The organism is Devosia ginsengisoli (assembly GCF_007859655.1).
GTDB classification, from domain to species: Bacteria; Pseudomonadota; Alphaproteobacteria; order Rhizobiales; family Devosiaceae; genus Devosia; species Devosia ginsengisoli.
Map to the genome: position 1 here is coordinate 57,672 of NZ_CP042304.1, position 56,234 is coordinate 113,905.

53 protein-coding genes, 1 tRNA gene, 5 pseudogenes and 1 riboswitch (2 of these 60 cut by a window edge) are annotated in these 56,234 nt (G+C 64.8%); of the genes and pseudogenes, 41 read left to right on the top strand and 18 right to left on the bottom strand.

All coding sequences use genetic code 11. The features are described 5' to 3' along the window. Positions 1-1,859, bottom strand: partial view of a histidine kinase dimerization/phospho-acceptor domain-containing protein gene (locus FPZ08_RS00315; protein ID WP_146288143.1) — the 5' portion only. The gene continues 667 nt to the left of window position 1, outside the view; the window shows 1,859 of its 2,526 coding nt (coding positions 1-1,859); its start codon is at positions 1,857-1,859; the stop codon falls past the left edge of the window. A 279-nt stretch (positions 1,860-2,138) separates the two neighbouring features. On the opposite strand from FPZ08_RS00315, the gene FPZ08_RS00320 reads away from it, so the two are divergent. From FPZ08_RS00320 to FPZ08_RS00335, 4 genes are all read left to right on the top strand, one after another. Beyond that, positions 2,139-2,215, top strand: a tRNA-His gene (locus tag FPZ08_RS00320). Between the two features lie 188 nt (positions 2,216-2,403). Next, complete coding sequence (locus FPZ08_RS00325) at positions 2,404-2,727, top strand: type II toxin-antitoxin system RelE/ParE family toxin (protein WP_146288144.1); 324 nt, start codon at positions 2,404-2,406, stop codon at positions 2,725-2,727. Beyond that, complete coding sequence (locus tag FPZ08_RS00330) at positions 2,724-3,002, top strand: helix-turn-helix domain-containing protein (RefSeq protein ID WP_146288145.1); 279 nt, start codon at positions 2,724-2,726, stop codon at positions 3,000-3,002. The genes FPZ08_RS00325 and FPZ08_RS00330 overlap by 4 nt, the downstream gene beginning before the upstream one ends. A gap of 32 nt (positions 3,003-3,034) precedes the next feature. Beyond that, positions 3,035-3,226 (top strand): hypothetical protein, encoded by a 192-nt coding sequence (locus FPZ08_RS00335; RefSeq protein WP_246132763.1) that lies wholly within the window; start codon positions 3,035-3,037, stop codon positions 3,224-3,226. 88 nt (positions 3,227-3,314) lie between these two features. Here the strand turns inward: FPZ08_RS00335 and FPZ08_RS00340 are convergent, their stop codons facing one another. The 3 genes from FPZ08_RS00340 to FPZ08_RS00350 all read right to left on the bottom strand — a co-directional run bounded on the left by FPZ08_RS00340 (position 3,315) and on the right by FPZ08_RS00350 (position 6,321). After that, positions 3,315-5,093 carry a TadE/TadG family type IV pilus assembly protein gene (locus tag FPZ08_RS00340; protein ID WP_146288147.1) on the bottom strand — a complete coding sequence of 593 codons (1,779 nt, stop codon included), beginning with the start codon at positions 5,091-5,093 and terminating at the stop codon, positions 3,315-3,317. A gap of 65 nt (positions 5,094-5,158) precedes the next feature. Beyond that, entirely contained in the window at positions 5,159-5,782 is a 624-nt protein-coding gene (locus tag FPZ08_RS00345) for a L,D-transpeptidase (protein ID WP_146288148.1), read from the bottom strand. Positions 5,783-5,925: 143 nt separating this feature from the next. After that, a complete protein-coding gene (locus tag FPZ08_RS00350) occupies positions 5,926-6,321 on the bottom strand; it encodes a response regulator (RefSeq protein ID WP_186767144.1) in 396 nt (131 codons plus the stop codon). 176 nt (positions 6,322-6,497) lie between these two features. On the opposite strand from FPZ08_RS00350, the gene FPZ08_RS00355 reads away from it, so the two are divergent. From FPZ08_RS00355 to FPZ08_RS00395, 9 genes are all read left to right on the top strand, one after another. Further along, positions 6,498-7,121 (top strand): DNA-3-methyladenine glycosylase I, encoded by a 624-nt coding sequence (locus FPZ08_RS00355; protein WP_146288150.1) that lies wholly within the window; start codon positions 6,498-6,500, stop codon positions 7,119-7,121. A gap of 337 nt (positions 7,122-7,458) precedes the next feature. After that, a complete protein-coding gene (locus tag FPZ08_RS00360; RefSeq protein WP_146288151.1) occupies positions 7,459-7,719 on the top strand; it encodes a hypothetical protein in 261 nt (86 codons plus the stop codon). Between the two features lie 103 nt (positions 7,720-7,822). After that, a complete protein-coding gene (locus FPZ08_RS00365) occupies positions 7,823-8,083 on the top strand; it encodes a hypothetical protein (RefSeq protein ID WP_146288152.1) in 261 nt (86 codons plus the stop codon). A gap of 157 nt (positions 8,084-8,240) precedes the next feature. After that, the gene (hisS, locus tag FPZ08_RS00370; protein ID WP_146288153.1) at positions 8,241-9,764 is read left to right on the top strand and encodes a histidine--tRNA ligase; all 1,524 of its coding nucleotides are present in this window, start codon (positions 8,241-8,243) and stop codon (positions 9,762-9,764) included. Between the two features lie 193 nt (positions 9,765-9,957). Then, complete coding sequence (locus tag FPZ08_RS00375) at positions 9,958-11,022, top strand: ATP phosphoribosyltransferase regulatory subunit (protein WP_146288154.1); 1,065 nt, start codon at positions 9,958-9,960, stop codon at positions 11,020-11,022. Beyond that, a complete protein-coding gene (gene hisG, locus FPZ08_RS00380) occupies positions 11,019-11,726 on the top strand; it encodes an ATP phosphoribosyltransferase (RefSeq protein WP_146288155.1) in 708 nt (235 codons plus the stop codon). Before FPZ08_RS00375 ends, hisG begins: the two co-directional genes overlap by 4 nt. Positions 11,727-11,741: 15 nt before the next feature. Then, positions 11,742-11,963, top strand: a complete 222-nt coding sequence (locus tag FPZ08_RS00385) for a hypothetical protein (RefSeq protein WP_146288156.1) — start codon at positions 11,742-11,744, stop codon at positions 11,961-11,963. A 66-nt stretch (positions 11,964-12,029) separates the two neighbouring features. Beyond that, on the top strand, positions 12,030-13,229 hold the full coding sequence (locus FPZ08_RS00390) for a glycosyltransferase family 2 protein (RefSeq protein WP_210246839.1): 1,200 nt from the start codon (positions 12,030-12,032) through the stop codon (positions 13,227-13,229). Between the two features lie 15 nt (positions 13,230-13,244). After that, the gene (locus FPZ08_RS00395; protein ID WP_146288157.1) at positions 13,245-13,994 is read left to right on the top strand and encodes a TSUP family transporter; all 750 of its coding nucleotides are present in this window, start codon (positions 13,245-13,247) and stop codon (positions 13,992-13,994) included. Between the two features lie 4 nt (positions 13,995-13,998). On the opposite strand, the gene FPZ08_RS00400 is transcribed toward FPZ08_RS00395, so the two are convergent. The 4 genes from FPZ08_RS00400 to FPZ08_RS00415 all read right to left on the bottom strand — a co-directional run bounded on the left by FPZ08_RS00400 (position 13,999) and on the right by FPZ08_RS00415 (position 17,307). Further along, positions 13,999-14,871 (bottom strand): SEL1-like repeat protein, encoded by an 873-nt coding sequence (locus FPZ08_RS00400; protein ID WP_146288158.1) that lies wholly within the window; start codon positions 14,869-14,871, stop codon positions 13,999-14,001. Positions 14,872-14,949: 78 nt separating this feature from the next. Beyond that, complete coding sequence (locus tag FPZ08_RS00405; protein WP_146288159.1) at positions 14,950-15,183, bottom strand: BrnA antitoxin family protein; 234 nt, start codon at positions 15,181-15,183, stop codon at positions 14,950-14,952. A 138-nt stretch (positions 15,184-15,321) separates the two neighbouring features. Further along, positions 15,322-16,962, bottom strand: coding sequence for a chaperonin GroEL (gene groL / locus FPZ08_RS00410; protein WP_146288160.1), 1,641 nt, complete (start codon positions 16,960-16,962; stop codon positions 15,322-15,324). Positions 16,963-17,016: 54 nt separating this feature from the next. After that, positions 17,017-17,307 (bottom strand): co-chaperone GroES, encoded by a 291-nt coding sequence (locus FPZ08_RS00415; RefSeq protein ID WP_146288161.1) that lies wholly within the window; start codon positions 17,305-17,307, stop codon positions 17,017-17,019. Between the two features lie 181 nt (positions 17,308-17,488). Between FPZ08_RS00415 and FPZ08_RS00420 the strand changes: the two genes are divergently transcribed. The 3 genes and pseudogenes from FPZ08_RS00420 (at position 17,489) to FPZ08_RS00430 (ending at position 19,249) form a co-directional block, all read left to right on the top strand. Further along, positions 17,489-17,851, top strand: coding sequence for a DUF427 domain-containing protein (locus FPZ08_RS00420; RefSeq protein WP_146288162.1), 363 nt, complete (start codon positions 17,489-17,491; stop codon positions 17,849-17,851). A gap of 212 nt (positions 17,852-18,063) precedes the next feature. Further along, entirely contained in the window at positions 18,064-18,258 is a 195-nt protein-coding gene (locus FPZ08_RS00425) for a hypothetical protein (protein WP_146288163.1), read from the top strand. Positions 18,259-18,282: 24 nt separating this feature from the next. Next, positions 18,283-19,249 (top strand): annotated as a pseudogene (locus FPZ08_RS00430) (DMT family transporter). Between the two features lie 162 nt (positions 19,250-19,411). Here the strand turns inward: FPZ08_RS00430 and FPZ08_RS00435 are convergent. Next, positions 19,412-20,839: a sigma-54-dependent transcriptional regulator gene (locus FPZ08_RS00435; RefSeq protein WP_246132765.1), complete on the bottom strand. Its 1,428-nt coding sequence runs from the start codon at positions 20,837-20,839 to the stop codon at positions 19,412-19,414. Between the two features lie 182 nt (positions 20,840-21,021). Here FPZ08_RS00435 and FPZ08_RS00440 point away from each other — a divergent pair, with 182 nt between their 5' ends. The 5 genes from FPZ08_RS00440 (at position 21,022) to FPZ08_RS00460 (ending at position 25,580) form a co-directional block, all read left to right on the top strand. After that, a complete protein-coding gene (locus FPZ08_RS00440) occupies positions 21,022-21,597 on the top strand; it encodes an ROK family transcriptional regulator (RefSeq protein WP_186767145.1) in 576 nt (191 codons plus the stop codon). Then, positions 21,558-22,229, top strand: a complete 672-nt coding sequence (locus FPZ08_RS00445; protein WP_186767146.1) for an ROK family protein — start codon at positions 21,558-21,560, stop codon at positions 22,227-22,229. Before FPZ08_RS00440 ends, FPZ08_RS00445 begins: the two co-directional genes overlap by 40 nt. Positions 22,230-22,330: 101 nt before the next feature. Then, on the top strand, positions 22,331-23,557 hold the full coding sequence (locus FPZ08_RS00450; protein ID WP_146288166.1) for an EAL domain-containing protein: 1,227 nt from the start codon (positions 22,331-22,333) through the stop codon (positions 23,555-23,557). A gap of 177 nt (positions 23,558-23,734) precedes the next feature. Further along, on the top strand, positions 23,735-24,601 hold the full coding sequence (locus FPZ08_RS00455) for a TIGR01459 family HAD-type hydrolase (RefSeq protein ID WP_146288167.1): 867 nt from the start codon (positions 23,735-23,737) through the stop codon (positions 24,599-24,601). 4 nt (positions 24,602-24,605) lie between these two features. Continuing rightward, positions 24,606-25,580 (top strand): bifunctional riboflavin kinase/FAD synthetase, encoded by a 975-nt coding sequence (locus FPZ08_RS00460; protein ID WP_146288168.1) that lies wholly within the window; start codon positions 24,606-24,608, stop codon positions 25,578-25,580. Between the two features lie 21 nt (positions 25,581-25,601). On the opposite strand, the gene FPZ08_RS00465 is transcribed toward FPZ08_RS00460, so the two are convergent. After that, on the bottom strand, positions 25,602-26,684 hold the full coding sequence (locus tag FPZ08_RS00465) for a helix-turn-helix transcriptional regulator (protein ID WP_146288169.1): 1,083 nt from the start codon (positions 26,682-26,684) through the stop codon (positions 25,602-25,604). A 153-nt stretch (positions 26,685-26,837) separates the two neighbouring features. On the opposite strand from FPZ08_RS00465, the gene FPZ08_RS21795 reads away from it, so the two are divergent. From FPZ08_RS21795 to rsmD, 6 genes and pseudogenes are all read left to right on the top strand, one after another. Next, entirely contained in the window at positions 26,838-27,233 is a 396-nt protein-coding gene (locus FPZ08_RS21795) for a hypothetical protein (protein ID WP_186767147.1), read from the top strand. Positions 27,234-27,448: 215 nt separating this feature from the next. Continuing rightward, positions 27,449-30,414: pseudogene (ileS, locus tag FPZ08_RS00475) on the top strand (isoleucine--tRNA ligase). A 154-nt stretch (positions 30,415-30,568) separates the two neighbouring features. After that, the gene (gene lspA, locus FPZ08_RS00480; RefSeq protein ID WP_146288170.1) at positions 30,569-31,126 is read left to right on the top strand and encodes a signal peptidase II; all 558 of its coding nucleotides are present in this window, start codon (positions 30,569-30,571) and stop codon (positions 31,124-31,126) included. Positions 31,127-31,192: 66 nt separating this feature from the next. Continuing rightward, a complete protein-coding gene (locus tag FPZ08_RS00485; protein ID WP_146288171.1) occupies positions 31,193-31,906 on the top strand; it encodes a hypothetical protein in 714 nt (237 codons plus the stop codon). Between the two features lie 158 nt (positions 31,907-32,064). Beyond that, positions 32,065-33,768 (top strand): pseudouridine synthase, encoded by a 1,704-nt coding sequence (locus FPZ08_RS00490; protein ID WP_146288172.1) that lies wholly within the window; start codon positions 32,065-32,067, stop codon positions 33,766-33,768. Between the two features lie 3 nt (positions 33,769-33,771). Continuing rightward, positions 33,772-34,335 (top strand): 16S rRNA (guanine(966)-N(2))-methyltransferase RsmD, encoded by a 564-nt coding sequence (gene rsmD, locus FPZ08_RS00495; protein WP_146288173.1) that lies wholly within the window; start codon positions 33,772-33,774, stop codon positions 34,333-34,335. A 163-nt stretch (positions 34,336-34,498) separates the two neighbouring features. On the opposite strand, the gene FPZ08_RS00500 is transcribed toward rsmD, so the two are convergent. The 3 genes from FPZ08_RS00500 to FPZ08_RS00510 all read right to left on the bottom strand — a co-directional run bounded on the left by FPZ08_RS00500 (position 34,499) and on the right by FPZ08_RS00510 (position 36,746). Then, complete coding sequence (locus FPZ08_RS00500) at positions 34,499-34,912, bottom strand: Fur family transcriptional regulator (protein ID WP_146288174.1); 414 nt, start codon at positions 34,910-34,912, stop codon at positions 34,499-34,501. Next, positions 34,902-35,720 (bottom strand): metal ABC transporter permease, encoded by an 819-nt coding sequence (locus FPZ08_RS00505; protein WP_146288175.1) that lies wholly within the window; start codon positions 35,718-35,720, stop codon positions 34,902-34,904. The genes FPZ08_RS00500 and FPZ08_RS00505 overlap by 11 nt, the downstream gene beginning before the upstream one ends. A 222-nt stretch (positions 35,721-35,942) precedes the next feature. Next, complete coding sequence (locus FPZ08_RS00510) at positions 35,943-36,746, bottom strand: ATP-binding cassette domain-containing protein (protein WP_146288176.1); 804 nt, start codon at positions 36,744-36,746, stop codon at positions 35,943-35,945. A gap of 161 nt (positions 36,747-36,907) precedes the next feature. Here FPZ08_RS00510 and FPZ08_RS00515 point away from each other — a divergent pair, with 161 nt between their 5' ends. Then, a complete protein-coding gene (locus FPZ08_RS00515; protein WP_146288177.1) occupies positions 36,908-37,870 on the top strand; it encodes a zinc ABC transporter substrate-binding protein in 963 nt (320 codons plus the stop codon). A gap of 236 nt (positions 37,871-38,106) precedes the next feature. Continuing rightward, entirely contained in the window at positions 38,107-39,294 is a 1,188-nt protein-coding gene (gene aztD / locus FPZ08_RS00520) for a zinc metallochaperone AztD (RefSeq protein ID WP_146288178.1), read from the top strand. Between the two features lie 153 nt (positions 39,295-39,447). Here aztD and FPZ08_RS00525 read toward each other — a convergent pair whose 3' ends face one another. Together FPZ08_RS00525 and FPZ08_RS00530 are read right to left on the bottom strand one after the other, a co-directional pair. Continuing rightward, positions 39,448-39,744, bottom strand: a complete 297-nt coding sequence (locus FPZ08_RS00525; RefSeq protein WP_146292836.1) for a DMT family protein — start codon at positions 39,742-39,744, stop codon at positions 39,448-39,450. Between the two features lie 140 nt (positions 39,745-39,884). Next, positions 39,885-40,139, bottom strand: coding sequence for a DUF2164 domain-containing protein (locus FPZ08_RS00530; RefSeq protein WP_146288179.1), 255 nt, complete (start codon positions 40,137-40,139; stop codon positions 39,885-39,887). A 93-nt stretch (positions 40,140-40,232) separates the two neighbouring features. Here FPZ08_RS00530 and FPZ08_RS00535 point away from each other — a divergent pair, with 93 nt between their 5' ends. The 6 genes from FPZ08_RS00535 to cobO all read left to right on the top strand — a co-directional run bounded on the left by FPZ08_RS00535 (position 40,233) and on the right by cobO (position 47,764). Further along, positions 40,233-40,832 carry a hypothetical protein gene (locus FPZ08_RS00535; protein ID WP_146288180.1) on the top strand — a complete coding sequence of 200 codons (600 nt, stop codon included), beginning with the start codon at positions 40,233-40,235 and terminating at the stop codon, positions 40,830-40,832. Positions 40,833-40,852: 20 nt separating this feature from the next. Beyond that, positions 40,853-41,063, top strand: a riboswitch (cobalamin riboswitch). A gap of 55 nt (positions 41,064-41,118) precedes the next feature. Then, a complete protein-coding gene (locus FPZ08_RS00540) occupies positions 41,119-41,301 on the top strand; it encodes a CbtB domain-containing protein (protein ID WP_146288181.1) in 183 nt (60 codons plus the stop codon). A 45-nt stretch (positions 41,302-41,346) separates the two neighbouring features. Next, positions 41,347-42,114: a CbtA family protein gene (locus FPZ08_RS00545; protein ID WP_146288182.1), complete on the top strand. Its 768-nt coding sequence runs from the start codon at positions 41,347-41,349 to the stop codon at positions 42,112-42,114. Beyond that, a complete protein-coding gene (cobW, locus tag FPZ08_RS00550; RefSeq protein ID WP_146288183.1) occupies positions 42,111-43,166 on the top strand; it encodes a cobalamin biosynthesis protein CobW in 1,056 nt (351 codons plus the stop codon). The genes FPZ08_RS00545 and cobW overlap by 4 nt, the downstream gene beginning before the upstream one ends. Before the next feature lie 3 nt (positions 43,167-43,169). Next, positions 43,170-47,126, top strand: coding sequence for a cobaltochelatase subunit CobN (locus FPZ08_RS22945; RefSeq protein ID WP_425457563.1), 3,957 nt, complete (start codon positions 43,170-43,172; stop codon positions 47,124-47,126). Then, entirely contained in the window at positions 47,123-47,764 is a 642-nt protein-coding gene (gene cobO, locus FPZ08_RS00560) for a cob(I)yrinic acid a,c-diamide adenosyltransferase (protein WP_146288184.1), read from the top strand. The genes FPZ08_RS22945 and cobO overlap by 4 nt, the downstream gene beginning before the upstream one ends. Positions 47,765-47,963: 199 nt before the next feature. Here the strand turns inward: cobO and FPZ08_RS00565 are convergent, their stop codons facing one another. Next, a complete protein-coding gene (locus FPZ08_RS00565; RefSeq protein WP_146288185.1) occupies positions 47,964-48,431 on the bottom strand; it encodes a hypothetical protein in 468 nt (155 codons plus the stop codon). Positions 48,432-48,546: 115 nt separating this feature from the next. Beyond that, positions 48,547-49,440 (bottom strand): cation diffusion facilitator family transporter, encoded by an 894-nt coding sequence (locus tag FPZ08_RS00570; protein ID WP_146292838.1) that lies wholly within the window; start codon positions 49,438-49,440, stop codon positions 48,547-48,549. Positions 49,441-49,694: 254 nt separating this feature from the next. Here FPZ08_RS00570 and FPZ08_RS00575 point away from each other — a divergent pair, with 254 nt between their 5' ends. Further along, positions 49,695-50,114: a cobalamin biosynthesis protein gene (locus tag FPZ08_RS00575; RefSeq protein ID WP_146288186.1), complete on the top strand. Its 420-nt coding sequence runs from the start codon at positions 49,695-49,697 to the stop codon at positions 50,112-50,114. Here FPZ08_RS00575 and FPZ08_RS00580 read toward each other — a convergent pair. After that, on the bottom strand, positions 50,048-50,776 hold the full coding sequence (locus FPZ08_RS00580) for a cobalt-precorrin-6A reductase (RefSeq protein WP_146288187.1): 729 nt from the start codon (positions 50,774-50,776) through the stop codon (positions 50,048-50,050). The genes FPZ08_RS00575 and FPZ08_RS00580 overlap by 67 nt on opposite strands. Positions 50,777-51,072: 296 nt before the next feature. On the opposite strand from FPZ08_RS00580, the gene cobA reads away from it, so the two are divergent. The 5 genes and pseudogenes from cobA to FPZ08_RS00605 all read left to right on the top strand — a co-directional run. Next, positions 51,073-51,816, top strand: a complete 744-nt coding sequence (cobA, locus tag FPZ08_RS00585) for a uroporphyrinogen-III C-methyltransferase (RefSeq protein WP_146288188.1) — start codon at positions 51,073-51,075, stop codon at positions 51,814-51,816. A 123-nt stretch (positions 51,817-51,939) separates the two neighbouring features. After that, positions 51,940-53,228: pseudogene (locus tag FPZ08_RS00590) on the top strand (cobyrinic acid a,c-diamide synthase CobB). A 23-nt stretch (positions 53,229-53,251) separates the two neighbouring features. After that, positions 53,252-54,701 (top strand): annotated as a pseudogene (locus FPZ08_RS00595) (cobyric acid synthase). Next, a pseudogene (cbiB, locus tag FPZ08_RS00600) lies at positions 54,701-55,662 on the top strand (adenosylcobinamide-phosphate synthase CbiB). Before FPZ08_RS00595 ends, cbiB begins: the two co-directional pseudogenes overlap by 1 nt. Positions 55,663-55,758: 96 nt before the next feature. Then, a protein-coding gene (locus tag FPZ08_RS00605; RefSeq protein WP_146288189.1) for a TylF/MycF/NovP-related O-methyltransferase crosses the window boundary here: on the top strand, positions 55,759-56,234 show its 5' portion. 184 nt of this gene lie beyond the right edge of the window; the window shows 476 of its 660 coding nt (coding positions 1-476); it begins with the start codon at positions 55,759-55,761; the stop codon falls past the right edge of the window.

Sequence of the window (56,234 nt, forward strand, 5' to 3'; positions counted from 1 at the left end):
GAAAAGCCGATAATGGTGTTGAGCGGCCGGCGCACGCCGCGGCTGATGCGCGCCAGCAGCGCCGGATCGGCTTCGGCCGGGCCGGTCAGCCGTGCTGGCGCCGCCTCGCGCGCCCGGATGAAGCCGAAATAGCCGGCAATCACCCCGGCCTGGCCCTGCGCGAACAGCGTGATCTCGGCCGCGCCGGTGGCCGAACGCAATGTCAGGCAGGGGCGGGCAGTTTCGGCAAAACGGGCCGGCCGCTCGAGAAAGGCGCGCAGCGCGTCCATCTCGTCGCTTGCCACCAGCGCCGACAGGGCCTTGCCCTCCAGCATGCCGTCAGTTCGCAGCAGACCGGCGCTGCGCGGCGTGATGGCGCTGATGATCCCGGCGCGCGTTGCTTCGAAAAAGCCGTCGCCGCGCATATCGGCAAAGGTCTGCGCAAAGGCGCTGACCGCCGCTTCATGCCCGGTGCGAACCTCGGTCGTGCTGGCCGACAGCATCAAGGCCGGCTTGCCCTGCCAGGAAATGGACTGCAGCCGCGCCGTCACCGGCACCAGTGTACCATCGCGCTGCACCAGATGGTTGACCGGCCCGGCATCCTGCCCGTCCGGGCCCGCAGCGGGAAACACCGCCGCCAGCCCTGCAGCGCGCAGGTTTTCCACCGAGTCATAACCCACCATTTCGGTGATGGCGCGATTGGCGAACAGCACCTGCTGGTCGCGGAACACCAATATGCCCAGCGGCAGCCGGTTGAGCACCAGCGTTTCCCCGCCCAGATTGATCAGCGCACCGCTGCGCGGCGTTTCCACTGGCGGCTTGGGCGCCTGCGCCGGCTCGCCGACGCGGTCGTTGAGAATGCGCGACAGCTCGTCGAAATTGTAGCGCGACACCCGCTCGACCGCCTCGGCATCGGCCGTCGGCTTGGGCGCCAGTTCGGCCATTTCGCGCGCCAGCCGTTCCACCGACTCGGTTTCTTCGGTCGCGTCCGGCTCCGCTTCGCCATCGAGCCTGGCCAGGTCGGCGAGATCGGCTTCCGCCTCGTCCACTTCCGCTCCGGCCTCGGCGGCAAAGCCGCGCCCGGTGACCTTGAACAGGGTCCCCGCTTCCGGCGCGGTTTCGGTCCATGGCTCGTCCGTCACGGCCGGTGGCGCATCGTCCGCCGCGGTCAGCGGGGCAAACAACGCATCGTCCGCGGCAAGCCGGTCAACCAACTGGCTGAGCCGGCTCAGCGTCGGAGCCGCGCTTTCGGACTCCGGTTCCACAGCCTCGGGGGCCGGCGCGCCATCATGTTCAGGGTCGCGCCAGTTTTCCAGCTCGCGCACATAGGCATTCTCGTCGGTGGCCACGGGCTCGGCCATCTCATGAGCGGGCTCGGGCAACTCCACGGACGGCTCGCTCAACGCATCCTGCGCGGCGGCGAGGTCGTCCTGCGGGGCAGGGGGCGTATCCTCGGCCGCAAAGGCGTCCCGATCCGGCAGGTCCTCCGGTTCGGGCTCGCCCGCCGCATCCAGGATTTCGGGCGCGATCGGGTCCACGCCAACGATCAGCAGTACGGCCTGCCCGTCCTGCCAGGTCAATGGGGTCGTGGCGCAGGTGCTCGAGGCTGGCTTGTCGCCCGCGATGAACTGGATGCGCGCCAGGCTGGTGCGTCCGGTCGAGCCGAGCCTTATATTGCGGGCGACCTGCCCCTTGATCGGCACGGCCGTCGGCGCCAGCTTCAGCCCGTGCTTCTTCAGCTTGGCCAGGAACAGCGGCGCAGCCGCATTCTGCCAGAGCAAGAGCTGCCCGTCCTGCGACCACAGCCATGCCGGTCGCGAATCCTCGGCGTGCTGCAGCACGCGGCGGGCGCTTGGCGATGTGATCCAGTCAGCATCCATATAGGCTCAAGTCTCTCCGTTCCGGATGCGGCCGGCTTTTCCGTGCCATTCCGGCACAATTTGTGCCCGGAACCTCAGGATTTCTTCAATATAGGGTGCGTTCCCCAGGGTCCAGTGCGGCACTGCGCCAGAGCCGCTCCTTCCAATGGGATGGTTAAACCATGGCCGGGATGTGGCCTGTCATGGCAGGGCAAAATCGGTGCTTGTCTTCGAGGAATTCTCGACCTATGTTCCGCCCGCTTTCGGGACGGGCCTCTCGCCATCCCTCGCAGAGCCTTTGCCGCCTTAGCTCAGTTGGTTAGAGCGCTAGATTGTGGATCTAGAGGTCCCCCGTTCAATCCGGGGAGGCGGTACCATTCCTTCCCATTGAAACCTATCGTGTTTTGATTTTACTCGGTGTGGTACCTCGCTCCTGGCGTGGGTCGCCGGGCGCGACTGAACGGACCCTATCGCTCTCTCCGTTGACGGTTGGTGAACCGATGAACGTTCCGTCCGTCGCTTCCAGCCGAGTTGACAATTATAGCGGATACGCTATATAGCGCATATGAAATGGACGGTTGAAACCCTCGATGTAGCCGATGCTGAAATCGAGGCATTGCCGCCCGCACTGCAGGCCCGGCTTCTCCGCCTCATGGAAATGGTGGAGATGGTCGGTCTGGAGCAATTGCGCGAGCCCCACGTCAAGCACATCGACGGCAAGTTGTGGGAGTTGCGTGCCAAGGCGACGGAAGGGATTGCGCGCGGTCTCTATGTGACGATGACCGGGCGCCGCGTGGTCATCCTCCACGTGTTCGTCAAGAAGTCCCGGAAGACGCCGCGCAATGCTCTGGATATTGCCCTGGAACGAATGAAGCAGGTGACGCCGTGACTAAGATTGCCGACCTCAAGAAGCGCCTGATGGACAATCCGGAGTTCAAGGCCGAATACGAGAAGGCCGATGCTGAGTTTGCACTTGTCGAAGCTCTGGTTCTGGCTCGCACCAAGGCCAAGCTCTCTCAGGCCGAATTGGCCAAGCGGATTGGCACCACCCAATCGGCCATAGCCCGGCTTGAAGGGGGTGGCGTATCACCCTCGCTGTCCACTCTGAAACGCTATGCCGATGCCACCGGCTCGCGCTTGCATATTGAGCTTGTGCCGCAATGAGCCGGTCCCGACGCAAGATGCCAATTGCAGGCATGACGACCGCTGAAAGCGATAAAGCCTTCAAGGTTGCCGAGCATCGCCGTGAACGCCGTGTCGTGAACGCAGCATTGAGCAATGCTGAAGATCTGCCCCCCGCCAGGCTGTTCGGGAACCCATGGGCGTCGGAGAAGGACGGGAAGCGGAGGTTCGATCCGGCACGCTATCCCGCCGGCATGCGGAAGTAGCTCAACCTCCGCCCCAAGCTGGCTGGCAGGGCGTCAACGAACTCCTGTCCGTTCCCCTCTCGGGGAGGCGGTACCATTCCCATCACGACTATTGTGCCAGCCGCAGCGGCGCCAGGCGTCCGGCGATTTCCTTGAAATCGTCGACGAGGTCGCTGGGCGTATTCGGGAAGAAGGCGTATTCTGGACCCGAAGCACATTCCTCCAGCATCGCCTTCAGGCCGGACGCCACGGCGAGGCCCACCACATAGACGCGGATACCGAGATCTCTAGCCGTCTTGCACGCGGCCAATGTCTTGGTGTCCATCGCATCGGACATCTTGTCAAAACTATCAGTTTCTTCAGGTGGTGCCAGCCGGTTGTTCCAGCGGTAGCCCCAGGAGAAGTAAGCGCCGCCATTCATGTCGTTGCCCCAGGCCGGATAGTTTTCGCCATCGGTCATGACGATCAGCGCCTTGGCCACGGAATCGCTGCGCGGCAGTGCCTCGGTCAGCGGCTCGGTGTCCGTCAACATGTGCACGCCCCAGATCGTGCCCTGCTGGATATTGGTATTGCCGCTGGCCACCATCTGGTTGATGCGCGTTGTCAGCGTGTTGGGCACATTGGTCAGCGGCAGCATGGCCGTGCCAGGGCAATTGAAATTGGTCCTGGAGTCGGAAATATTGCTGCCATTGTACTTGCACAGCCGCTCCTGCAATTCCCGCGGCGTCAGCAGGCTATAGGTCGTGGTGGTTGTGTAGGTGCTGCCCGACTTCGAAAGGGAGGCATTGCCGATCTGCGTCAGCGAAGCCGGCAGGCACGAGCTGGCGCCGAGATTGGTGGTTACACTGCCAATGCGCTGGCTGTAGGTATTGGTAGTCGCGCCCGAGCAACTGACGTTACCCCACCGATCGGTACTGCAATTGCGCTGCACCTGCGTCTGTGTGCAGGTCTTGACCTGGCAGGTGCCGCCGTAGTCCGACAGATAATTGTTGGTCAGGTTGCCATAGGGGTCGGGCGAAAACAGCGGCAGGAACAGCTTTTCCGGCGTGTCCGGCACATCGTCGGTCGTGTCGTAGGGCTCCTCGCGCGCCTCGACGCAGCCTTTCCATTCGGAATTGGTCGCCGTGAACAGCGCCGCCCGGTTTACCGGCCCGTTGAAAGGGGTGTTCTGGTTGTCGTCATCGTCGAAATTCAGGTTCGCCGATGGCGAGATACCCGCCCAATCAAGCCAGCTCTCATTCTTGAATTGCGTACCGATATTGACCATCAGTGCAAAGGGCACGAGACCGATCTTGACGTTTTCCTTGACCGTGGCGCCGCCCAGCGGGTCGCAGGTCGTGTCGTTCACCGCATCATAGAGCAGGATATTGGTGGCGCAGCGCGCAGCTGTCTTGAGATTGCTAATGCGCGACCCAGCCATCGACCCCGAATTGTCCAGCACCATGGCCACTTCCAGGTCGAGCATCATCCGCTGCGCTTCCGAGCGGATACCGGCATTGAGCTGCTGCACCCCGACCAGCGACACGAACATGGTCGGCATGCTCACCTGGGCCTCGAGGATCAGCGAGCCCGCGGCGACATTGGCCACGGGCGTGCTGAATGTCACCCCGACCCCGAACGCATTGCCCAGCCGGTCCTCCAGCAGGGCTGCGGCCTTGTCACTGATATCGGCGATATTGATCGGTTCGTTGAAGATTTGCGGCTGCAGCGCCAGCGCTGCCGCGTCGAGCGCGATCTGGGCCCGGCTCTTGGCCTGTTGCAGCGCCACATAATCCACCACCGCGCCACCCAGCGCGATGAGCACGATGGCCATGAGCCCGAAAACCACGGCGAATGCGCCGCGCTCATCCCGTGTGAAGCGGCTGGCCAGTGCGAGGAATCGGTACATGACGCGGAGCACCCATAATTCTCTGCCCCCTTGCGAGGCGGGCTGACTCTGCTGGAAAATCCTTATTAAAGGACCACCACCTTCGTATAAAGTTGGACGCGTTCGTAAAGGTCGATCACATCGGCGTTAGTCAGCCTTATGCAGCCCGACGACACATTCTGCCCGATGGTCCACGGCTCGGTCGTGCCGTGGATGCGATAGAGCGTCGAGCCGATATAGAGCGCCCGCGCACCCAGCGGATTGTTCGGCCCGCCTTCCATGTGGCGCGGCAGGTCCGGCTGGCGTTTCAGCATTTCGGCCGGCGGGGTCCAGCCCGGCCATTCGGCCTTGCGGGTCACCTTGTGCGTACCGCTCCATTCAAAGCCCGATCGCGCCACGCCGATGCCATAGCGCAGTGCCCGTCCGCCCCCGAGCACGAAATAGAGGAAATGGGCCGATGTATCGATGACGATTGTGCCGCTGCGCTCATTGGTCTGGTAGGGCACGACCTGCCGCAGATAGATCGGATTGACCTGGGTATTGGCCTGCAGCGCCAGGGCATGGCGCGGCGCGCTTTGGGTGATGATGACGCCCGGCGGTGGCGCGAAACGCCAGCCCGGCTGCAATCCTGCCCCCTGTGCCGGCAGCAGCGCCGACAGCGAAACCACCAGCGCCAGCAAACCCTTGCCGGCCGTTTTCATCCCGTTCATGGCAATCCCCACATCCCGCGCCGGCCCTCACCGGCTTTGGCTGCAAGACTGCCCGAAAAGCGCCAACACGCGGTGAAGCGGCATGGTTAAGCCACTGATCTCATTGTTGGTTAGCGGAATTCTAAAACCCGGGAGACTGCGCGCTACACATAGACCGAGTCATTGCCCGCCGCCCGGCTCGCCTCGCCCAGCACGCGTCCCAGGGCGGTTCCCAGCTGGTCGGTGGTGAAGGGCTTCACCAGCACTTCGTTGACGCCAAGCTGGCGCGCCCGCATCACATTGTCCCGGCTGGCATAGGCCGTCATCAGGATGACCGGCGTCGTCGCCGCTGCCCCGAATCGCGGATCGCGCAGCACCGTCATCACGCCCGCGCCGCTGACATCGGGCATGTACCAGTCCATCAGGACAAGGTCGAACGGTTCGCTCATCAGGTGGAGCAGGGCGGCCGCTCCGCTATCGGCCTCCACCACCTCGCCCACGCCCAGCTTGGTCAGGCTGGCCGACGAAATCGCCCGCGCATAGGCGTTGTCGTCTGCCACCAACGCTCGCAGCCGTCCCGGAATGATCACAGTCTGTCCCTCGAAAACTGCACCGCTTCAAGCCACGGCGGCTCGTCGTCTCAAAGTCTTGTGTCAAATATCGCCGGTGGCGATTCCAAATAAGTGAGCTTCAGTCTAAGCATTCCCACGTTCTCGATATTCACGGAGCATCGCTGATGTCAATTGAGTCGGTCGCCGATGGCCTGCCGCGCTGCCCCTGGCCCGGCGACGATGCGCTCTATCGTCACTATCACGATCGCGAATGGGGCCGCCCGGTCACCTCGGATACGCGCCTGTTCGAGAAGATTTGCCTCGAAGGTTTCCAGTCGGGCCTGAGCTGGATCACCATCCTGCGCAAGCGTGAGCGCTTCCGCGAAGTCTTCCACGGCTTCGATATTCCCAAAGTCGCCGCCATGGGCGAGACCGATATCGAAACCCTGTTGCAGGATCCCGGCATCATCCGCCACCGCGGCAAGATTGCCGCCACCATCAACAATGCCAAGCGCACGCTGGAGATACAGCGCGAATTCGGCTCGCTGGCGGCCTATGTCTGGCGCTTCGAGACTCGCCCCGAACATCGCCCCGATGACCTGAGCTGGGAAAATCTGCGCCGTCTCGCCCAGACCGAGGCCTCGGTCCGCCTCAGCAAGGATTTGCGCAAGCGCGGCTTCAATTTCGTCGGCCCCACCACCTGCTACGCCTTCATGCAGGCCATGGGCCTGGTCAACGATCACATCGAGGGCTGCTTCTGCCGCGGCGAGGTCGAGGCCGAGCGCAACGCGCTGGAGCGCCCGCGCTAGCCTGTTGCTTCTGCGCAACAATTCGACCCATGTGCGACAAGCCGCCACATCGTCGCTTGCGGATCACGGAATCGCGAGCTAGAAGCCAATCGTCCACCAACGCCAACCTGAGGGAGGCAATACATGACCAACGTATGTGAACTCCGCCAGGGGCCAATTTCGCGACATCATAACCAGGCCTGACGCCCGGTCTTCGTCGCCCTCGGCACATCTCGTGCCCGGACACCCCTGACTTCCCAACCCTGATGCTCTGAACCGGGCCGTTTCGCGTCCCCGATTCCGTCATCTCCCAACCCAACAGAGGCCGGTCTGCGTCTTGGCGCGCCCGGAAACCGTCATGTCGTACAATTCCCTGCCTCAGGGCAGCATCGTTCTGCGCCTTGAATTCTCCATCGCCGATGCCGTGCATCAGCGTGGCCTGCTCGCCGTCATCGCGGCTGCGATCAGCGCCTGGTGGAACCGTCCGCAACTGCCGTCCAACCTGCCCGCTTACTTGCGGGCCGATCTCGGCCTGTCGCCGGAAGCAACACAAGCCCATTGGCTCGAAATCTCAGCCAACAAGGGCATCCCGGAGCCTCTGCGGAGGCCGGGCATGTAACCGCCGGGGGAGGCTGCGAAAGCCGCGGTCTCCCCATCCGGGCCTCATTCGAGGCATCAAAATTTCAGAAGGCCGGTTGGTGTGGTCACCGCCGGATACCTCCATGTCGATCAATGTTCATGAAGATGGCAGCACCTTGCTGCGCCTTGAATTCTACGCCGCCAAGGCGGTTCACCAGCGCGGTCTCGGCGCCGTCCTGCGTGTCGTGTTCGCCGCCTGGTGGAATCGTCCCCGCATCCCGCCCGACCTGTCGCCCCGCCTGCGGGCCGATATGGGCCTGCCGCCGGCCCCCAGGTCGATATTCTGGCCCGAGCCGGAAGACTATTGGCCACTTCCGGTGCCCATGTGGAAGCCGGGACCATGACGTCAGGGAGGCCGGGAAATCCCGGCCTCCCGATCTGCCCCTGCCTGTTGTCTCAATCTCCCCGATCCGCTAGAGCATCGTGCGGAAAAGTGGAAACCGGTTTTCCGCGAAAACGATGCGACAAATAAAGTCCGGCGCGACTTCTCAGGACTGCCAAATGACCGAAAAGACCAGACTGATCACGCCACGCCTGCCGCGCGGCTTCGAGGATCGCACGCCCGGCGAAATCGCCGCGGTGGGCGCCATGATCGACAAGATCAAAGCGGTCTATGAGCGCTATGGCTTCGATCCGGTCGAAACCCCGCTCTTTGAATATACCGAGACCCTGGGGAAATTCCTGCCCGACACCGACCGGCCCAATGCCGGCGTGTTCTCGCTGCAGGACGATGACGAGCAGTGGATGAGCCTGCGCTACGATCTCACCGCCCCGCTCGCCCGCTACTTTGCAGAGAATTTCGAGAGCCTGCCCAAGCCCTACCGCTCCTATCGCCAGGGCTACGTGTTCCGCAACGAAAAGCCCGGCCCCGGCCGCTTCCGCCAGTTCATGCAGTTCGACGCCGACACCGTCGGGGCAGGGGGGCCCGAAGCCGACGCCGAAATGTGCATGATGATGGCCGACGTCATGGATGCGCTGGGGTTGGCGGGGAAGTATGTCGTGCGGGTGAACAACCGCAAGGTGCTCGATGGAGCGATGGAGGCCATCGGGTTGGCAGACGATCCAGACCGCCGACTTGTCGTGATGCGTGCGATAGACAAGCTGGATCGCTTGGGCCCAGATGGCGTGAAGCTCCTTCTGGGCGCCGGTCGAAAAGATGAAAGCGGCGATTTCACAAAAGGTGCCGGCCTCGACTCTAAACAGGCTGAGTTTATTCTCGGCGTCTTGTTCTCCAGCGTAGCGGCCGAAGAGAATGTTAACAGGATCGGAGGCCCTGAAGGCGCGCAGCCTTTGAGGCCTAACGCCAGCTTTCCAATAAACGACTATATCAGCAAGGTGGGTCCAGCATTTCCTGAAGGGTTGGGCGAACTTAGTCGGATGAAAAGTCTCTTCTTTGCCGCCGGCTACAACCCCGACCGCATCAAGATCGACCCCTCCGTCGTCCGCGGCCTTGAATACTACACCGGCCCGGTCTTCGAGATCGAACTGACCTTCAAGGTGCAGAACGAAAAGGGCCAGGACGTGGTGTTCGGCTCGGTCGGCGGCGGCGGCCGCTACGATGGCCTCGTTTCCCGTTTCCGCCGCGAGCCCGTGCCCGCCACCGGCTTTTCCATCGGCGTCTCGCGTCTCGCCAATGCGCTGAAACTCACCGGCAATCTCGGCGCCACCGAACCATCAGGCCCTGTCGTCGTCCTTGTCATGGACAAGGACCAGACGGCCTCCTACCAGGCCATGGTGTCCGAGCTGCGCAATGCCGGCATCCGCGCCGAAATGTTCCTGGGCAACACCAAGAATTTCGGCAAGCAGGTCGCCTATGCCGACAAGCGCAATTCCCCCATCGTCGTGATCGAAGGCAGCCAGGAACGCGATTCTGGCATCCTGCAGATCAAGGATCTCATCGCCGGCAAGCAGGCCGCATCAGCCATTTCGGATAATGCCGAATGGAAAGCCGCCCGGCCCGGCCAGTTCGAGATCAAGCGCGAGGATCTGGTCAGCGCTGTGCAGAAATTGCTGAGCGAGCAATGAGGGTCGCTGGAGAACGCATTGCGTGGGGCACCCCCACCCTCAGTCCCTCCCCACAAGGGGGAGGGAGGCGATGGACCTGCGTTCAGTGGCACAATCTTGCCGTCGCACAGGGCGGGCTTCCCTCCCCCTTGTGGGGAGGGACTGAGGGTGGGGGTATAGCTCCGCACACTCCATTTGCCTTGAGTATCAATCAATGACCGGCGCCGCCCTCCGCCGCGCCAATCTCGAATCCCTGGTCGAAGCCCAGGGCGCCTGCCGCGCCACGCCTCCGCTATTGCTCTCGGCCGATCCCTATTTCGATTTGGCCGGCGAGGAATTCGGTCGTCGCCTGTTGCTGACCACGGACACGACTGGCGCCGAATATTGCCTGCGCCCCGATTTCACCCTGCCCATCGTTGCCTCCTATATCAATGATGGCGTCGGCGAGCCGGCCGCCTTTTCCTATATGGGCCCCATCTTCCGCCAGCGCGAAAACGGCCCGGCCGAATTCGACCAGGCCGGCATCGAACTGCTGGCCCAGCCCGATGGCGATGTGGCGCTCGACCAGGTGCTGACCTTCGCTCGTGCTGCCCTCTCCATTTTCGGCGTCGCCCCCGATATCCGCCTCGGCGGCGTCGGCCTCTTCGAGGCCCTGCTGGTCCAGGCCGACATGCCCGATGCCTGGCGCCCGCGCATCCGCAATCGTTTCGGCCATACCGAAGCGATGAACCGCCTGCTGACCCGCCTCGAAGCCGCCCCCGATGCACCGCGCGACAAGCAGCCCAGCCGCAAGGCTTTGGTCGAAAGCGTCACCGAACAGATGGTCGCCTCAGGCCTGAGCCTGTCGGAAAGCCGCTCCCCCGAGGAAATTGCCACCCGCTACCTCGAACAGCAGGCGCTCGATGCGGCCCAAGTCCCCCGGGCCACGCTGAAACTCCTGCGCGACTATCTCTCCATTTCCGGCCCGGTACTCCAGGCGCTGACCCGGATCGAGGCGCTGGCCGCCCGGCACAGGCTGATGCTCGGTGCACCCATCCGCACGATCAGGCGCCATCTCGATGGCCTGGGCGAAGCTCGCGTCACCTTCGATGCCGGCTTCTCGCCGCGTCTCGATTACTACACCGGCATCGTCTTCGAAATGACTGGTGCCAATGGCGAAGTCCTGGCCTCCGGCGGCCAGTATGACCGCCTGCTCGAACGCCTCGGCGCCACGGCCCCCATCGCCGCCTCCGGCTGCTCTGTCTGGGTCGACCGCCTCGAAGCAGAGGTCGCCCCATGAGTGGCATTACCCTCGCCGTGCCCTCCAAGGGCCGCCTCGAAGAGCTCACCCGCGAGTGGTTCGCCACCAACGGCCTCGTCATCACCCGCCCCGGCGGTGCCCGTTCCTATCTCGGCGCCATCGAGGGGCTGCCCGACGTCACCGTGCGCTTCTTCCCGGCTTCCGAGATTGCCCGCGAACTCATCCGCGGCACTATCGATTTTGGCGTCACCGGGCGTGACCTGATCCACGAGACCAGCGAAACCGGCCCGGCTTCGGTGTCCATCGCCAAGCCCCTCGGTTTCGGCAATGCCGATGTCGTCGTGGCCGTGCCCGATGCCTGGATCGACGTCACCCACATGCACGACCTGGCCGATGTCGCCTCCGATTTCCGCAGCCGCCACGGCCGCTGGCTGCGCATCGCCACCAAATACATCACCATCACCCGCCAGCATTTCGCCAAGGCCGGCATTGCCGAATACCGCACGGTCGAAAGCCTCGGCGCCACCGAGGCGGCACCGGCATCCGGCGTCGCCGATATCGTGGTCGATATCACCAGCACCGGCTCGACCCTGGCCGCCAACGGCCTGCGCGTGCTGGAAGATGGCGTGATGCTGCACAGCGAAGCCTGCCTCATCGTCTCGCGCACTGCCAACTGGCCCGCCAAGCGCAAGGCCAGGCTCGATGCCGTGCTTGCGCGTTTGAATTGTGTGGCGGGGTTCTGACGGAGGAGAGCGATCTTGAGCGGACTGGTTGAATTCCTCCTGATCTTCCTCGCCGTCGCCGCGATCCTCGCCATCGTCTGGAGCACCAACCGCCCCCGGCGCCGCACGAGTTCTGCCGGCGGCGAAGGCGGAGGCGGCACCACGAGCGGCGGCCATTCGCGCGATGGCGACAACGGCGATAGTGGCGACGGCGGCACGGATGGTGGCGGGGGCGACGGTGGCGGTGGTGGCGACTGACCGGGCATTGCCACCCGCACCGATTCACGACACAAATGCCCGCAGGCTCAGGGGGGAGGGCCACACTTGGCCGACGAACTCGAACTCACCATCCTGATGCCGTGCCTCAACGAAGCCGAAACGCTGGCTGCCTGCATCGGCAAGGCGCGCGGCTTCCTTGATCGTACCGGCATTGCCGGCGAGGTCGTCATTGCCGACAATGGCTCGACCGATGGCTCGCAGGATATTGCCAGAAGCCTCGGCGCCCGCATCGTGGCGATCCCCGAGCGCGGCTATGGCGCGGCTCTTGCCGGCGGCATCCAGGCGGCGCGGGGCCGTTTTGTCATCATGGGCGATGCCGATGACAGCTACGATTTCGCCAATCTCGACGCGTTCGTCGCCGAGTTGCGCGATGGCGCCGATCTCGTCATGGGCAATCGCTTTGCCGGCGGCATCGCCCCCGGCGCCATGCCCTGGCACCACCGCTATATCGGCAATCCCGTGCTGAGCGCGGTCGGGCGCCTGTTCTTCCGCACCCCGATCGGCGATTTCCATTGTGGCCTGCGCGGCTTTTCCCGCGCTGCGATCCTGGCGCTCAACCTGCGCACGTCAGGCATGGAATTCGCCTCCGAAATGGTGGTCAAGGCCACCCTGGCCCAGCTCGACCTGCGCGAAGTGCCCACGACCCTTGCCAAGGATGGCCGCTCCCGCCCGCCCCATCTGCGCTCCATCCGCGATGGCTGGCGGCACCTGCGCTTCCTGCTGCTGTTTTCGCCGCGCTGGCTGTTTCTCTATCCCGGCATAGCGCTCCTGGCCGTGGGCCTGGTGGTGGGCGCCGTGCTGCTGCCCGGTCCGGCGCATTTCGGTCGCGTCTCCTTCGACGTCCACACTTTCCTTGTCGCCGCGCTCTGCATCATCGTCGGCCTGCAATCGGTCTCCTTCGCCATTATCGGCCGCCGCTTTGCCTCGCGCTATGGCTTCATCCCGCCCTCCGGCAACTATGGCCGCCTGCTCGAAGCCCTCACGCTCGAGCGCATCCTGCTGGTCGCCATCATCCTGATGCTGGTCGGTATCGGCGCTTTGGTCTGGGGTGTCGGCCAATGGGCTGCCCGCGATTTCGGGCCCCTCAATGCCAGCCGCACCCTGCGCCCGGTCATCCTGGCCATGACGGCACTGGTTTCCGGCTTCCAGCTCATGATGAGCGGCTTCATGTCTTCCATGATCAACATTCCGATCTACGAGCGGCGGCTCGCCGAACCCCCGCAGCCCGACGAAACGGCGCCCTGAACCACACCGGACCCCATGCTCGATCCCCTTACTCTCCTTGCACTTGCCGGCGCCGGCATGCTGGCCGGTTTCGTCGATGCGATAGCCGGCGGCGGCGGCATGATCGGGGTGCCCGCTCTGCTTTCGGCCGGCCTGCCGCCGGTCGCCGCGCTCGCCACCAACAAGATGCAGTCGGTGGTCGGCACCGCCATGGCCGCCGCGACCTATTGGCGCCGCGGTTTCATCTCCCTCAAGGCGCTGCTTCCCGCTCTGATCCTGACCTATGCCGGCAGCCTCGTCGGCGCGCTGGTGGTCAAGCAGATCGACATCACCCTGCTCGACATCGCCGTGCCGGTGGCGCTGATCGGCATCGCGCTTTATTTCCTCTTCGCGCCCAATCTCTCCGATGCCGACAAGGCCGCCCGGCTCCCCTTCGGGCTTTTCGTGCCGGTCATGGGCCTGATCATCGGCTTCTATGACGGCATATTCGGGCCGGGCACCGGCTCGTTCTTCACCATCGGCTTCGTCATGCTGTTCGGCCTGGGCCTCACCCGCGCCTCGGGCAATACCAAGATTCTCAACCTGGTCTCGAACCTGGCGGCGCTGACCATCTTCATTCCGGCCGGAGACGTGGTGTGGCCAGCCGCCATCGCCATGGCCATCGGCCAGATTGTCGGCGGCTATATCGGTGCCCGCACCGGCATCCGCTACGGTGCGAAGGTCATCCGCCCGCTGGTGGTCGTGGTGTCGATCGCCCTGGCCCTGCGGCTGCTGTTCTTCCGCTAGCCCGCTACAGCGCCGAGCCGAATGCCGCTTCGATGGCCCGCTGCGTCGCAGGCCCGAAGCTGCCATCGATCGTGCCGGTATAGAAGCCGTCGCGCTTCAGCATTTCCTGGATCGCCCGGCGATAGTTCGGCGAGGTATCGGCATTGCGGATATCCTTGAACTCATCCCAGGCCACCTGCAGCCCATTGGTCAGCGCCAGGTAGCCCAGCTCCGCCGCCCGCTGCGTATCCTTGCCCACGCCGTCGCCATAGAGATAGCGCAGCGACAGCGACCAATGCCCGTTGGCTTCGCCGGCATCCGAGGCCTTTTGGTACCAGGCCGTCGCCTCCTCGGCGTCCTTGGTCACGCCGTCGCCCGCCAGATACATGTCGCCCAGCGCATACATGGCATAGCCATAGCCATTGCCAGCGGCGAGGCGATACCAGTGCAGGGCCTCGGCATTGCTCTGCGCCACGCCGTCGCCGGAATGGTACATGCTGCCCACATTGCTCTGCCCGGCGGGCAGTCCGGCCTCGGCGGCCTTCAGATACCAGTCGAATGCCTTGCCATAGTCCTGCGCCACGAACTCGCCGCGGTCATACATCAGCGCCACGCGGTTCATCGCATAGCCATCGCCCGCCTCGGCCGCGAGAGAATACATCTCGAAGGCATATTCGTAATCGGGATCCTGCCCGTCCTCCACGAAATAGGCAGCGTCGCCCTCGTCGAGAATCTCTTCGAGATCGTCGGGATCATAGGGGTCGAGCGTGTTGCTCTGGGGCTGAGTAACCTCGGGCGTGCTGCCCTTGGTCTTGGTCTTTTGCGCAAAGGCGTCGCCGGTGGCGGCCAGATTGAAGGCCAGCAAAACAACCGCAGCCAGAACGATACGCGTGGACATCTCCGCCCCCCCTACTCTATTTCCCGGCGAAAATGGAGCTTCGGAGCGTGGCTGTCAAACCCGCAAATAGGGGTGTCGTCAGGTCGGGTCGAGTCCCGCCGCGGCGCGCAGGGCTGCGTTGATCCGCTCCTGCCAGCCCGGGCCGTCATCCTGGAAATGCCCCAGCACGGCGCGGTCCAGCCGCAGCGTCACCATCTCCTTGCCTTCCGGCGGCGTCGCCTTCTTCACCGGCGCTTCCACCGGCTTGCTGGTCGCGGTCTTGAAAGCCGCCTCCGCCTGATCGAAAGCGCTGCCGCGTCGGGGTGTCCGCATCGAATCCTCGCTGATTGTTCCCCCATTGTACTGCGCCGCGGGCCGCCGCGCATAAGAAAAAGGCGCAGTGTTTCCACTGCGCCTTTCCACGAAGTTCGTGACTGGGAAGAAACGAACCTCGAAGCTGTTGGGGCTGGATTAAAAATCCATGCCGCCCATGCCGCCCATGCCGCCGCCGCCCGGCATTGCCGGCGCTGCTTCCTTGGGGGCCTCGACGATCAGGGCCTCGGTGGTGATCAGCAGCGAAGCGACCGAAGCCGCGTCCTGCAGGGCAGTGCGAACCACCTTCACCGGGTCGATGACGCCGAGCTGGACGAGGTCACCATATTCACCGGTGGCAGCGTTGTAGCCGAAGGTCTTCGAAGCGTTTTCGAGGATCTTGCCGACGACGACGGAGCCTTCGGCACCGGCATTGTTGGCGATCGTGCGCACCGGCTCCTGCAGAGCGCGGCGAACGATGGCGATGCCGGCGTCCTGGTCGGCATTGGCGCCCTTGACCGAGAGGGCAGCCGAAGCGCGCAGCAGCGCAACGCCGCCGCCAGCCACGATGCCTTCTTCAACAGCGGCGCGGGTAGCGTTCAGCGCGTCATCGACACGGTCCTTGCGCTCCTTGACTTCGACTTCCGTCGAGCCGCCAACCTTGATCACGGCAACGCCACCGGCCAGCTTGGCCAGGCGTTCCTGCAGCTTCTCGCGGTCATAGTCCGAAGTGGTCTCTTCGATCTGCGCCTTGATCTGGCCAACGCGGCCCTGGATATCATCCTGGGTGCCGGCGCCATCGACGATCGTGGTGTTTTCCTTGGTGATTTCGACGCGCTTGGCGGTGCCCAGCATGTCGATGGTCACGTTCTCGAGCTTGATGCCGAGATCTTCGGAGATCACCTGGCCACCGGTCAGGATGGCGATGTCTTCGAGCATGGCCTTGCGGCGATCGCCGAAGCCCGGAGCCTTGACGGCAGCGACCTTGAGGCCGGCGCGCAGGCGGTTGACGACCAGGGTCGGCAGGGCCTCGCCATCGACGTCTTCGGCAATGATCAGCAGCGGGCGCTGCGACTGCACGACCGACTCCAGCAGCGGCAGCAGCGACTGCAGGTTGCTGAGCTTCTTTTCGTGCAGCAGGATCACCGGGTCTTCAAGGACGGCGGTCATCTTCTCGGCATTGGTGACGAAATAGGGGCTGAGGTAGCCACGGTCGAACTGCATGCCTTCAACGACATCGAGTTCGGTCTCGGCGGTCTTGGCTTCCTCGACGGTGATGACACCCTCGTTGCCGACCTTCTGCATGGCCTCGGCGATCATGTCACCGATGGCGGATTCGCCATTGGCCGAAATGGTGCCGACCTGGGCAACTTCGGACGACGACTTGATCTTGGACGAAGCGGCCTGCAGCGAGGCGACGACTTCTTCGACAGCCAGGTCGATACCGCGCTTCAGGTCCATCGGGTTGAAGCCGGCGGCAACAGCCTTGACGCCTTCGACGACGATCGACTGGCCGAGAACGGTCGCTGTGGTGGTGCCGTCACCGGCAATGTCGTTGGTCTTGGAGGCGACCGAACGCAGCAACTGGGCGCCCAGGTTCTCGAACTTGTCTTCCAGCTCGATTTCCTTGGCGACGGTCACGCCGTCCTTGGTGATGCGCGGGGCGCCGAACGACTTTTCGATGACCACGTTGCGGCCCTTGGGGCCGAGGGTCACCTTCACCGCATTGGCGAGGATGTTGACGCCGCGCAGCATCTTGTCGCGGGCATCGGTCGAGAACTTTACTTCTTTGGCGGCCATGTGAGGCGCTCCTTCAGAATGGGGTTGAAAACGACGAAAAAGAGCGGGGAAGCCTTAGGCTTCGATCACGCCCATGATGTCGGATTCCTTCATGATCAGCAGGTCTTCGCCGTTGAGCTTGACCTCGGTGCCGCTCCACTTGCCGAACAGCACGCGGTCGCCAGCCTTGACGTCGGGAGTGACGATCTTGCCGCTGTCGTCACGCGCGCCGGGGCCTACGGAGACGATCACGCCCTCGGAGGGCTTTTCCTTGGCGGTGTCGGGGATGATGATCCCGCCTTTGGTCTTTTCTTCGCTGTCGAGGCGACGGACGACCACGCGGTCGTGCAGAGGACGGAAGCCCATGTTTTGCTCCTATGGCAGCATGTTCAAATGCAATTTCTGGCACTGTTAGCACTCGCCATTATAGAGTGCTAACAGGGTGACGGGGATATATGGCTGCCCCCCTTGTGAGTCAAGGTCGGGTGAACCGGCTTTCGTCTCGCGCGTTAATCGAGATCGTTCACTTCCCTCATGGCAGGACATCATGACGCGTCAATGTCTGGACAAGGATATCAAGATCAGGCCCGCCAAAGGCCGGGTCCATGTGCTGTTCGACGATGCCGAGATCGGCAGTTCGCTCAATGCGCTCGAACTCGACGAACCCGGTGCACCCCTGCGCATCTATCTGCCACGCGATGACGTGCGCGAGGATGTGCTGGAACGCTCCGAAACCCGCACCACCTGCCCCTACAAGGGCGAGGCGCATTATTACACGCTCAAGACCCTCACCGCCGACGGCCCCGATCAGGTCTGGTACTATCCCGACCCATGCCCACTGGTCGAACCCATCCGCGACCACCTCGCCTTCTGGGGCGACCGCATCGAGTACCGCTATTCGGAGGTGTAAGTGGAAGCGGATAACGAACAGCGTAGTCCGCCCGCCCACAATCGCTTCCCGCGGACTTGATCCGCGGGTCACTCTCCACATGGCACAAGCGGCGTTAGACCCGCGGATCAAGTCCGCGGGAAGGGCCGATGGGTAGATGACCATCGTGCGGAAGCCCGATTTCTCCGAACTTCCCCCTTCCCCCACGCGCAAACCTCCGGCATAAGGCCAGCATGACCCAGGATAACTCGCTTCAGATCAAGCTGCGCCTCAAGGGCGGCAGCGGCCCGAATGCCAACTGGCATTGGGAAATTCACGACGCCGCCGGCAAGGTGGTCAAATCAGGCTCGGCCGTTGGCCCCGAGCACAAGGCGTTCGCCACTGCGCGCGTCGCCAAGGAAAAGCTGGAGCAATCCTCCAGCCGCTGATCGCGGCTGCACCGCGAGACATCAGTGACCGCCCCTGCATCTGAAGCTGTCGCCGGTTTTGTGCATTATCGCGGCGGACCATTGCGCGGCGTTACGCTCAAGATAGCCTCGGTCTGCTGCTTCGTCGTCATGGCGACCCTGCTCAAGGCCACCGAGATCCATCCCGGCGGGAGAACTCGTGTTCTTCCGCTGTTTTTTCGCCATCCTGCCGGTCCTGGTCTGGCTCGTCTGGCGCGGCCAGTTGCGCGCCGCGCTGCACACCGCAAATCCCATGGGCCATGTGGTGCGGGCCATCATTGGCACGGCCTCCATGGGGCTGGGCTTCTTCGCGCTGACCCGCCTGCCGCTGCCCGAGGCCACGGCGATCGGCTATGCCTCGCCACTGCTGATCGTCGTGTTCAGCGCCCTGCTGCTCAAGGAGAGCGTCCACCTGTTCCGCTGGACGGCCGTCATCGTGGGCCTGTTCGGCGTCGTCATCATTCTCTGGCCGCGGCTCACGCTGTTCTCCGGCGGCCAGGCGCTCGGCAATACCGAGGCGATCGGCGCCATCGCGGCCTTCGGCGGCGCACTGCTTTCGGCTTTCGCCATGATGCAGGTGCGCAAGCTGACGCGGACCGAACGCACCGAAACCATAGTCATCTATTTCTTCGTCAGCGCCAGCGTCATGTCGCTGGCCACCATTCCTTTCGGCTGGGCCATGCCCACGCCAGCCCAGGCGGCCCTGCTCATCGGCGCCGGCTTTTTCGGCGGCATCGGCCAATTGCTGCTGACCTCGTGCTACCGCTATGCCGACATGTCGGTCATCGCGCCCTTCGAATATGTCTCGCTGCTGCTGACGCTGGTCATTGGCTTCGCCGTCTTCGGCGATATCCCCACCGTGGCCATGGTCATCGGTGCCGTGATCATCGTCGCCTCCGGCATCGCCGTCATCCTGCGCGAACACTATCTCGGCCTCGACCGCCGCAAGGCACGGGAAGCCAATACGCCCTAAGAGGATGTGTGGTGATTGGCACTAGGAGTGCCGAGATTCAGGCCAGGGCGAGTCGAAAATGGTGACTTTCGAGAACCGGAGCGGAGCGCACTCCCGTGCGTGAGCACCGGAAGCGCAGAAAGCCGCCATTTGCAGGCCGCCATCGCCTGAATATCGGCACTCCTATGAAGCTGCCGCCATCTCGGCCCAACCCTGCCGCTTGCGATAGATCGTCGACGGACTGATCTCCAGCGCCGCCGCGGCCAGTGACACATTGCCCCCGAAACTGGCAATGGCATCCTCGATGATGCGCTGCTCCTGCTGCCACATCGGCAGGATGACCGGCCGGCGTTCGACGCGCGGCGTGGGCTCGACCGGCGTCACCACGCCGCGCGATTCGATATCGGCCGCGACAAGCATGGGCATGGTGATGGTTCCGCCATCGCACATCACCACCAGTCGCCGCACTAGGTTCTGCAGTTGCCGCACATTCCCCTTCCATTCGGCCGAGGTCAGCAGGCTCGCGACGTCAGGCGTGAAGCCGGTGAAATGCTTGTGTTCCTCGGCGGCATAGCGCGCCAGGAAATGCTGGGCCAGCACCATGATGTCGGTGGGCCGCTGCCGCAGCGGCGGCAGATGGATTGGCAGCACATGCAGCCGGTAGAACAGGTCCTCGCGGAACTTCTTCTCGCTGATCAACTGCATCGGATTGCGGTTGGTGGCGCAGATGACGCGCACATCCACATGCCGCACGCCCGATTCTCCGACGCGGCTCAGCGTGCCGGTCTGCAGGAACCTGAGGAGTTTGCTCTGCAGGGAAAGATCCATTTCCCCGATCTCGTCGAGGAACAGCGTGCCGCCATCGGCCAGTTCCGCTGCGCCCTTGCGGTCGTCATGCGCGCCGGTAAAGGCGCCGCGTGCCACGCCGAACAACTCGCTTTCCATCAGGTCGCGCGGAATCGCAGCGCAGTTGATCGCCACCAGTCGCTTGTCCCGGCGCGGGCCTTCTTCATGCAGTGCCTCGGCGCACACATCCTTGCCCGTGCCGCTTTCCCCGGTGATGAAGACCGGCGCCGACGACGTCGCCACGCGCCCGATCTGCTCATAGACGAATTGCATGGCGCTCGAGGCGCCGATAAAGCCGGCATAGTCCGACCGGCCCTGCGCCTGCGGTTCGATGCTGAGCGACCGGCCCTTGCCGTGCCGCTGTGCCAGCTCGCCGATCCGCGCCGCCATTGCCGGCCCGTTCAGCGGCTTGACCACGTAATCATGTGCGCCCGCGCGCATCGCCCCGACCGCCGCCGAAACCGAAGCCCCATCCGAAACGGCCACGAACAGCGCCCCATCGGCCAGTCGCACCAGCCGCGCCACGGCGTCGTCGCTGCGTTCGCAGAGGTCGCGCAGGCAGGACAGATCGGCCAATACGATATCGAAACCGGTATCGCGCAGCAGCTCGACCGCCTGCCTGCCACCGGCGGCCACGGCAATGCGCATGCGGCCGCCCAGGCTCTGGCCCAGGGTCTCGGCCACGACTTGGGCATGCGGCTCATCCCCATCGATCAGCAGCAGCCGCCCATGCGGCTCGCTATCGTTTCGGTTTTGCATCGCCATGCGGCTCGGCCCTCGCGTTCCGATTAGTCTTTGTGCCGGTTGTCCGGCATTGCCGCTCTGTCCCGGTGTTCAGCCGATTGTTCCGCAACAGGGTAAATAAACCGTTCCAGACATTTGCATTTTGCTCGAATGCGACGCAGTTGCGGCTTGTTTGCGCCATGTTCTGGCTATTATGTCGCCGCATGCAGAGGATCTCCGTTGATGATGGCATTGGGCCGACGGCGCGCGGCTTCGCCCAGTCCGGCGTGCGCCTGGCCAATGAACGCACCATAATGACGCTGATCGCCCTCAACCCGGGCGCCTCCAATGCCGATCTTGCCCGCCAGTCCGGCCTTGGGCCGCAAACCACTTCGCGCATTGTCACCGATCTAGAAACGCGTGAACTGGTGCTGCGCGGCGAGGTATTGCGCGGTCGTCGCGGCCAGCCGGCAACCCCGCTCTTTCTCAATCCCGACGGCGCCTTCGCCATCGGCGTCGAGATCGGCTGGCGGCATTTCGAAGTCCTGCTGTTCAGCATGGCCGGCCAGACCCTGGCCAGCATCCGGCGCAGCTATGCCTGGCCCGACTTCCGCACCATTTTCGCCAATGTCGCGGCCGAAATCGCCACTATCCGCGCCGGCATGACCGAGCAGCAGGCGGGCCGGCTTGCCGGCATCGGCCTGGCTACCCCTCCAATATCCCGCGGCATCTGGGCCGCGTCGGCGCGCCCGCCGAACAGGTGGAACTATGGCGCGATGCCAACCCCGCCGTGGAACTGAGCCAGGCCGTCGGCGAACCGGTCGAATGGTTCAACGATGGCAATGCCGGCTGCTGGGCCGAATTCCTCTCCCGGCCGGAGCCGCGTCCTTCGGGCCTCGCCTATTTCCAGGTCGGCACCATGATCGGGGCCGGCGTCGCGCTCAACGGCCAGCTCTGGCAGGGCCGCACCGGCAATGCCGCTAATCTGGGCGCCATCCTGGTCCCGGATATCAAGGGGCAACCCAATTACGTGCATACCATCGCCTCCATCCTGGCGCTGCAGCAGCGGCTCGAAGCCTCCGGCAGCCGGCTGCCGCCGGGCGATCCGATGAACTGGGACTGGGCCTCGCTCGAGCCGGTGGCAAGCGCCTGGCTGGACGATGCGGGCAGGGCCCTTGCCGGCGCCGTCCTCAATACGCGCGCCGTCATGGAACTCGATCTCGCCATTATCGATGGCGTCATGCCGCGTCCGGTGGTGCGGCGCCTGTTCGAGCGGGTCGAACATCATCTGGCCGCCATGCCCCATTTCCGCACCGATCGGCCGTCCGTGGTCATGGGGCATCTGGGCGGTGGTGCCGCCGCTTCCGGCGCGGCCCAACTGCTGCTCTTCCACTGCTTCTTCTCGCGCGCCTGGAACATTTTCGCCACCTGAGCCCCAAATAGGCTTGGGAGAGCGGCGGCTCGGCGCTTTTGCACCCCCTTGCGCGATGCTAAGAGGGTAGAGCCGAATCCCGGCTTCCAGAAGGTTTGCCCGTGCAGGCATTGGTCTACACGTTCATCGCCCTTTCCGCTGCCGCCGTTGGCGCCGCAGCCTATTTCGGCCTGACCTTCACACCGGCCGAAGCCATTCTCGCTGCCGTCGTCTTCGGTTGCGTCTGCGTCGTCCTGCTCGAACGCACCCTGCGCCAGCGCGCCGAAAACCGGCTCGAAAAGGCCATCGAGGACCTGTCCCGCCTGCTCGCCACCGATGCCCAGGCCGGCGCCGTGCTCGGCCAGCGCATCAATGCCATGGCCGATCTCAATGCCGGCGCGCGGCTCGAAGGCGTCGAAGCCGATATTTCCGTGCTCGGCACCGTCATCCGCCAGGTCGCCGAAGCGGTGGCCGAAATGGAAGATCGCGCTGCCAAGCCGGCCGGCCGCGACCGGATGATTGCGGCGCCCGCGCCCCAGCCGGTGGCCCGCGAGCCCGAGCCGATCATCCCGCTCGAAATGCTGCGCCAGGCCATCGCCGAAAACCGGCTGATCTATCATATCCAGCCCGTCGTCACTTTGCCCCAGCGCCGCCCGCAGGGCTATGACCTCGTGCCGCGCCTCATGCTGGAGGATGGCGATCTGGCTGATCGCGGCGATTTTCTGCCCCGCCGTGGCGGCGAGGATGTGCTGCGCCATATCGAAGGCGCCGGGCTCGTCGAGGCCATCACCATCTCCCGCCGCTCGCGTACCGGCGGCCAGCCGGTCACGCTCTACATCCCGCTGTCCCGTGCCACGCTCGGCGATTCCACGGCTTCCGAGCAGTTGATCGTTTCGCTCGAAGCCAACCGCGCCATCGCCCCCGGCCTGATCTTCACCATCAGCGAAACCGACTGGCGCTCCCTCACCACCGGCGAGCGCGCCATTGCCGACGCCGTGGCCAAGAAGGGCGCCGGCTTCTCCATATCAGGCGTCAAGTCGCTGCGCGTCGACATTGCCGAACTCGCAGCTCAGGGCGTGCGCTCGCTGCGCGTCGATGCCGCCCGCTTCATCGAGGAACCCGAAGTCTTCACCGACTTCCACGCTTCCGACATCGCCAACTACATTGCCCGCTTCGACGTCCGCCTGCTCGGCACCGGCATTGCCAGCGAAAGCCAGATCGTCGAACTGCTCGAAGACGGCATCACCCTGGTTCAGGGCCCCCACATCGCCGCCCCCGGCCCGGTCCGCCCCGACCTGATGACCGAACCCCTCCGCCAGCCGCCCCAGTTGCGCAGGGTTGAGCTTTAGTCGCTGCTCATCCAGCAGCCCTCATGGTGAGCCTGTCGAACCACGAGGGCGTGGCGCGGGCGTTTCCAGCGCTTCCGTTCGGTGCGCATGATACCAATGCACATGTCCGTTTCCCCTTGATCCGCACCCCCAAGCTGCCACATACAACGCCCATCCTGTTTGCATCGGAATATTGCGATGACCAGCCCGCTGCCTTCCATCTCCGGCCTAGCCGACCTCGCCGGCCGCTACGATGCCGTGCTGAGCGATGTGTGGGGCGTCGTCCATAACGGCGTCGAGGCCTTTCCCAGCGCCGTCGAGGCCCTGGCCGAATATCGCAAGGCCGGCGGCAAGGTGGTGTTCATCACCAATGCCCCGCGCCCCTCGGGACCCATCATCGATATGCTCGACCGGCTCGGCGTGCATCGTGGCGCCTATGACGCCATCGTCTCCTCGGGCGATGCCACCCGCTCGATGATCGCCAAATATCGCGGCAAGGCCATCCACCATGTCGGCCCCGCCACCGATGACGACTCGCTCTATGAGGGCCTCGGCGTGCGCCGGGCCGGCCCCGACGAAGCCGAAGCCATCATCGTTACCGACCTCGATACCGATGACGACACCCCCGAAATGTATCGCGAGCGCGCCAAGCTCTGGCTCGCCCGCAAGCTGCCCATGATCTGCGCCAATCCTGATCGCGTGGTCGAGCATGGCGACAAGATCATCTATTGCGGCGGCGCGCTGGGCGATCTCTATGCCGCCATGGGCGGCATGGTGCTGATGGCGGGCAAGCCCTACCAGCCGATCTACGAGGAAGCCTTCCGCCTCGCCGAAGAAGCCGCCGGCAAGCCGCTCGACAAATCCCGCGTCCTCGCCATCGGCGACAGCGTGCGCACCGACGCCACGGGCGCCGCCAAGTTCGGCATCGACCTGCTCTTCGTCACCGGCTCCATTCATGCCGCCGAACTCGATGCCTTCGGCAAACCCGATCCGAACGCCATAGCCGATCTGGTTGCCCCCAGCCGCGCCCACCTGGCCGGCTTCCTGCCGCGCCTGTCCTGGTAGTCCGATGACCGCATTCATCCGCCTCGATTCTCTCGACGCCGTTCCCAGCGCCCTGCGCGGCGCCTATGTCGCCATCGGCAATTTCGATGGCATGCATCGCGGCCACCAGACCGTGCTGGCCACGCTCAAGGCCCGCGCCGCCGAAGCCGGCGTGCCCGCCATGGTCCTGACCTTCGAGCCGCATCCGCGCGATGTTTTCGCGCCCGCGCCCTTCATGTTCCGCCTCACCGATGGCGACGCCAAGGCGCGGCTGGCCGAGGCTTTGGGGCTCGACGCCATCGCCATCCTGCATTTCGACCGCGCCTTCTCCCAGATCGAGGCCGAGGACTTCGTCTCCCGCTTTCTGATCGAGGCTCTTGATGTCACCGGCGTCATTGTCGGCGCCGATTTCCATTTCGGCCGCCAGCGTCGCGGTACGCCCACCTTCCTCAAGGCGGCGGGCGAGGCGCAGGGTTTTGCCGTCGAAACCATCGACCTGATGGATGAAGGCGACGAGGTCATTTCCTCCTCGCGCATTCGCGCCGCCCTGTCCGAAGGCGCCGTTACCGCCGCCAACCGGCTGCTCGGTTATCACTGGTTTTTCGATGGTTGCGTGGTCAAGGGCGACCAGCGGGGCAGGGACCTCGGCTACCCCACTGCCAACACCGTGACCCACGCCAATTTCCAGCTCGCGCAAGGCGTCTACGCCGTCCGCGCCCGGCTGGGCAATCGCGTCTTCGATGGCGTTGCCGCCTATGGCAAGCCCATGTTCGACAACCAGCTACCGCCCTTCGAAACCCACCTCTTCGATTTCGACGAAGACATTTACGGCCAGACCATATCCGTGGCCCTGGTCGCCCATATCAGGGGCCAGGAAGTCTTTTCCGGCCTCGAGCAGCTGATATCCGCCATGGACCGCGACAGCCGCAAAGCCCGCGATGCCCTGGCCAGTGTCGAGCCGCTGAGCGAACTGGACGTCAGGCTGGGCTTTATTCGCTAACCCCTGCCACAGGCGAGGGGTTCAATCGTCCATCAACAGCCGTACCAACTCCGACTGCCGTCGTACGCCGGTCTTGTCGAAGATGCTGGTGAGCTGGCTGCGGGCGGTCGCCACCGAAATGCCCCGCTTTTCCGCTGCCGTCTTGCGCCCGCCGCCGCGGACGATTTCCCAGGCCAGCCGCGCCTCGGCCCGGGTCAGACCATAGCGCTGCCGCAGGCGTTCCGTGGCCTGGATCATGCGGGCATCGGGATCGGTCACGAAGATCATGGCCCATTGCTGGCTGAAGCCGGGCCACCAGTTGCTGGTGGGGAAGGGTACGCATTGCAGGGTCAGCGGGCTGCGGCCTTCGCTGCGGCCAATCTGCATCGTGCCTTCGTCCCGCACCGCGATGCCGCGCGCGCATTGCGCCACCAGGCGCTGCAGGGCGGCTGTTTCGTTGGCGTTGGCGCAACTGAGCTGCCCATCCCGAAGCATCAGTCCGTCGCCCTCTGCCAGAATGGCTTCGGCTATGCCGTTGGCCGGGCGCACCTTGCCGCCCGCACCCACCAGCAGGGCGCCGCGATCGAGATATTCCAGCGCCGCAAAGGCCCCCATGCCCATGGTCCGCGTCTCGTGCAGCAACTGGTTGAGCTGGAATGCCCGGATCAGATGCGGCGCCACCGCCGTCAGGATATGCATCGCGTCATGACCGTAGTCCTGCCGGCCCGAGACCATCAGGGTCGCGCTCCATCCCTGGGATGTCGCCAGGTTTATCGCTGCGCCATGCAGATAGTGCTGCGGCCTGCACCACTCATTGTAGAAGGCGCTGGCGTGGAATGTTTCTATGTCGATAACCGCTCTGTCGACCACCGGCCGGCCCACTGGAACGGCATGCAGCGCCAGCTGCATGGCATTGCGGCTATGATAATGCTCGGCATAAAGCCGCACACTGTCCGGATCGGTCCGCGCCGTCACCAGCAACGGCACCTGCGCGGCTGTTTGTCCGCCCATCGTCGCATCGATGCCGCCAGTGACATCGGCCAGCCTGCAAAGCGCATGGGCCCAACGCTCGGGATGGGCCCCCGCTTCGTAGATGTCGTCGATCAACCCAAGGATCGCGTCCAAGATGGTCTCGCTGTTTAGCAGCTCCAGCACACACGCAATCGCCCTGCCGCGCAAGTAATCGGCGAATGATTAGTTACCCGCATCGAACATGTGTGCGATGCCCGGCCAGAAACGCGACTTTAGCCTGCGACCATCGCAAACGGAAATTTTGTTATGGTCAAGCTCATCAACCTCGCCGTGGCAGCGGTCGCTTTTATGCAAATTGCGGCGCCTCCCGTGTCGGCCTCCCAGATTCAGGACGTCTACCGTGCCCATACAGCCGCCTGTATCGGGCTGTTTTTTTCAGACAAAGCCGCGCATACCGCGCAATGCCTGCCCAACAATTCGCCCAATATTCCCGCGCATGGCGGCGGCAGCGAGCCCGTGAAACCGGTCGTGGCACCTCCGCCACCTCCGCCTCCGCCGCCGCCACCACCACCACCACCCCCACCGCCCGAGGACGATGGCTGTGAAAACCTCGGCGCACTGATGACAGGCGGAGAAACCATTCTGGTCGCCGCTCTCCATGTGCTGGTCGCCGAACAGATCGATTGCAACCCGCAAACCTAGGGGCCGCCCGTGAAACGGTGGCGCCGAATAGCGCCACCGTTTCATCTTTCGCAGCCTTGCCGGCGCCATTCTCATGGCCGCCTACGCCATTTTCCCCGTTTCGACGGGCGCGGCCAGCTTCGGCCTGCGGCAGCGGGCAGGCAAATCAGCCTTTGCCCCGGAGGCCCGCCCTTGCTAAAAGGCGCGCAAATCCTCCCTTACCGATTGCCGTTTCCATGACCGATACCGCCACGGGCGCCACCGAAACCGATTATTCGGCTACGCTTTTCCTGCCGGAAACCAATTTCCCCATGCGCGCGGGCCTGCCCGACCGCGAGCCGGGCTGGCTCAAGCGCTGGGAAGAGATGGATATTTACGCCATGCAGCGCGAGCAGGCCAAGGACAGGCCGCTCTTCACCCTGCATGACGGCCCGCCCTATGCCAATGGCAACATCCATATCGGCCACGCACTCAACAAGACGCTGAAGGATATTGTCTCGCGCTCCATGCAGATGCTGGGTTTCAACGCGGCCTATGTGCCCGGCTGGGACTGCCACGGCCTGCCCATCGAATGGAAGATCGAGGAACAGTACCGCGCCAAGGGCAAGGACAAGAACGAGGTCCCGGTCGTCGAATTCCGCCAGGAATGCCGCACCTTTGCCGAACAATGGGTCGACATCCAGCGCGAGGAATTCAAGCGCCTCGGCGTGCTCGGCGAATGGGACAATCCCTATCTCACCATGAGCTTTGACGCCGAGGCCCAGATCGCCCGCGAACTGATGAAAGTGTCGGCGTCGGGCCAACTCTATCGCGGCTCCAAGCCCGTGATGTGGTCCGTGGTCGAACGCACAGCTTTGGCCGAAGCCGAAATCGAATATGCCGACTACGAGAGCGACGCCATCTGGGTGAAGTTCCCGACCTCCCGCATCGTCACGGTCGCCGGTTCAGGCGCGGAAGACACGATCGAGCGCCGCGAACACCTGACCGGTGCATCCGTGGTCATCTGGACCACGACGCCCTGGACCATTCCGGCCAACCGCGCCATCAGCTTCTCGTCCAAGGTTGCCTACGGCCTTTATGAGGTCACCAAGGCGCCTGATGGCAATTGGGCATCGACCGGCGAAAAATACATCCTCGCTGACAATCTGGCTTCCGAAACCTTCGCTAAGGCGAAGGTCGAGGAATTTGTCCGCCTGCAGGACGTGCCTGCTTCAGTCATGTCGGGCCTGCTGTGCCACCACCCCCTCCGCGGTCTCGCCGGGGGCTACAATTTCGACGTGCCCCTGCTCGATGGCGAACACGTCACCGACGATGCCGGCACCGGTTTCGTGCATACCGCCCCCGGCCATGGTCTCGACGACTTCGGCATCTGGATGGACTCGGCTCGCCTGCTGAACGAGCGCAAGATCGACACCGCCATCCCCTATGTCGTCGGCGATGACGGTTTCTACACGCCCGAAGCCCCCGGTTTCGACGGCGCCCGCGTCCTCGACGACAACGGCAAGAAGGGCGACGCAAACCAGCGCGTCATCACGGCTTTGGCCGAGCGCAATGCCATGGTCGCCCGTGGTCGCATCAAGCATCAATATCCCCATTCCTGGCGCTCCAAGAAGCCGGTCATCTTCCGCAACACGCCGCAATGGTTCGTCTATATGGACCGCGATATCGACGGCGCCGCGGGCGATACCCTGCGCAGCCGCGCGCTCGGCTCCATCGACCGCACAAAATTCTATCCGCCTGGCGGCCAGAACCGCCTGCGCGCCATGATCGCTGATCGCCCCGATTGGGTCCTCAGCCGCCAGCGCGCCTGGGGCGTGCCGATCACCGTGTTTGTGGATAAAAAGACCAACGAAATCCTGCGGGATGACACGGTCAACCACCGCATCGCCCAGAGTTTCGAGGAAGAAGGCGCCGACGCCTGGTACAAGCCCGGCGCCGCCGCCCGCTATCTCGGCGACAGCAGAAACCCCGATGACTATGAAATGGTCATGGACGTTCTCGACGTCTGGTTCGACAGCGGCACCACCCACTCCTGGGTTCTGCGCAATAAACAAAAGTGGCCCAATCTCAAGTTCCCGGCCTCGATGTATCTCGAAGGCAGCGACCAGCATCGCGGCTGGTTCCATTCATCGCTGCTGGAATCCTGCGCCACCAATGGCTTTGCCCCCTATGACAGCGTGCTCACGCACGGCTTCACCATGGATGGCGAAGGCCGCAAGATGAGCAAGTCGCTGGGCAATACCGTCGCCCCGCAGGACGTCATCAAGCAATATGGCGCCGATATCCTGCGCCTCTGGGTCGCGTCGTCCGACTATTCGGAAGACCTGCGCCTGGGCAAGGAAATCATCCAGACCACGGTCGATAGCTACCGCAAGCTGCGCAACACCCTGCGCTGGCTGCTGGGCAATCTCGCCCACTATCAGCCTGCCGACGAAGTCGCTCACGCGGACATGCCCGAGCTCGAACAGCTCATCCTGCATCGTCTCGCCCAGCTCGATGAGCAGGTGCGCACCGCCTACAAGGAATATGACTATCGCAAGATCGTCACCCTGCTCACCAACTTCATGAATATCGAGTTGTCGGCCTTCTATTTCGACATCCGCAAGGATGCGCTCTATTGCGACCCGATCTCGTCGGTAAAGCGCCGGGCGTCGCTGACGGTGCTCAATCACCTGTTCGATTGCCTCACCGCCTGGCTCGCTCCCATCCTGGTCTTCACCATGGAAGAGGTCTGGCTCGAGCGTCACCCCGAAGCCGGCTCATCGGTCCACCTGCGCCTCTTCCCCGAAGTGCCGCGCGACTGGCTCAACGATGATCTCGCGGCCAAGTGGACGCTGATCCGCGCTGTCCGCCGCGTCGTCACCGGGGCGCTGGAAATCGAGCGCCGCGAAAAGCGCATCGGCTCGTCGCTGGAAGCCGCGCCAAAAGTGTTCATATCAGATGACCGCTACCTGACCGCCCTGAGGGGCCAGGACCTTGCCGAAATCGCCATCACCTCGGCTATCGATCTGGTCCCCGGCACCGGCGAGGGATTCACCCTCGACGACGTTCCCGGTGTCGCGGTCGTTCCGGCTCTGGCCCAGGGCACGCGCTGCGCCCGCTCGTGGAAAATCCTCCCCGAAGTCGGCAGCGACGCGGACTATCCCGACGTCTCCCCCGCGACGCCCAAGCCCTCCGCGAACGCGCCGCGGCAGGGCTGTGACACCGGAGCCATCGGCTCCTTTGCCTTCTCCCCTCGTGGGAGAAGGTGCCCGAAGGGCGGATGAGGGGGTCTCTCCGGCATCGCAGCCCCCTCATCCGGCGCTGCGCGCCACCTTCTCCCACGAGGGGAGAAGGAGAGAAGGAGCGATTGCTTCGTGAATCTCAAATCTCTCGCCAATCCCTCCATCTACATCTCCCTCACCATGGCCGTCCTGGCCTTCGGCATTGACCGTGCCCACAAGGCGTTCCAGGTCTCATCCGACTGCATCGCCATCGGCGCCGCGCCCTGCGTCGAGATTTTCACCAGCTACGTGCCCTTCGCGATGACCGGCTGGCGTGGCGGCGAAATCCTGCGTGTCACCGATTTCTTCGATTACGTCCTGGTCTGGAACACCGGCATTTCCTACGGAATGCTCGATGGCCTGCCGGTCTGGGCGCTCGGCCTCGTCATGCTGGTCGCCATTGTCGCGCTCTCCGTCTGGTGGCTGCGCGCTGAATCCGGCCTGATCCGGCTCGGCCTCGCCTTCTGTATCGGCGGCGCCCTCTCCAACGCTGTCGACCGGCTGATTTACGGCGCCGTCGCCGATTTTTTCCACCTGCATTGGGGCACGTGGTCGTTCTACATTTTCAACCTGGCCGACGTCGCCATAACGACAGGCGTCATCCTGCTCATCGCCGATCTCATCGGCCTGGGCCGCCCACGAACACGTTGATGCCAGAATCTGGTCTTAGCCCACGGAATAGGCTATAAGCGCCGCCGACATCTTGAAGGACGTTTCATGCGTATTGGTTTGACCGGGCAGCATACTGCTCTGCGGGCGGCTACCCGGACCGGATTGGCATCACTGGCCCTGATGGCGGCGCTGGCTTTGGGCGCTTGCACCACCGTCGAAGGCACCAACGCCTTGACCGATTTCGGCACCTTCGAGCGCGAGGTCATGACGACCACGGCGCGCGGTGTCGGCCTGATTCCCGGCGAGACGCCCAAGGAAGATATCACCAATGCGCGCGCCCCGCTGGTGCTGCCGGCCGCTGGCCAGGCGCTCCCCGCGCCGGCTCCCGAAGCTGCCGTTGCCCAGCTCCCCACCAATAGCGACAGCGTGCAGATCGACACCACCAACCTGACCCAGGCCGATATCCAGCGCCTGCGCAATGCCAAGGTCGTCGATCTCAATTCCGTGGCCGGCCGGCCCCTCACCGAGCAGGAAACCCGTTCGCTGATGGCCCGCATGCAGGCGCATAATGCCGACGTGACCACGGTCAACGGCAAGCGCCCGCTCTACATGCCGCCCGAGGAATATTTCATCCGCGTCGGCAATGCCGATCTGGTCTGCGCCACGCCATCGGGTGAAGTGGTTTCGCTCAACGATCCGAAATGCCCCGAATCGGTGCGCAAGGCCATCCGCGCCACCTATCAGGGCCCCGGCGGCGGCTTTACCACCAATTCAGGCCCGGGCGTTGGCCTCACCGACAAAGAGACTCAGCTCGACTGACGGTTTCTCATTTCTGCTCTTGCAAGCGGCCGGATCATCCGGCCGCTTCGCCTTTTCCGCGCCGCCCGGACGGAGCGTTTTCAGAAAAAGTGGCCACCACTTTTTCGGTTCGAAAGCGCGACCATCCAAAGGGTCCCGCATGACATGAAAGTACGCCCATGAGCGACACTGCTCCCGCCAAACCCTCCACCGGCGACCGCCTCGCCAAGGTCATCGCCCGTTCCGGCCTCTGCTCCCGCCGCGATGCCGAAGTGTGGATCACCGAGGGCCGGGTCGTCGTCAACGGCAAGAAGGTGCTGACGCCCGCCTTCAACGTCACCGACCGCGACAAGATCATGGTCGATGGCGCGCCTCTGGCGGCCCGCCAGGGCACCCGCGTCTGGCTTTACCACAAGCCGGCGGGCCTCGTGGTCACCGAGAAGGATCCCGAAGGCCGCGAGACCATTTTCGAGCATCTCGAAACCCATGGCCTGCCCCGTGTCGTCACCGTCGGCCGCCTCGATATCAATACCGAAGGCCTGCTGCTGCTGACCAATGATGGCGGCCTCAAGCGCGTCCTCGAACTGCCCGCCACCGGCTGGCTGCGCCGCTACCGCGTGCGCGCCCATGGCACCGTCACCCAGGCGGCGCTCGACAAGCTCAAGGACGGCATCGAGATCGACGGCATCAAATACGGCTCCATCGAAGCCACACTGGAGCGTGAGCAGGGCGCCAATGTCTGGCTGGTCCTGGCCCTGCGCGAAGGCAAGAACCGCGAGGTCAAGAATGTCCTCGGCGCCCTCGGCCTCGAGGTCAATCGCCTGATCCGCGTCAGCTACGGCCCGTTCCAGCTCGGCGATATCCCGGTCGGCGGCGTCGAAACCATCAAGGCCAGGATGCTGCGCGACCAGCTCGGCAAGAAGCTGGCCGATGCCGCCGATGTCGATTTCGACAGCGAAATGCCCGCCGAAGCCAATGCGCTGGTTGGCAAGCCAACGCGCGATCGCCTCACCGGCCGCGGCACCAACACCGTCGAGATCGCCCGCCAGCGCTTCCGCTTCACCGACGGCGCCGAAAAGACCGAGGAAGAACTGCACGCCGAACGTCCGCGCCAGGATCGCCCCGGTCGTTTCGACAGCCGCAAGCCCACGCCCAAGCGCGATGACGCCCGCGACGACGACTACGCCCCGCCGCCCCGCCGCATTCATTTCGATGAAGATGGCCGCGCCCCGGAAGACTTCGTCGCCAAGCGCAATACCCGCATCGTCAAGCGCCCCGATCGTGACGACCAGTCCGCCAAAAGCTTCGGCAAACCCGCGCCGCGCCCAGCCGGCAAGCCATCCGGCGACAAGAAGAGCTTCGGCGACAAGAAGCCTTTCGGCAAAAAGCCCTTCGAGAAAAAGCCGTTTGGCGACAAACCCCGTGGCCCGCGTCGTGACGACGATGCGACGCGCGGCGCGCGTCATCAGCGTGATCGCGAATTCACCGGCACCCCGCGCGGTCCCCGTCGCGGCGATGCCGCCGCCGCCGAACGCCCCGCCTATGCGCCGCGCCTCCGCCCCGACAGCGAACGCGGCGAAGGCGCCGCCTTCAAGGGCGAGGCCAAGCGCCCCGGCCGCAACTTCTCGGACAAGCCCAAAAGCTTCCGCCCCGAAGGCAAGTCCGCGCGCCCCGCTGGCGGCCGCCCGACCCGCCCCGGCCGCGACGAACTCGGCTCCGAGGCGAAAACCTACGGCAAGCCCCGCATGCGCCCGGATGGCAAGCCCATGCCCAAGCGCAACGGCGCCGCCCCCCAGCGCGCGCCCAGGCCGGGTGGCCGTCCCACCGGCGGGGCAGGGCGCCCGGGTGGCCGTCCCGCTGCCCCGCGTCGCCCCAAGGCCTAGTCCATGCGCATCGTCGCCGGCAAATTCCGCGGCAAGCAACTGACCTCGCCGTCGGACGAATCCATCCGCCCGACCGCCGACCGCGTGCGCGAATCGATGTTCAACATCCTCGCCAGCCGCCTCGGCCCGGTCTTTACAGGCATCCGCGTGCTCGATCTTTTCGCCGGCACCGGCGCGCTGGGCCTCGAAGCCCTGTCCCGCGGCGCGGCCCATGTCACCTTCGTCGATACCGGCGCCGAAGCCCGCGGCCTCATCCGTGACCACATCGAAGCCTTCGGGGCAGGGGGCATCACCAAGCTGCTGCGTCGCGACGCCACCGACCTGGGCAGACCGGGCACTTTCGGCCAGTTCAACCTGGTCTTCCTCGATCCACCCTATGGCAAGGGCCTAGGCGAACAGGCTTTGGCCCACATCGCCGCCAATGGCTGGCTCGCCCCCGGCGCCACCATCGTCTTCGAGGAAAGCGTCGGGGCAGACGTGCAAATCCCCGCCGGCTTCACCCTGGACGACCGCCGCGAATATGGCGCCGCAGCGGTGCACTTCCTGACGTTTGGGAATGCCTCCTGACCACCCACAAACGCGGTGTCACCCCGGCCTTGAGCCGCGGGGCCCATATCGAGATCGCCGCACAGCCGCAAGGTGGTCCAGTCAGTCACTGCACACATCCGCCATCTCAGGATGGATCCCGGCTCAAGGCCGGGATGACATCGCGGGCGGGGAGGGCGTGGCACTAAGCCGCCTTCAAGCACACCGCGCACTTCCCGCGGATCTCCATCGTCGTCCGCTCCACCTTGAAGCCCTTGGCGCCGGCCCAGTCGCCCAGCCGCTCCTCGATGACAGCATCGGCGAATTCATCCACCTTGCCGCAGCCCTCGCAGATCGCGAAGGCGATCAGCCCCTTGCGGTGGCAATGCTCATCCGCACAGGCCACGAAGGCATTGAGCGACTCCAGCCGATGCGCCAGCCCGCGCTCCACCAGCTTGTCCAGCGCCCGATACACCTGCAGTGGCGCCCGCAACCCGTCCGCCCGCAGCCTGTCGAGAATGTCATAGGCGCTCAGCGGCCCCACCGAATGGTTGAGCGCCCCCAGCACCAGCCCCTGATTGCGGGTCAGGTCGCCGGGAACATCGTGACTATGCGCCATGGGTTTCTCTCCTGCCGAACAGCCGCGTGACGGGAACCGCCAGCGACACTAGAAATATGACCAGGGCCATGACCACAATCGAGGGCCCCGAAGCGGTATCCCACGTTCGTGATCCAAACAGCCCGCCGACCACAGCAATAGCCCCCAGCACCGCCGCCACAACAGCCATCATTTCCGGCGTCGCGCTCAACCGCCGCGCCGTCGCCGCCGGAATGATCAGGAGCGACGTGATGAGCAGCACGCCTACCAGTTTCATGGCAATGGCGATGACCGACGCCATCAAGATCATCAGCACCAGCCGGCTCGCCTCCGGCCGCAGCCCTTCGGCCTCCGCCAGTTCCGGGCTCACTGTCGACGCCAGCAGCGGCCGCCACGCGAGGATCAGGATGGCGAGAATAGCCACCCCGCCGCCATAGATGATGACGATATCCTCCACCGAAACGGCCAGAATATCCCCGAACAGAAACCCCATCAGGTCGATGCGCACAGTGGTCAAAAAGCCCACCAGCACCAGCCCTACCGCCAGCGTCGAATGGCTAAGGATCCCCAACAGCGCATCGGTCGACAGCGTCGCCTGCCGCTGCAGCACGATCAGCGCCCCCGCCACCAAAGCTGCCACCGCGAACACGCCCAGCGTCATGTTCATCGACAGAATGATGCTGAGCGCCACGCCCAGCAGTGCCGAATGCGCCATCGTATCCCCGAAATACGCCATCCGCCGCCAGACGACAAAACAGCCCAGCGGCCCCGCCACCAGCGCCAGCCCGATACCCGCGATCAGGGCGCGCGAGAAGTAGTCACCGAACATAATAAGCGGTCTCCAGCGCGCGCAGCACCCCCTCCGAGCGCCGCTAGGCGCTGCGCGCCAAGCTGTGCTTGCCTCCCCCTCAAGGGGGGAGGTGAATTCGGTGGGCCCGGCAAGTCGGTGCCACGCTCTCGAAGTCACCCTCCCCCTGAGGGGAGGGTAGCGTCGCTAGGCCCAACGGGCCGTAGCAAAGCTAGGGAGGGGGTGTCGAACCCCACCAAAACCTCAATGCCCATGGTCGTGCCCCTCGTGGTGATGATGCCCGTGCTCATGCCCCTCCGGCACCACACACCCATCGTCATGATGCTCATGGTCGTGATGGTGCTCATAGATCGCCAGCGTATGCGCCGCCCGCTCCCCGAACAGCTTGAGATATTCCGGACTGCTCTTCACCGCGCTCGGCGTCCCCCGGCAGCAGACATGTCCGTTCAGGCAGATCACCGTATCGGTCTCCGCCATCACAACATGCAGGTCATGTGAAATCATCAATATGCCGCTCCGCGTCGTATCGCGGATTTGCCGCACCAATTCATACAGCGCCACTTCCCCGGAAAAATCGACGCCTTGCACAGGCTCGTCCAGCACCAGCAGGTCCGGCTTGCGGATCATTGCCCGCGCAAACAGCACCCGCTGGAATTCCCCGCCCGACAGCTCCTGCACCGCCGCCTTGAGCAGCCGCCGTGCCCCCACCGCCTCCAAAGCCGCGTCGATAGCGTCAGGCGCATGCCGCCCGGTCAGCGTCATCAGCCGCTCTACCGTCAGCGGCAGCGTCCAGTCGATGCTTAGCTTCTGCGGTACATAGCCGATGCGCAGCCCCGGCTTCCGCGTCACGGCCCCGGTACTCGGCTTCAGCACGCCCGTCGCCAGCTTGGCCGTGGTCGATTTGCCCGACCCGTTCGGCCCGATCAATGTCACGATCTCGCCGCGCGCAATCGTCAGGTCCACGCCGCTGACCAATGTCCGCCCACCACGTTTCACACCAGCATTGGCCAATGTGATCAGTGTCTCTTTCGGTGCCATGGCATCCATAAATCTATCGGCTCCATCTCTCCCCTCCCCCTTGAGGGAGGGGCCGGGGGGGGGGGTGTCGAGCTTTGTGAAAAACCCGCCGCCACCCCTTGACCCACTCCAATACGTTATAGCATAACACTGCGGCAAGCGTAATAACATAACATATCACGAGGTCGCCGATGAAACTGCTCGCCCCCTTCGCCCTGCTGGCCACGGCGCTCCTCACCACCACGGCCATGGCGGCGCCCAGCGTCGTGGCCTCCATCAAGCCGGTCCATTCCCTCGTCGCATCAGTCATGGCCGGCGTGGGCGAGCCGACCCTCATCGTCAAGGGCTCGGCCTCGCCCCACACCTATGCCCTCAAGCCCTCCGATGCCGGCGCCCTCGAAGCCGCCGATATCGTGTTCTGGACCGGCCATGGCATGGAGCTTTTCCTGGCCGACGCCCTCGATACCCTGGCCACCGGCGCCACCGTGGTCGAACTGGCTGATTCCCCCGGCATCACCCTGCTGCCCGTTCGCGAAGGCGGTGCCTTCGAAGCCCATTCCCACGAAGGCGAGGGTCATGACCACGAGGATCACGAAGGTCACGATCACGAAGACCATGACCACGCCCATGACGAGCATGGCGAAGGCGACATGCATTTCTGGCTCGACCCGGAAAATGCCAAGCTGATGGTCACCCAGATCGCTACCACCCTGGCCGAGGCCGATCCCGGCAACGCCACCATCTACCAGGCCAATGCCGAAGCCGAGCTGGTCAAGCTCGATGAACTCGAAGCCGAGCTCGCCGCCACCCTGGCCCCCGTCGCCGACAAGCCCTTCATCGTGTTCCACGATGCCTATCAGTATTTCGAAGCCCGCTTCGGCTTGACTTTGGCCGGCTCGGTCACCGTCACGCCCGACGTCATGCCCGGCGCCGCCCGCATCGACGAGCTGAAGGCCAAGGTGGCCGAACTCGGCGCCACCTGCGTCTTCGCCGAACCCAATTTCGAGCCCACCATCATCGCCGCCATCACCGAAGGCAGCGCAGCAAAGTCCGGCGTGCTAGACCCCGAAGGCGGCGCCCTGACCGAAGGCGTCGACCTCTATCCCAACCTCCTGCGGGGATTGGCCACCAACTTGGCAGATTGCCTGAACTAGCTCTCACGGCGACCCCACCCAGCGCCCGTCACCCTCGGGCTTGACCCGCGAGGCGCCTGATCATCGCCCTCGGTTCAAGCCCGGGCGTGACGATCCGGGGACGAGCAACATGTTGCCCCATCCCCGATCTGTTCCTCCCCCTTATCAGGGGGAGGCTAGGAGGGGGTATCCGGCAAAGACTCAGCTTCGCCTCACAAACACCTCCCAACGTAACGTGCTAACATATCGGAGACACAATGCACGCTCGCTTCCTCATCCCCTTCCTTGCCGCCACTGCGCTCACCACCCCCGCTTTCGCCGATGACATCTCGGCCTGGCGCCTCTTCATCGCCGATCACGCCGAACCCAGCGTGACCGCCCTCGATCTGGCCACCGGCGACACGCTCGCCACTTTCCCGCTGGCCAGCCCCGCCGTGCTTTACGCCACCCATTCGGCCGAAGCCGTCTATGCCGTGCAGGGCGCCGGCAACCAGGTCTCGGCCATCGCCTCCGGCATCCACATCCACGATCATGGCGATCACGGTGATATCGACATCACCGATCCAACCCTGATCGAAGCCGCCATTGCCGGCGAAAAGCCCGTCCATTTCGTCGAACATGGCGGCAAGATCGCCCTGTTCTTCGACGCCGAAGGCAAGACCCGCATCGTCAGCGAAACCGACTGGCTCGCTGGCGGCGACCTCGTCCCCACCGAATTCGACAGCGGCGCCCCACACCATGGCGTTGCCGTCCCCTGGGGCGACTACACCATCGTCTCCGTCCCTAATCCGGCCGATCCCACCGCTCTCCCCATCGGCGTCAACGTCCTCGACGCATCAGGCGCTGTGGTCGGCGATCTCCATGCCTGCCCGGACCTGCATGGCGAAGCCTCATCCGGCAACATGCTGGCCATCGCCTGCGCCGAGGGCCTGCTTGTCGTCACCGGTTCCGGCGTCCCCGAAATCACCCTTCTGCCCTATGCCGGCCTGCCCGACGGCAAGTCCACCACGCTCCTGGGCGGCGTGGGCCTGCAATATTTCCTCGGCAATTACGGCGCCGACAAACTCGTCACCATCGATCCCTCAGCCGAAAATCCGTTCCGCCTCATCGACCTGCCGACCCGCCGCGTCCACTTCGCCGCCGATCCCGTCCGGCCGAAATTCGCCTATGTCTTCACCGAAGACGGCCAGCTTCGCCAACTCGACGTGCTGAAGGGCGAGATCGTTCAATCGGTGACCATCACAGCACCCTATTCCATGGACGGCGACTGGAACCTGCCGCGCCCCCGCATCGCCGTGGCTGGCGACGTCGTGGCGGTCACCGATCCGAACCAGAGCCAGGTCCACCTGATCGACATCGCCACCTTCACCGAAACCGGCACCATCCCGGTCGCCGGGGCGCCGTATAACATCGTGGCGGTCGGCGGCTCAGGCACCGAGCACTAGCTCTTTGCGAAGCGGATACCCCCTCCCAACCTCCCCCTGATAGGGGGGAGCCGCGCAGTGGTGGGGCAACATAGTGCCAGATCCCCGATCTGTTCCTCCCCCTATCAGGGGGAGGCTAGGAGGGGGTATCCGCCAAAAAACCAGGGCGGCTGCCTACTTCAGCGGCCCCTTGAAGATGAAAAACGCCCCCAGCGCGATCATGGCGAAGCCGATGCCGTGGTTCCAGGTGAACTTCTCGCCCAGGTAGAACACCGCGAACAGCACGAAGACCGAGAGCGAGATCACTTCCTGGATGGTCTTGAGCTCTGCGCCCGAAAAGGTGCCATAGCCGATGCGGTTGGCCGGCACGGCCAGCCAATATTCGAAAAAGGCGATGCCCCAGCTCGCCAGCACCACCACCCACAGCGCCGCGCCGGGAAATTTCAGGTGCCCATACCAGGCAAAAGTCATGAAGACATTGGACGCGATCAGCAGCCCGATGGGTGCCAGCGTGGCGACATTGAAGCCCAAGGCTTCCTCCGAAAACGGGAAACCGGGTCCATCCCGGCCGCGCCTTTACCGGTCGCCGTGCTTTCGCGGAAGCGGGATTTTCAGCGCAGATGCTTGGTCGGCTGCTCCAGCCCGAAAATATCGTCGGTCAGGCTGTCCATCCGCTCGCGGATCAGCGCCTGCGCGTCATAGATGCCGCGGTTATAGAAATAGGCGCCCATCTTGTCGACGAAGAACATCATCAGCATTTCCGCCGGAATCGAGCCGATCTGCTGGTCCAGTTCCTCGCGGAAATAGTCCTGGATTTCCCCCACAATGGCCTTGGTTTCCTCTTTGTCGAACTTGATCGGCTTCATGGCGGCGTCTCCTTCAGGTCCCGTTCATAGCGCGAGTCGCTGATTGCGCCTGCCGGCCCCACCAGGGAAAACTGAGCCACCGAGGAGAAAATCATGCTTGCCCGCGCCTCATTTTTCGTAGCAATGGCATTTGCCACGCCGGCGCTGGCCGAGCAGGTCGCCTGCGAAGGCGCCTTCGCCATCGACAGTTCAGAAGCCCGCCTCATCGCGCTCTACGGCGCCGAAAATGTCGTCACCGACATCGTGCCCGGCCCGGAAGGCAGCGAAATGCTGGCCACCACGGTCTTTCCCGACAATCCCGACAAAACCCTGCAATTCGTCTGGTGGGACGAGGATGGCCTGACCAGCCCCAGCTATATCGAACTGCCCGCCACCATGACCGCGCCCGGCGGCGTCCGCATCGGTCAGTCACTGGCCGAAATCGAGGCCCTCAACGGCGAGGTATTCACCCTGCTCGGCTTCGGCTGGGACTATGCCGGCTCCGCCGGCTTCGAGACCGGCGCCCTGTCCGGCCTGCCCGGTGGCTGCCACCTCAACCTGCTTTTCGACCCGGGCGAGGCCCCCGTCGGCGTCGATACCATGCCCGCCATGGGCGACAAGGAGCTGTCCTCCGACGATCCGCTGCTGGCCCAGATGCCGGTAACGGTCTACGCCATGTCCATCGGCTATCCGCATCCTGATTTCCGCGATTGACCCCGACCCCTCCACAGGGGTAACTCTGGACCTGTGTTGGTTCCCCGCGTCCGTTGTGGCAAGGGGATCAAAAGGGAACACGGTGCGACGTACCCATCAGGGCGCAAAACCGTGGCTGCCCCCGCAACTGTAAGCGGTGCGCGTCCTCGATATGCCACTGGCGAAAGCCGGGAAGGCGAGGGCGCTATCTCCACCGTGAGCCAGGAGACCTGCCGACACCCTTGGGATCAGTCCCACTGAACAGCCGGGCGAAGAGCCCATTCTATTCGTGCACGGAGGGTGCCACATGAATACGACGACCACCTCGACTGGCCTCCAGTCTCTCTCGATTTCCCAGCGCATCATTGCCAGTTCGCTGGCGCTTCTGCTCGGGCTGACCCTTCTGGTCGGCACCGGCTTTGCCGGCGATTTCCGCCTGCATAACGGCGCCCACGACACCCGCCACGCCATGGGCTTCCCCTGCCACTGAGGCAGGCTGGCGCTTTTTAAGCGCCCGTGAACCGAGAGAAAAATCATGATCCGCAATCTGTTTGCCGCTGCGCTTCTCGCAGCCCTTTGTGCTGGCCTCATCACGGCCGCCATCCAGCATTTCCGTGTCACCCCGCTGATTCTCCACGCCGAGACCTTCGAGGGTGAAGGCGGCCACAGCCACGGCGCCGAAGCCGTCGCGGCCGACCACGAACACGCCGAAGGCACTGCCGACCACACGCACGATGCCGTCGCCGCCACCGAAGCCGAGCCCGAAGAATGGGCCCCGGCAGATGGCTTCGAGCGCACCGCCTATACAACCCTCGCCACCGTCCTAGCCGCCGCCGGCTTCGCGCTGGTCATCGGCGCCGTCTCGATGTTTGCTGGCCTGCCCATCACCTTCGCCAATGGTTTCCTCTGGGGCATTGCCGGTTTCGTCACCTTCTCGTTGGCCCCGGCCTATGGCCTCGCCCCCGAACTGCCCGGCATGCCCGCCGCCGATCTGGCCGCCCGCCAGGTCTGGTGGGTCGGCACGGCGCTGTCCACCGGCGCTGCCTGCCTGTTGCTGGCCAAGACCCGCGCCGGCTGGGCCTTTGCCGTCGCCATCGCGCTGGTCGCCATTCCCCACATCATCGGCGCCCCCGCCGCGCCCGATGAGCCCAGCGCCGTCCCGGCCCACCTCGCCACCGAATTCGCGGCGATCACCCTGGGCACCTCGCTGGTCTTCTGGCTCATCCTCGGCACCGTCTTCGGCAAGCTCAACGATGTGTTTGCGGCGCGCAGCGCCACCGTCCCGGCAGGAGCCACCGCATGACCAAGATCCCCACCACCGTCATCACCGGCTTCCTCGGCGCCGGCAAGACCACCCTCGTCCGGCACCTGCTGGCCCATGCCCCCAAGGGCAAGCGCATTGCCCTGATCATCAACGAATTCGGTGATCTCGGCGTCGACAAGGATATCCTCGCCGGCTGCGGCGACGAAACCTGCCGCGAAGAGGATATGGTCGAGCTCTCCAATGGCTGCATCTGCTGCACCGTGGCCGACGAGTTCATCCCCACCATGCAGGCTTTGCTCGCCCGCCCGGAAAAGTTCGATCACATTGTCATCGAAACCTCGGGCCTCGCGCTACCCCAGCCACTGATCCGCGCCTTCAACTGGCCCGAAATCAAGGCCCAGGTCACTATCGATGGCGTCGTCACCGTCGCCGATGCCTCGGCCCTGGCTGAAGGCCGCTTCGCCTCCGACGAAGCCGCCGTCGATGCCCAGCGCCGCCAGGACGAAATGCTCGACCACGAAACGCCGCTCGGCGAACTCTTCGAAGACCAGCTCTCCGTGGCCGACCTCGTCGTCGTCAACAAGGCTGACCTCGTCGACGACGCCACCCTCGACAAGGTCGAAGCCAATCTCCGCGCCGAAATGCGCCCCGGCGTCGGCCTCATCCGCGCCCGCAACGGCCATGTCGATATCGCGGCTCTGCTCGGCATGGGCATGGGCAGCGAGGACGACATCGCCAACCGCCCCAGCCACCACGAGCTGGAGCACGGCGACCAGACCCACGAGCACGACGATTTCGACAGCTTCTCCATCCGCATCCCCAGCGTGAACAGCAAGGACGACCTCCTCGCCGTAATCGAGCAGACCATCCGCGACCACGACGTGCTCCGCTTGAAAGGCTTCGCCGCCGTCCCCGGCGCCGCCGCGCGCCTCGCCATCCAGGCCGTCGGCCCGCGCGTCACCGCCTATTTCGACCGCCCCTGGAAGGACGGCGAAATCCGCGACACGGCCCTGGTCGTCATCGGCGAACAGCCGCTCGACCGCGCCGCCATCACCCAGAGCCTGCAGAAAGCCGCGGCGCTCGCCGCCTGACCCATGCACCTCCTCTCCGCCCAGGCCGGCGCCATCCAGCAGGAAGGCGAAGCCATCGATCTCAACCAGCGCCCCGGGGCGCTGGTCTTTGCTTCATCGGCCGATAGCGAACTGGCCATGCTGGCCGGCGCCGCCGACCGGGCAGGGGAGGATGAACTCCGCCTCGCCAACACATTGCGCCTTTCCAACAATCTCTCGGTCGATCTCTGGCTGGAAAAAACGGTGGCGCATGCACGCCTCGTCACCCTCCGCCTCATCGGCGGCGCCGCCTATTTCCAATACGGCGTCGACGAACTCACCGCCCTCTGCGCCAACAGGAAGATTCCGCTCGTCCTGCTCCCCGGCGACGCCAACCCCGACCCCATCCTGCAATCCCGCTCCACCATCCACCCCGATGACTGGACAAGGCTCCACAGCCTCTTCACCGCAGGCGGCCCCGACAACGCCGACACGATCCTCAAAGCATTCGTAAAGCTAGCGGCTCCTTCCCCTTCTCCCCTTGAGGGAGAAGGTGCCCGAAGGGCGGATGAGGGGGCTCTTTCTACCCTTCACCCCCAACCCTTCGCCCGCTTCGGCCTATGGCACCCGACCACCGGCATGACCGACGAGCCCGGCCTGCGCGCGCTCCACGCTGCAATGCCGCCCACGCACCGGCCGGATTCCTCCCCCTATCAGGGGGAGGCTAGGAGGGGGTACCCCACAAAGACTCCGCCTCACATCCCCATCCTCTTCTACCGCGCCGCCCTCGAAGGCGCCGGCACCGCCACCATCACGGCCCTCATCGCCGAGCTGGAATCGCAAAACCTCGCCCCGGTCCCGCTCCTCGTCTCCTCTCTCAAGGAAGCCCCCTGCGCCCGCTTCGTGCAGAACGCCCTCGCGGCCTTCCCGCCCGCGGCGATTTTCAACCTCACCGGCTTCGCCCTCGGCCTCGACAGCCTCGACGAAAAATCCAACCCCTTCGCCACATCAGACGCTCCGGTCATCCAACTCATCCAGTCCGGCCGCTCCGAAGCCCAATGGCGCGCCGATAGCCAGGGCCTCTCCTCCAAGGACATGGCCATGTTCCTCGTCATGCCCGAAGTCGATGGGCGCCTCGGCGGCCTCATCATCGGCCACAAGGCCGACGCCGTCTGGCACACCCGCTGCCAGGTCCCCCTCACCGCCTACACCCCCGACCCTTCCGGCATCACCCGCGCCGTAACCCTAGCCAAAAACTGGTCCCGCCTCCGCACCACCCCCGCGCCGACCGCCGCGTCGCCCTCGTCCTCGCCAACTACCCCATCCGCGACGGCCGCCTCGCCAACGGCGTCGGCTACGACGCTCCCGAATCCACTTTGCGCATGCTCCTGGAATTGGAAAAGGCAGGATACGATCTATCGGCTCCGTCCCCTTCTCCCCCTCGTGGGAGAAGGTGCCCGAAGGGCGGATGAGGGGGCCTTCCCTACGGACGCCGCCACCCTCATCGCCGCCCTCCAGTCCGGCCCCACCAACGCCAATCCCCAGCGCGGCTCATCCCCCGCCACGCTCCCGCTCGCCCGCTACGCCGAACTCTTCGCCACCCTGCCCGAAAAAATCCGCACCGAAGTCACCACCCGCTGGGGCGACCCCACCACCGATCCCTTCATCCGCGACAACACCTTCCACCTCCCCGCGCTCATGTCAGGCAATATCGCCATCCTGCTCCAGCCCGCCCGGGGCTACCAGCTCGACGAAACCGCCTCCTATCACGACCCGGCCCTCGTCCCGCCCCATGCCTATCTCGCCGCCTATCTCTGGCTGCGCCACGATTTCGGCGCCCATGCCCTCATCCACAACGGCAAGCACGGCACTCTCGAATGGCTCCCCGGCAAGGCCACCGCGCTCGATGAAGCCAGCTATCCCGACGCCCTCTGGGGCCAGCTGCCCCATCTCTATCCCTTCATCGTCAACGATCCCGGCGAAGGTACCCAGGCCAAGCGCCGCGCGGGCGCCGTCATCATCGATCACCTCGTGCCCCCGCTCACCCGCGCCGAAACCTATGGTCCCCTCAGGGAACTCGAAGCCCTGCTTGATGAATATTACGCCGCCTCCGGCATGGACCGCCGCCGCCTCGCCGACCTCAAGCGCCGTATCCTCGATTTTGTCAGCGACAGCAGGCTCGACCGCGATATCGGTCTGCCCGAGGACGTAACCCAAGCCCTGATCAAGATCGACAACTTCCTCTGCGACCTCAAGGAAGCCCAGATCCGCGACGGCCTGCACATCTTCGGCCAATCGCCCGAGGGCACCCTCGAACGCGACCTCGCGGTGGCTTTGGCCCGCGTCCCCCGCGGCGACGGGGCAGGGGAGGCTTCCCTCATCCGTGCCCTCGCCGATGACCTCAAGCTCGGCTTCGATCCGCTGACATCAAAGCTGGGAACCCCGTGGACCGGGCCAACCCCCACCCTCACTCCCTCCCCACAAGGGGGAGGGAAGCCCGCTCAGAGTCTCTCCACGAATTCTGAATTTGCGGCCCCATCGCCTCCCTCCCCCTTGTGGGGAGGGAATGAGGGTGGGGATAAGCCACGCACACTGGGCGACGTGGTGGAACATCTCGAAAATCTGGCTGCCTCGTTGGTCGATGGCACGCTGACGGCCGATCCCGACTGGACCGCCACAGCAGCCGTCCTCGCCACGGTACAATCCACCATCCGCCCCCGCCTCGCCGCCTCCGGCCCGGCCGAAATCGCCGCCCTCATCGCCGGGCTCGATGGCAAATTCATCGCCCCAGGGCCCTCCGGCGCGCCCTCACGCGGTCGCCTCGACGTGCTGCCCACCGGCCGTAATTTCTATTCGGTGGATTCCCGCGCCGTCCCCACGCCATCAGCCTGGGAACTCGGCAAAAAATCCGCCGAAAGCCTCGTCCTCCGCCACCTGCAGGATCATGGCCATCATCTGCGCGCAGTCGCCCTCTCCGTCTGGGGCACCGCCAACATGCGCACCGGCGGCGACGACATTGCCCAGGCCATGGCGCTGATCGGCGCCCGCCCCACCTGGGATCCCGGCTCCCTCCGCGTCTCCGGCTATGAAATCATCCCGCTGGCCAAGCTCGGTCGCCCCCGCGTCGACGTCACCCTGCGCATATCCGGCTTCTTCCGCGACGCCTTCCCCGCCCAGATCGCCCTGTTCGATCGCGCCATCCGCGCCATCGGCGCCCTCGACGAACCCACCGACGACAACCCCATCGCCGCCACCATGCGCGCAGACGCCCTCGGCCTCATCGCCTCAGGCCAGGACGAAGCCGCCGCCGGCCACCGCATTTTCGGCTCCAAACCCGGCACCTACGGCGCCGGCCTCAATGCCATGATCGACTCGGGCGCCTGGTCCACCAAATCCGACCTCGCCAATCGCGCTCTCGATTGGGGCCAATACGCCTATGGCGCGAAAGACGCCGGCACCCCCCAGCGCGACCGCTTCGCCGCCCGCCTCTCCGATATCGACGCCGTCATCCACAATCAGGACAATCGCGAGCACGACCTGCTCGACTCAGACAATTACTACCAGTTCGAGGGCGGCCTCTCCGCAGTCGCCGAATCCCTCACCGGCGCAAAACCTTCCGCCTACCACAACGACCATTCCCGCCCCGAACGCCCGCTCATCCGCACGCTGGAAGAGGAAATCTCCCACGTCATGCGCTCCCGCGTGGTCAATCCGAAATGGCTCGCTGGCATGCAACGCCACGGCTATCGCGGCGCCTTCGAGATCATTGCTACCGTCGATTTCATGTTCGCCTTCGCCGCCACCACGGGCGCGGTCAAGACCCACCATTTCGACCTGGCCTTCGAAGCCTTCGTCGAAGACGATGTGGTGCGCGACTGGCTCAAGGGAGCCAATGCCCACGGCTATGCCGAACTGATCGCCAAGTTCAACGATGCCATCAAGCGCGGCCTCTGGGCCCCGCGCTCCAATTCCGCCCACGCCTATCTGGAGGAGTCCAAATGACCGACAAGCCTGCCAAGAAGACCGACCTGATGACCGAGGCGGAGCGCGACGCCTATCACGCCGAAAAGATGCGGAAGAAGCGCGAGGCGCGGAACAAGATTCTGGCGACCAAGACCCAGGAAAAAGGCCTGCTCATCGTCCATACCGGCAAGGGCAAGGGCAAATCCACCGCCGCCTTCGGCATGGTGTTTCGCGCCCTCGGCCACGGCTTCAAGGTCGGCGTCGTGCAATTCGTCAAGGGCGTATGGGAAACCGGTGAGCGCGACGTGCTCGACAAATTCCCCGACCTCGTCACCATCAACGCCATGGGCGAAGGCTTCACCTGGGACGTCGCCGACCGCCAGCGCGACCTCGCCGCCGCCCGCAAGGCCTGGGACGAGGCCAAGGCGCTGATCGCGGACCCCAGCTACAAGCTGGTCCTGCTCGACGAGCTCAACATCGTCCTGCGCTACGACTATCTGCCTCTCGAGGAAGTGGTCGAGTTCCTGGCCAACAAGCCCGCCGACAAGCACGTCATCGTCACCGGCCGCAACGCCAAGGACGAAATCATCGACATTGCCGACCTCGTCACCGAAATGACCGAAATCAAGCACCACTTCCGCGCGGGCGTGAAAGCCCAGAAGGGCATCGAGTTCTAACAATACCTGCGCCTCAACAGCTCTCATGGTGAGCCTGTCGAACCACGAGGGCGTGGCATTGATGCTACCCCACCCACGATGTCACCCCGGCCTTGAGCCGGGGCCCATCCTGAGTGGTTTCCACGCCCAACGATGGCAGAACTATCTCAGGATGGATCCCCGCCTCCGCGGGGATGACACCGAGTTTGGAACGCCGCTCTCAGCAATTCCCCCGCAAACTCCCCACCAGCCGCTCCACCACCGGATTCATCTCCGATACATCCGTCACCGAATATTCCATCCGGAACGCCGCATAGCTCGTCCCGTCGCATAGCAGCACTATGCGCTGGTAGAGAATGCGCGACCCCTTGACCGCCGACCAACTGGCCCAGCGCGGCGTCACGGCTTGATAGGTCGTGTTCCACGCCTCGGACTCGCCCCAGGCCATGCGCTGGCTTACTTCGTCCTCGAAGCTATCAGTGAGGTTGCCGCCCCACACCGTCAGATAGGTGGGATTGCCCCCGGCCGCGAAACTCGCGCCGTCGCCATTGTCACTGAAATTCTGGTCACTGAAACCGGGCGGAATATCCACGCCATAGCCGAACCGGCCATTTTCATAATGCTCCCAACCCTGCGCAAAAGCAGGGGCGGCGATCAGGGCGAAGATGAGGGCAAGAAAGATACGCATGCCCCAAGCCTGCCTGCGTTGGCGCCTCGCTGCAAGTCACGATATTGCCCGGGCACCAGCCGGATTCCTCCCCCTATCAGGGGAGGCTAGGAGGGGGTATCCCCCAAATACCCCCTCACACCACCACGATCCCCGCATGCTTGGCCTTCTCCTCCGGCTCCACATGAATGGTGATCTGCACATCCTTCACTGCCTCGCGCAGCTTGGCCTCGATCGCATCGCAAATGGCATGCGCCGCGTCCACGCTCATCGCGCCGGGCACGACGAGGTGAAAATCGATAAAGGTCATCTTTCCCGCCTGCCGCGTGCGGATGTCGTGCGCCTCGATCGCCCCGTCGGCATTGGTGGCGATCACCTCGCGGATGGTCTTCTGCGTATCCTTGGGCACGGCCACGTCCATCAGCCCGCCCACGCTCTGCCAGATCACGCCCCAGCCCGACCACAGGATATTGAGCGCCACCAGCCCCGCCAGCACCGAGTCGAGCGCCGCCCAGCCGGTCAGAAACACCAGCCCCAGCCCCAGCAACACGCCGATGGTCGAAACCACGTCGGTCAGCAGGTGCTTGCCATCGGCCTCCAGTGCCGGCGACCGCACCGCCCGTCCATGCCGGATCAGCACAAAGGCCCAGATCACGTTGATGACGGTCGCCACGCCGCTGACCATCAGCCCCTGTACCGGCGCCTCCGGCAATTCCGGCGCCAAAAAGCCCAGCACGGCCTCGCGGAAGATCAGGATCGCCGCCACGATGATCATCACGCCCACGATGACCGCCGAGAAATATTCCGCCTTGTGATAGCCATAGGGCAGGGCGGCATCGGCCGGCTTCTGCGCCAGCCGCACCGCGATCAGCGCCACAATGGCCGTCACCACGTTGACGATCGATTCCAGCGCATCGGAATAAAGCGCGATCGAGCCGGTAATATACCACGCGAGAAATTTCAGCCCGAGCACGATCAGCCCGACCAAAAGGCTCGCTCCGGCAATAGCCAGCGTTCTGTTTGCGGTAATGCTCACGACAGAGGCCCCCGATTTGGCTGTCCCCAGCCCATAGACCCATGCGTCGTCAGCGGCAAGTCATTGAATTTGCAAATCATTTTCAGAAGCATTCTGATCTGGCCGTGCTTTGCCGCAAGCCATTGATTGACCACGCGCTTCCCCCCCGCCTAGAACCAATCCGCGCAGAGTTCCCACGACGGAACTGAAACAGAATTCGGTGCGGTCGACCCAATCAGGGACCAATTCCGAACTGCACGAGGCCATAGATGACGCAAATATCGGGACGCATCGTCGCCGGAATCGGCTTTGCCAGCGCCGCCACGGCGCAGGAGTTGATCGACCTGATCGCGGCCAGCCTGGCCGAGGCCGGTCTTGACGCCACCCACCTCGCCGCCATCGCCACCCATAAGCGCAAGCTAGGCACCGCAATCCCGCTGCATGTTGCCGCCCATTTCGGCGTGCCGCTGCGCCTGCTCGATGATGGCGACCTGACCATGCTCGGCCTTGCCGAAGGCGCCGCCGCCGCTGCCGGCCCATTGCGCCTCACCAAGCGCAAATCGCGCTACGCCACCTGCGCCCTGGCCGATTGCGCGCCCGGCTTTTCCGTCGCCAGCTTCGGTCAGCCGCCGATATCCAGCGCGGCGATGGCTTCGTCCAGGCTCGCCACTTCATTGGCCGGGCCATAGACCGGCCGCGCGATCATGATCACCTTGACCCCCAGCTTTTGCGCCGCTTCCAGCTTGGCCGCAGTCTGTCCGCCGCCCGAATTCTTGGTGACCAGATGAGTAATGCCCTCGCGCTGCATCAGCGCCATTTCGTCACCCACCGAATAGGGCGGTCGCGTCCGCAACAGGCTGGCATGGCGCGGCAATTCCATATCCGGCACCTCGATGGTCCGCACCACGAATTGGCAATCGTCCCGCTCGAGAAAATGGCTGAGCCCGGTATGTCCCGTGGTCAGCAACACATCGGCATTGGGTGGCAGCGCCGCCGCCGCCTCGGCCACATTCTCGACAGTCACCCAGTCAGCGCCGATCTGCTGCTCCCATGCAGGCCGCATATAGCGCACCAGCGGCACCCTGGCCTGCTGCGCCGCCGCCACCGCATTGATGGAAATCAGCCCGGCATAGGGGTGGGTCGCGTCCACCAGCCGATCGATTCCGGCCACCTTCAGATACGCCGCCAGCCCCGGAATCCCGCCAAACTTGCCCATGCGCAGCCCGCCCTCGGGGAGCTTCGGGTCCTGCGTGCGCCCCGCCAGCGAGGTCGTCACCTCATGCCCCATCGCCACCAGCCGATTGGCCAGCTCCCGCGCCTCGCCCGTACCGCCCAGGATCAGGATTTTCATGGTTTTGCCGGTGCTCCTTTCCACCAATGTGCCCATTGGCAACGCGTTTCTCAAGCTCCCGCACCGGCGTTTCAGTCGACACCCTCCCCCTTGCGGGGAGGGATCAAGGGTGGGGGCGTTTAGCCCCGATATCCGGGCCAACCACCACCCCCTCCCAACCTCCCCCGTCGAGGGGGAGGTGCCGCCCTGTGGATAGAACGAGATGGTGCCACAGTGTCTGACCCCACCCGCCACCCCAACCATTTCGCCGCCCTCGACCACGCCGATTTCCCCCCCTTGAACCCGGCTCCGTCTGGCTGGTCGGCGCCGGCCCCGGTGGCCCCGGCCTTGTCTCGCTGCTCGCCTACCATGCGCTCGGCCAGGCCGATGTCATCGTGCATGACGCCCTGGTCTCGCCCGACCTCCTCGCCATGGCCCCCAGGCACACGGAGAAAGTGTTCGCCGGCAAGCGCGGCGGCAAGCCCTCGCCCAAACAGGCCGACATCACCCTGCAACTCATCGACCTCGCCCGGTCAGGCAAGCGCGTCCTCCGCCTCAAGGGCGGCGATCCCTTCATGTTCGGCCGCGGCGGCGAGGAAGCCGGCGCCCTGGCCCGCGCAGGCGTGCCCTTCCGCATCGTCCCCGGCATTTCCGCCGGCCTCGGGGGCCTCGCCTATGCGGGCATTCCCGTCACCCACCGCGACACCAACCACGCCGTGATCTTCCTCACCGGTCACGACGAAACCGGCGCCGTCCCGCAAGGCGTCGATTGGGCCGCCGTTGCCAACGCCGCCCCCGTCATCGTCATGTTCATGGCGGTCAAGCATCTCGGCTCCATCGCCCAAAAACTCCTCGCCGCCGGCCGCCCCGCCACCGACCGCCTCGCCGTGGTCTCCCACGCCGCCACCCCGGCCCAATCCATCATCGAAACCACCCTGTCCCAGGCACACACCCTCACCGAGGTGCCCACCCCGGCCATCGTCGTCCTCGGCCCCGTCAGCGCCTACCGCCAATCGCTGGACTGGTACGTGGACGAAGCCCGGAGGCATGTCTTTGGCTGAGCACGGATTTTACAGTGTGCCCACCCTCCCCCTTGAGGGGAGGGTAGCGACGCTAGGCCTGAAAGGCCGTAGCAAAGCTAGGGAGGGGGTAATTCTGTGGGGCACTTTCTGGGTTATTCACCCATGACCCGGGGCCTCATCATCGCTGCCCCCCGCTCCGGCTCCGGCAAGACCACCATCACCCTCGGCCTGCTCGCCGCCCTGCGCCGCAGCGGCCGCGTCGTCGCCCCCGCCAAGACCGGCCCCGACTATATCGACCCCGCCTTCCTCAGCCGCGCCGCCTTGCGCGAAGCGGTCAATCTCGACCCATGGTCGATGTCCGCTTCCCGACTCAAATCCCTCGCCGCCACCCAATCGACAGGCGCCGATCTCCTGCTGGTCGAAGGCGTCATGGGCCTCTTCGACGGCGCCGCCGACCATACCGGCTCCACCGCCGACCTCGCCGAACTGCTCGAGCTCCCCGTCATCCTCGTCGTCGATGCCACCAGCCAGAGCCAGTCCGTCGCCCCCCTCGTCGCCGGCTTCGCCAACTGGCGCCCCGGCGTGCGGATCGCCGGCACCATTCTCAATCGCGTCGCCTCGATGAAGCACGAGCGCATGCTGCTCGACGCCCTCACGGCGACAGGCATACCCTGCCTCGGCGCCATCCCCCGCGACGCGGCCCTCGCCATCCCCGAGCGCCATCTCGGCCTCGTCCTCCCCGGCGAAGTCGCCGCCTTCGACTCTTTCCTCGCAGCCGCCGCCGAAGCCGTCGCCTCCTACATCGATCTCCCCCGCCTCACCGCGCTCGCCACGCCCATCGTCGCCGCCGACACCTCTCCCGCGCCCCTGCCGCCCCTCGGCCAGCACATCGCCATAGCCCGCGACGACGCCTTCGCCTTCCTCTATCCGCATATTCTCGACGGCTGGCGCAGCATGGGCGCCGAACTCAGCTTCTTCTCGCCCCTGGCCGACCAGGCTCCGTTAGCCACTGCCGACGCCGTCTACCTCCCCGGCGGCTACCCCGAACTCCACGCCGCCACGCTGGCGAACGCGACGAACTTCAAATCCGGCCTCATCGCCGCCCGAGACCGCAATGCGCTGCTTTACGGCGAATGCGGTGGCTTCATGGTCCTCGGCGAAACCCTCGTCGACAAAGCCGGGCAGGGCCACCAGATGGCCGGCCTGCTCCCCGTCACCACCCGCATCGATCGTCCCAAGCGCATCCTCGGCTATCGTCGCCTCACCCAGTCCGGCGCGCTCCCCTGGCCCCTCCAGCTCAACGGCCACGAATTCCACTATTCCTCGGCCAAACAATCCCGCCTGCCGCCCCTCTTCGCCGCCACCGACGCCACCGGCGCCCCACTCCCCCCATGGGCGCCGCCATCAACCGCGTCATGGGCTCTTACGCCCATGTCGTGGATGCGGCATAAAACGCGCCATGGCTAAATCCCTGATGTTCATGGGCACCGGCTCCGATGTCGGCAAATCCCTCCTCGTCGCCGGCCTGTGCCGCGCCTTGGTCCATCGCGGCCTCCGCGTCGCCCCCTTCAAGCCGCAGAACATGTCCAATAATGCCGCCGTCACCGCGGATGGCGGCGAAATCGGCCGTGCCCAGGCCCTCCAGGCCCGCGCCGCCCGCCGCGATCCCATCACCGCGATGAACCCGGTCCTCCTCAAGCCCGAGCAGGAAACCGGCTCCCAGGTCGTGGTCCGCGGCCAGCGCCGCGCCTCCATGTCGGCCCGCGCCTATTGGCAGGAACGCGGCCAGCTCATGCCCGAAGTCCTCGCCGCCTTCCACGAACTGGCCGACACCGCCGATATCGTCCTCGTCGAAGGCGCCGGCAGCGCCTCCGAGGTCAATCTGCGCGCCAACGACCTCGCCAATTTCGGCTTCGCCCAGGCCGCCAATGTGCCGGTTGTGCTCGTCGGCGACATCCACCGCGGCGGCGTCATCGCTTCCCTCGTCGGCACTTTCGCGGTCATCGATCCCGCCGACGCCGCGCTGATCCGCGCCACAATGGTCAACAAGTTCCAAGGCGACCCCGCCCTCTTCGCCGATGGCATCCGCTTCCTTGAGCAGCGCACCGGCACCCCCTGTTTCGGCCCCGTCCCCTGGTTCGCCGACGCGGCAAAGCTCCCCGCCGAAGACGTCCTCGCCCTCGAGATCCTACACATCCAGCCGGGCAGGGGGCGTCACCATCGCCGTGCCCCGCCTGCCGCGCATCGCCAATTTCGACGATCTCGACCCCCTCCGCGCCGAGCCCGGCGTCAACGTCATCCTGGTCGAGCCCGGCCAGCCGCTCCCCCGCAACGCCGACCTGATCATCCTCCCCGGTTCCAAAGCCACACGCAGCGACCTCGCCGCCCTCCGCCACAACGGCTGGGACATCGACATATCCGCCCACCACCGCGCCGGCGGCCACATCCTCGGCATTTGCGGCGGCTACCAGATGCTCGGCCATTCCATAGCCGACCCCGATGGCATCGAAGGCGCCCCCGGCACCAGCCCCGGCCTCGGCCTGCTTGACGTCGAAACCGTTCTCACCCCGACAAAACAACTCCGCGTCGAACACGCCATCCACGCCGCGTCAGGCGCCGCCATATCCGGCTACCACATGCATATGGGCGCCACCTCAGGCCCAGACACGGCCCGCCCCTTCGCCCACATATCCGGCGCCCCCGAAGGCGCCACCAGCATGGATGGCCGCGTCACCGGCACCTATCTGCACGGCCTCTTCGCCGCCGATCCCTTCCGTCGTGCCAAGCTCGGCACTGCCGCCAGCCCCGATCTCGCCTACGAAGCCGGCATCGAGCAGGCCCTTGACGATCTCGCCGCCCACCTCGAAAACCACCTCGATCTCGACGCGCTGCTGGCGCTGGCCGAACAAGTGGACCTAGATTGATGCACGCCTTCATCGCCCCCCTCGCGCTGCTGCTGGAACGCTGGCTCGGCTATCCGCCCCGCCTCACTGACGCCATCGGCCATCCCGTCATCTGGATCGGCCGCTTCATCACCTTCATGGAAACGGGCGTCGACAAGCGCGAACGCACCCCGCGCCAGCGCCGCGATGCCGGCCTCTTCACCCTCGGCGTCCTGCTGCTGGTTACCCTTGTCGTCACCCTGCTGGTGCAACAGGCCCTGCGCAACCTCCCCTTCGGCTGGGCGCTCGAAATCCTCGTCGCCACCCCCTTCCTCGCCCAAAAGGAACTCGGCCGCGCCGTCGAAGCCGTCGCTACGGCCTTGCGCACCTCGCTCGAATCCGGCCGCGAATCCGTCAGCCACATTGTCGGCCGCGACCCCCAGGAGCTCGATGAAGCCGGCGTCGCTCGCGCCGCCATCGAAACCCTGGCCGAAAGCACCTCCGACGGCGTCGTCGCCCCCTGGTTCTGGCTGGTCATTTTCGGCCTCCCGGGCATCGCCCTCTACAAGGCCATCAACACCGCCGATTCCATGATCGGCCATATGAGTGAGCGCTACCGCGACTACGGCTGGGCCGCCGCCAAGCTGGATGATCTGGTGAACTGGCTCCCCGCCCGCCTCACCGCCGTGCTCATTACCGCCGCCTGCTTCATCACCCCCATGCCAGCCCCGGCGCTGCCTGGGCCACCGCCCGGCGCGATGCAAGCAAGCACGAATCCCCCAATGCCGGCTGGCCCGAAGCCGCTTTCGCCGGCGCCCTCGGCTTCAAGCTCGGCGGGCCGCGTAGCTACGATGGTGAACTGGTCGATCTCCCCAGCTTCGGCACCGGCAAATCCGATCTCGTCGCCAGCGACATCCTGCGCGCTTTGGTGCTCTATCGCAGCACCCTCAACATCCTGCTCGGCCTCAGCATAATCATCGCCCTGCTCATCTTCGCCGCCTGATGGGCTTTGGCAGTCGAACTGCCGTCTTGATCTGGCGTGACTGAATTGCCTGTGCCATGACTTCTCTAGACAGCAAGTCAGGGGCAGGGGTCGCAGTTGAACGTCAGGGAAATTGCCAAATCCATTATCTACCGGACGCCGATAATCTCCCGCCTGATGGCGCCGTCCTATCCCTACAAGATCAATCCCGGCCAATTGGCCGCCATGGTCGAACTGATCGACAGCACCAGGTCATCAGGCGCCGCCGTCGCCGAGATCGGCGTGGCCCAGGGCGATACCTCGGTGTTCCTGCTGGAACACCTGAAATCGGTCGGCGATGTCAGGGAACTGCTGCTGTTCGATACGTTTTCCGGCTTCACCGACGAAAGCATTTCGTTCGAAGTGGCCAAGCGCCAGAAGAATGCGCAGGATTACGACAAGTTCAGATATGGCGACGAAGCCCGCTTCAACCGCAACCTGACCCATGCGGGCTATGACCGCTTCCGCACCATCAAGGGCGATGCCGCTCGCTTCGACTGGAGCTCACTGGGCCCGATCGGCGCCGTCCTGCTCGACATCGACCTCTACCAGCC

Coding starts and splice junctions, on each gene's coding strand:
- FPZ08_RS00325 (WP_146288144.1), top strand. CDS start 2,404: ATGAAATGGACGGTTGAAACCCTCGATGTAGCCGATGCTGAAATCGAG.
- FPZ08_RS00335 (WP_246132763.1), top strand. CDS start 3,035: ATGACGACCGCTGAAAGCGATAAAGCCTTCAAGGTTGCCGAGCATCGC.
- FPZ08_RS00340 (WP_146288147.1), bottom strand. CDS start 5,093: ATGTACCGATTCCTCGCACTGGCCAGCCGCTTCACACGGGATGAGCGC.
- FPZ08_RS00345 (WP_146288148.1), bottom strand. CDS start 5,782: ATGAACGGGATGAAAACGGCCGGCAAGGGTTTGCTGGCGCTGGTGGTT.
- FPZ08_RS00355 (WP_146288150.1), top strand. CDS start 6,498: ATGTCAATTGAGTCGGTCGCCGATGGCCTGCCGCGCTGCCCCTGGCCC.
- FPZ08_RS00360 (WP_146288151.1), top strand. CDS start 7,459: ATGTCGTACAATTCCCTGCCTCAGGGCAGCATCGTTCTGCGCCTTGAA.
- FPZ08_RS00365 (WP_146288152.1), top strand. CDS start 7,823: ATGTCGATCAATGTTCATGAAGATGGCAGCACCTTGCTGCGCCTTGAA.
- hisS (WP_146288153.1), top strand. CDS start 8,241: ATGACCGAAAAGACCAGACTGATCACGCCACGCCTGCCGCGCGGCTTC.
- FPZ08_RS00375 (WP_146288154.1), top strand. CDS start 9,958: ATGACCGGCGCCGCCCTCCGCCGCGCCAATCTCGAATCCCTGGTCGAA.
- hisG (WP_146288155.1), top strand. CDS start 11,019: ATGAGTGGCATTACCCTCGCCGTGCCCTCCAAGGGCCGCCTCGAAGAG.
- FPZ08_RS00395 (WP_146288157.1), top strand. CDS start 13,245: ATGCTCGATCCCCTTACTCTCCTTGCACTTGCCGGCGCCGGCATGCTG.
- FPZ08_RS00400 (WP_146288158.1), bottom strand. CDS start 14,871: ATGTCCACGCGTATCGTTCTGGCTGCGGTTGTTTTGCTGGCCTTCAAT.
- FPZ08_RS00405 (WP_146288159.1), bottom strand. CDS start 15,183: ATGCGGACACCCCGACGCGGCAGCGCTTTCGATCAGGCGGAGGCGGCT.
- groL (WP_146288160.1), bottom strand. CDS start 16,962: ATGGCCGCCAAAGAAGTAAAGTTCTCGACCGATGCCCGCGACAAGATG.
- FPZ08_RS00415 (WP_146288161.1), bottom strand. CDS start 17,307: ATGGGCTTCCGTCCTCTGCACGACCGCGTGGTCGTCCGTCGCCTCGAC.
- FPZ08_RS00420 (WP_146288162.1), top strand. CDS start 17,489: ATGACGCGTCAATGTCTGGACAAGGATATCAAGATCAGGCCCGCCAAA.
- FPZ08_RS00425 (WP_146288163.1), top strand. CDS start 18,064: ATGACCCAGGATAACTCGCTTCAGATCAAGCTGCGCCTCAAGGGCGGC.
- FPZ08_RS00435 (WP_246132765.1), bottom strand. CDS start 20,839: ATGGCGATGCAAAACCGAAACGATAGCGAGCCGCATGGGCGGCTGCTG.
- FPZ08_RS00440 (WP_186767145.1), top strand. CDS start 21,022: ATGCAGAGGATCTCCGTTGATGATGGCATTGGGCCGACGGCGCGCGGC.
- FPZ08_RS00455 (WP_146288167.1), top strand. CDS start 23,735: ATGACCAGCCCGCTGCCTTCCATCTCCGGCCTAGCCGACCTCGCCGGC.
- FPZ08_RS00460 (WP_146288168.1), top strand. CDS start 24,606: ATGACCGCATTCATCCGCCTCGATTCTCTCGACGCCGTTCCCAGCGCC.
- FPZ08_RS21795 (WP_186767147.1), top strand. CDS start 26,838: ATGGTCAAGCTCATCAACCTCGCCGTGGCAGCGGTCGCTTTTATGCAA.
- FPZ08_RS00485 (WP_146288171.1), top strand. CDS start 31,193: ATGCGTATTGGTTTGACCGGGCAGCATACTGCTCTGCGGGCGGCTACC.
- FPZ08_RS00490 (WP_146288172.1), top strand. CDS start 32,065: ATGAGCGACACTGCTCCCGCCAAACCCTCCACCGGCGACCGCCTCGCC.
- rsmD (WP_146288173.1), top strand. CDS start 33,772: ATGCGCATCGTCGCCGGCAAATTCCGCGGCAAGCAACTGACCTCGCCG.
- FPZ08_RS00500 (WP_146288174.1), bottom strand. CDS start 34,912: ATGGCGCATAGTCACGATGTTCCCGGCGACCTGACCCGCAATCAGGGG.
- FPZ08_RS00505 (WP_146288175.1), bottom strand. CDS start 35,720: ATGTTCGGTGACTACTTCTCGCGCGCCCTGATCGCGGGTATCGGGCTG.
- FPZ08_RS00510 (WP_146288176.1), bottom strand. CDS start 36,746: ATGGATGCCATGGCACCGAAAGAGACACTGATCACATTGGCCAATGCT.
- FPZ08_RS00515 (WP_146288177.1), top strand. CDS start 36,908: ATGAAACTGCTCGCCCCCTTCGCCCTGCTGGCCACGGCGCTCCTCACC.
- aztD (WP_146288178.1), top strand. CDS start 38,107: ATGCACGCTCGCTTCCTCATCCCCTTCCTTGCCGCCACTGCGCTCACC.
- FPZ08_RS00525 (WP_146292836.1), bottom strand. CDS start 39,744: ATGACTTTTGCCTGGTATGGGCACCTGAAATTTCCCGGCGCGGCGCTG.
- FPZ08_RS00530 (WP_146288179.1), bottom strand. CDS start 40,139: ATGAAGCCGATCAAGTTCGACAAAGAGGAAACCAAGGCCATTGTGGGG.
- FPZ08_RS00535 (WP_146288180.1), top strand. CDS start 40,233: ATGCTTGCCCGCGCCTCATTTTTCGTAGCAATGGCATTTGCCACGCCG.
- FPZ08_RS00540 (WP_146288181.1), top strand. CDS start 41,119: ATGAATACGACGACCACCTCGACTGGCCTCCAGTCTCTCTCGATTTCC.
- FPZ08_RS00545 (WP_146288182.1), top strand. CDS start 41,347: ATGATCCGCAATCTGTTTGCCGCTGCGCTTCTCGCAGCCCTTTGTGCT.
- cobW (WP_146288183.1), top strand. CDS start 42,111: ATGACCAAGATCCCCACCACCGTCATCACCGGCTTCCTCGGCGCCGGC.
- FPZ08_RS22945 (WP_425457563.1), top strand. CDS start 43,170: ATGCACCTCCTCTCCGCCCAGGCCGGCGCCATCCAGCAGGAAGGCGAA.
- cobO (WP_146288184.1), top strand. CDS start 47,123: ATGACCGACAAGCCTGCCAAGAAGACCGACCTGATGACCGAGGCGGAG.
- FPZ08_RS00565 (WP_146288185.1), bottom strand. CDS start 48,431: ATGCGTATCTTTCTTGCCCTCATCTTCGCCCTGATCGCCGCCCCTGCT.
- FPZ08_RS00575 (WP_146288186.1), top strand. CDS start 49,695: ATGACGCAAATATCGGGACGCATCGTCGCCGGAATCGGCTTTGCCAGC.
- FPZ08_RS00580 (WP_146288187.1), bottom strand. CDS start 50,776: ATGAAAATCCTGATCCTGGGCGGTACGGGCGAGGCGCGGGAGCTGGCC.